Origin of the sequence: Conexibacter sp. DBS9H8 (assembly GCF_023330685.1) — a bacterium.
In the GTDB taxonomy this organism is placed as follows: Bacteria; Actinomycetota; Thermoleophilia; order Solirubrobacterales; family Solirubrobacteraceae; genus Palsa-465.
The window spans coordinates 1-56,879 of the sequence record NZ_CP097128.1 but is presented as its reverse complement, the minus strand read 5'-3'; the positions used below and the strand labels follow the sequence as shown (position 1 = coordinate 56,879).

Here is a 56,879-nt window from a genome sequence, read left to right as displayed (position 1 = left end):
CTCGGCGGCGATCAGGCCCTGCAGCTCGCGGTAGCGGGGGCCGCCGGGAGCGGGCACCTTGAACCACGGCGGCTTGCGGCCCCTGTAGGGCTGCACCTCCTCGGCCCCGATCACCGTGAGGACGTCGCGAATACCGCCGGGGTGCGATCGGGAACGGGTGGCGCTCATCAGACTTCCCTAAGCCTACCGTGTGGGGACGGTCGCCCCGGTCGCCTCCGCGCCGATCCCGGGAGAACTCTTCAGCGCGCGATCGAGGCGCTCGGGGGTGACCTGGCGCTGGCGGAGCCCGAGGGTCTCCGCGACCGCGTGGGCGATGCGCTGGCGCAGGCAGCGCAGCAGCGGCTCACCGCACCCCGCGTCCTCACCGAGCTGCTCGGCGACCGAGGTCATCGCCACCGTCGCCAGCCCACACGGCGTGAACCACGTCCACGGGGTCATGTCGTTGGCGACGTTGAGGGCAAAGCCGTGGGTCGTCACCCGTCCGGCGACGTGGACGCCGATCGAGGCGATCTTCGCCTCCCCGACCCAGACACCGGTGAAGTCCGGCCCGTCCTCGGGCCGGGCCCGGGCGGTGATCCCGGTCTCAGCGAGGGCCCGCACGAGCGCGCGCTCGAGCCGCCGCACATGGCCGACGACGTCATCGACGGCGACGATCGGGTAGCCGACGAGCTGGCCGGGGCCGTGATAGGTGAGCCGGCCGCCCCGGTTGACGTCGACGACGTCAATCCCGCGCGCGTGAAAGAACGCCTCACCGAGGGGCAGCTCATCCGCGCTGGAGCGCCGTCCGCGAGTGATCACCGGCGGATGCTCGAGCACGAGCATGGTGTCGGGAATCGCCCCGGCCCGGCGGGCGTCGCGCAGCTGCTCCTGCCGCGCGAGGGCGGTCCGGTAGTCGATCAGCCCGAGCTGGGCGACCCAGAGCTCGTCCATATGAGAAACCGTAGCGGCCGCTGACTCGGACGAGCTGATCGCCGTACTCTTCTCAGGCATGGACCGCACCGATCTGGTCCGTCTCCGCTGGCGTCTCACCGGAGCTTGGCTCTGGCCGACCTTCGTCCTGCTGTGTGCCGTCGACGCCGTCGTCGGACACCTTCTGCCCCCGTCCGGGGACAGCGAGTCGGCCGTCGGCGGCCTGCTCACCGCCGGCGGGCTGATGCTGCTGGCAATCGCCTTCCTCAGCTCGCCGCTCGGGCTGGTGATGCGGCGGGTCCGCCGCGACCTGCCCCGCTCGGTCGCCCGCAACTACGCGGGGACGGCCGCGGCGTTCGGGGTCAGCGTCGCCCTCGCCCTCGTCGGGCTCATTCACCACGACCAGGTGATCGCCGACCGGGCGGCGGTCCAGGATGCGACGGAGCGGGCGGAGGCGTGGATCGGTGCCCACGCGCCGCCGCGCTTCCTCACCGACCTGCACCGGATCGACACCGTCGGCATCCAGGTCCCCCGTCTGTACCGCAGCTGTGTGAGCGACCAGCTCGGGACGAGCTTCTACTGCGTCGTCGTCGACCGCTCCAAGCCGTTCGGGACCGGGGTCAGCTACAGCGGGCACGAGTCCAACCAGCTGCTCGAACAGGGCGCCTACTGAGCCTGCGGGCCATTCCGCGCGTGGCCGTCGTCCGGGCAGGGCCCATGTTTGGGGGCGCGGCCGGGTGGCCTGGCGACATCGAGGGGGGACAAATGCGTCCCTACGACACATTTGTCCCCCCTCGTCCGGGGCCGGCCCCGTCGGGGCGTCGTCCGCCCAACGCGCCGAGCGCGTGAAGCAGCCCTGAGGCGCCACGCCGCCGCCGCGCCCGCCTCAGAACCCGAGCAGGCCCGGGAAGCGCATCACCGTGAAGATCTCCCCGCCGAGACTGACCCGGTGCTCGGCGACGAGCGACCACAGCCCCGCGGCCCCGCTGATCAGCAGGATCATGTCGGCGAGGGAGAGGGCGACCCAGGCGTCGGCCGCCGGGGCCGGTCGGGCCTCGACGCGGACGGCGCCGTCAGCGACCGTCAGGGTGAAGCGCGCCTCCGGTCCGCCGGCCGAGGCGGTCACCCGCAGCTCATAGACACAGCACAGACCCGTGGTGGCGGCCGGGACGATCCGGCTCTCGAGAGCCCGCGGGACCGAGCGCAGCGCGACCCGGCGGCTGAGCGCGTGCCCGTCGACACGGGCGATCCGGGTGCCGCCGGCCGACAGGACCGCACGGGCCCGGGGGCGGCGTTGCAGGCTCGTCAGCGCGTTCATGCCATCAGGTACTGCATCGCCTCGGTCGGATCCGAGAACAGCATCAGCGCGTCATCGGTGGCGACCATCCGCCCGTAGTGGGTCGACATCTCATGCTGGATCGAATAGGAGTCGATCTCATAGCCGAGCTGCTCGGAGACCTCGTCGAAGGGGATCACGAGCCGCCCCTCACTGCGCACGTCCCAGAAGGCCGCGTGCTCGAGAACGCGAACCCCGTCCCGGCGGCCCATCACCGCGGCGACGGCGTCCCCCTCGGCGGACTTGGCCATCACGATCCCGACGAAGTCGTAGGTGCCGTCGGCGCTTGGGGCCGGCCCGGGGCCCCCGCCCACCCCGGCGGCCGGGATCGCGTCGGGAACCGGGGCGGAGCCCGCCGGCGTCGCCTCCGCGTGGGCGTCGCCGACCCGTGAGCGGAGCGCCTCGCCGGTGCGGACACGGCGGGTCGGTGCCGATGCCGGTCCCGGTAGACCGGCATCGGCCGCAGGCGTGGGGATCAGGTCGACCCCGAGCAGCGGTGTGTGGACAGCGAGTCCGGCTTCGGTGAGCACCTCGGCGCCGTAGCGGCCGACCGCGTCGAGGTCGACGCTGAGCGGGACCGCCTCGGCGAGGGGCAGGAGCGCGAGCGCCGCCGCGACGGCGTCGGGGAGCCAGCGCTCGATCCAGCCGCCGATCACCGCCGCGTTCGTCTCCCCGTGGAGCGGGTCGGCGAGCAGGAAGCGAGACAGGTTCGTGCTCCAGGCCCGCGTCCACTCCCACTCCTGGGTGGCGACTCCGGCGAGCACCGGGGTGACGACGTCCCCGTGGGCGGCCGCGGCGCGGAAGCCGAGCTCGCGGCGCAGCAACGTCCCCAGCAGCGGCTCGAAGCAGAGGTTGGCCGCGACGATCACCTCACACCAGTCGGGGGTCGCGGCGAGCGCCTCGAGGTAGCGGCGCGTCGGCTGCCAGGCGGGCTCGGTGAGGAAGCTCTCCCGGGCCGCCTCGATCGGGAACGGACCGTGGATGGGCTCGAGGTCCATCGCATAGAGGACGAGGGCCTGGGCGGAGCGCTGTTTCATCGCCGCCTGCAGGGCGATGCACTGGGAGACGCTGTCTGACAGCCCGTCGCGGGCGACCGTCGCGGTCGCAAACCAGAGGCCGTGCTCGACGAAGGCGGGCAGCTGCAGGAAGCGGCGCAGGAAGGCGACCCAGGCGGGGGAGAAGTCGGCGATGATCCCCTCCTCAATCGCGGACGCGACCGCTCCCTCGATCTGCTGCTCGCCGGCGTTGCCGCTGACGTAGTAGGGCCGCTCCCACTGCTCGCCCGGGTCGCGGAAGGCGAACCAGTCCGCGGAGGCGACCCGGGTGCTCGCATCGTCCCAGGTGCCGCGGCCGTCGGCGAAGGAGACCGGCCAGCCGCGGGTGACGTGGCGGTGGATCGAGGGCTGGGTGTCGACGGTGACGTCCTCATACAGGGATGCCCGCGCCTTCGCCGGGGTGAACCACGCGAAGTGGCGCTCGGACTCGTCACCGACGGCCGGAAGCGCGCTGAAGCGCTTGACCGGCGGCCCGGCCGGTGCCGCGGAGGCGGCCCCGGCCCCGGCCCCGCCCCCACCGGCGTCGGCGGAGGTGGTGAACTTGTCCTGGAAGATGTGCTCGGGTGCGAAACCGTGGCCGGAGAGGAGCATCTCCTCAACCGCCTCGAGCATCGGCGGGGGCCCGCACATGTAGACGTCGGCAGCGGCGAAGTCGGGGTGGTCGGTGAGGAACTCCCCGACGGCCTCATGGACGAAGCGTTCGGTCACCGGCGTGTACTGGAAGTCCCCGAGCGCGGCACCCGCGGCGGCGATCGCCTCGGCGCCGAAGAGGTCCGCCTCGGCCCGGGCGCCGTAGAAGAAGTGGATCGGGCGGCCACTCGTCTCGGCCGCGAAGGCGCGCAGAAGGGAGAGGATCGGGGCCATCCCCGAGCCACCGCCGATCATCAGCACCGGTCCGGCGCCGGGGCGCGCCTTCATCGCCCCGTACGGGCCGGTGAAGCCGAGGCGCTGGCCGACGGTGATCTCTCCGGCCTCGAGCAGACCGGAGATCCGCCCGCCCGGATAGCACTTGATGAACAGCTCCAGCTCGGCCCGGCCGGGGCCGGTGTTCGCGGCGGTCCCGGAGCTGCGCCCGGAGTCGGCCCCGGTGGCCCCGGTGGCCCCGGTGGCCCCGGCGGTCCCGGGGATCGCGCCCGGCCGGGCGGGCAGGTTGGCGAGGGAGAAGGAGCGGCGGGCGCCGTCCTCCCCGGGCACGTGGAGGTCGACGTACTGGCCGGGGGTGAAGGTGAAGTCGGCCGGTGACTCGACGGCGAGCACGAGTCGCTGGATGTCGGCGGTGAGCGCCTCCACCGCGGTGACCGTCGCCACCCCGTCGCGGATCGGGTGCTCGAGGCGGTAGGAGTCCCTGTCGTAGTGGAGCAGCTCGATGACGGCGTCCGCTTCGGGCATCGCCCGGCACATCAGGCTGTAGCCGCCCTCGCGCTCGCTGTCGGAGAGGGCGAAGCTCGAGTAGGGCTTCAGCTCGGCGTCCCCCTCCAGGAGGAAGCACTTGCACGCCGAGCACTGGCCCTCCCGGCAGCCGTAGGCGAGGTTGTAGCCCTGGCGGAAGGCGGCGTCGAGCACCGTCTCGCCGGGCTGGACGTCGATCTCCTCCCCGATCGGTTCGAACCGGACGCGGGGCATCTACAGGCGCGCTCCGGTGAGCAGGTCCGAGTGGGCGTGGGCGAGCGGCACCGAGCCGTCCCCGGCCACCGCCAGGCCTGAGTGGTCGCCGCTGGGCAGACCGAGCTCGCGGGCGACGCGGATGTTCGGGCTCTGCACGTGCACGTTGAGGGCGCGGATGTCCGACAGCGTCCACATCCCGTCGCTGTGCAGGTGGGGCTGGCCGATCAGGGTCTCGCCGTCGGCGCGGAGGAACCCGAGTGAGGCGATCACCTCCGACAGCTCCCAACCGTCGTAGCGGTCAAAGAAGTTACGGTCACCCGTGTAGCGGCCCGGGTTGCTCTCGTCCATCCAGGCGCACTCCTTCGAGCAATAGAAGCGGGTGCGGCCCTCGATCACCCGGTGGGTCTGGTCGTCGGGGTCGACACAGAAGCCCTGGCAGGTCCAGCAGCTCGGCGGCATCAACGCCATGAACTCGGTGAGCAGCAGGCGGTTGTCCGGGTCGCCCGCGTAGCGGTAGGCCTCGTGGAAGGCGCCGTACCGGCTGTACCAGCCGGGGTAATGATTCTCGAACCACTCGAAGTCGCGCTCATCCAGCGGGTCGATCCGCCAGTGCGCGAGCGGCCAGGCGGCGTAGGCGAACATCGCGTGGCGGTGATGGATCCCTTTGACGATCCGCTCACGGGCACGTTCGAAGATCTCCGGGGAGATGTCCAGCCCGAGCTTGCCGAGCTTGAGGATGTAGGCGCGGTACCAGTCGTCGCGCACCCAGCGGTCCCACTTGTCGAGGAAGCACTCGGGGTCGGAGCGGTCCTTGGATCCGTACTCCATCAGGATCGCGGCGAACACGTCAATGAACGCGTGGTTGATCCAGAACGCCTGCTGGAGGTCGCGCTCGATCAGCGGCGCGTTGTGGTCGTCCTGGAGGACGGTGAGCAGCGTCGCATACCCGTTGGAGATGTGACGGGCCTCGTCGGACTGGACCGACAGGTATGTCGTCGGCAGGGTGAAGTCGCCGTTGCGGGCGGCGACGTCGGGGGTTGCGACGAAGACGATGTTGGTGAACGCCGTTTCGGCGACGACCTGCAGGGTGAAGGCCGCCTGGATCGGATCGCCGACCATGAAGTGGCTGAGCATGTTGAACCCGGGGCTGATCGCGGGCGAGTTGACGAGCGCGCTGGGCATCTTGTTCCAGCCGGCCGGGTCGGGAACATGCTTGGCGTACCAGCGGGCGAGCGACATCTGCATCCCGGTGTGGCGCAGCTCATCGACGAACTGGACGTGGTAGCCGTTGCGCAGCTCGTTGTTGGGGACCGCCGACATCAGCATCGACATGCAGCGCCCGGCTCCGACCTCGGCGAAGTTTGTCACCGGGACGAACGCCTTCATCCACTCGAGCCAGCGCAGGTGTGCCTTATGGGGCATGTCGGCGCGGACGGCGGCGTCGTGGCCGCCGTAGACGCGCTCGTCCTTCTCCAGCTCCATCGGCAGGTACTCCCGCATGATCTGCTTCATCGGGTCCTTGGCCTGGTTGGGGAACCGGTAGCGGGTCGGGTAGCGCACGGCCGGCTCGTGGTAGGTCGGCTCCCAGCCGAGCTGGGCGATCCGCTCGTGGGTCTTGGTGACGCTGCGTCTGCGGTTCGGGCTGCTGCTCGCGGCCATGGTCAGGCTCCCTCTGCCTCGGCGGTGGTTGTTCCTGCGCGTGGGGTTGCCCTCAAGGTAGGCCCGGATCGCCCCGGGGGATACGGCGCCGCTCAACGTCTTTCCCGCGCGTCTTTGTCACTATCTGATAATGCCTGCCTGGCCCTTTCCTCCGATCCCCCGGAATGTCATCGCGACCGTTCGTGCCGAGTTGCCAAAGCTCGTCCGACACGTCGTCGAGGCGGTCGAGCGCGAATCGCCCGCCTACCGCTCGGTCCTGTCAGGGCCCGAGGGGGTCGGGATCCGGATCGGGATCGAGGGGGCGATCAGCGCGTTCCTCGACGGGGCCGAGGCGGGCGTGCACCCGTCCGCGGATGCGGGCGAGCTGTGGCAGCGCCTCGGGGAGAGCGAATTCCAGGCCGGCCGGGAACTCGAGGGCCTGCGGGCGGCCTTTCGCACCGGCAGCCGGGCGCTGTGGCGGGAGGCGGCCGGCGTCCTTGCCGCCGCGGGGATGGCGACCGAGCTGATCCTCGCCGTCGCCGAGGGGATCTTCCTCTACACCGATGAGCTCGCCGCCGACGTCGTCGAGGGGTACCTCCGTGCCCGATCGGATGAGGCGGGGGAGCTCGAACGCCGCCGCCGGCGGGTGATCGCGCTGCTCACCGACCCCGGTGGCGTCGATCTCGACGCGCTCGCCCGGGCGGCGGCACTGGCCCGCTGGCCAGTGCCCCGCAGCATCGCCGCCCTCGTTCCCGCGGCGGGCTCGGCGGGGGCGGTGAGCCGCCGCATCGGCGCCGACACGCTCGTCGGGGCCGACGGCGACGGTGTCTTCCTGCTCGTGCCCGACCCGGACGGTCCCGGACGCCGGGCGCTGCTGGCGCGGGCGCTCGCGGGCGAGCTCGGAGCGCTCGGGCCGACCGTGGAGACGCTCGCGGCGCTGCGCTCGCTGTGCTGGTCCCGGCGGCTGCTCGACCTGATCGCCTCCGGGCGGGTACGCGGCCCCTGGGGGTATGGGCCGGGCGCGGACGGGCTCGGTCCGGACCCGGGCGCGGGACGGGCGCCGGCCGGCGGCCTCATCGCCGTCGAGGATCACCTCGGTGACCTCATCGTCCTCGGTGACGCCGATCTCGCCGATGCGCTTGTCCAGCGCCGCCTCGGCCCGCTCGCCGGTCTCCCCGCGGCCGAGCGTGAGCGGCTCGAGGAGACCCTCGCGGCCTGGCTCGCCCACCAGCGTCACACCCCGAGCGTCGCCGCCGCGCTCCACGTCCACCCCCAGACCGTGCGCTACCGGATCGCCAAGCTGCGCGGGTTGCTCGGCGGCGCCCTTGACGATCCGGGGGCGCGGTTGGAGCTGGAGATGGCGCTGCGGGCGCGAGCGGGTGGCCCGGGCGCCTAGACCCGCGAGGACGGAGGTGGGAGCGCGGGGCGTCCGACGGGCAGGCAGACCCGGCAGAACTCCGTCCCCAGCGGCGTGAGGTGGATGCTGTGACGGTCCACGCGTGCCCGTACCGTGTTGTGGAGAACGGCGAGGGTCGCCGGCTGTGCCTCGAGGACCTGGTAGTCGACGAGCGAGTCGAGCGGGTCCCTGGACAGCTCGATGAGGTTGACGCGCTGGAGGTTGGCGAGGTAGACGGGCACCCGGTCGTGCTGGCGCAGGCCCGCCTTGGGGCCGAGCATGTTGAGGGACCGGGCGATCAGCTGGGAGCCGCTGCCGATCAGGTTCGTCGCGCGCACGTCAACGAGCGGTTGGGGGCCTTCGAGGAACAGCAGCCGCAGAATCCGGGCCTCATCCGGGGAGAGCTCGGTGAGGATCCGCGCGAAGGCCGGGTGGGCGCCCTCGTCGAAGCCGACGTCGGCGGCCTCGCGCAGCAGCTGCTCGCCCTGGGCCCGCAGGGCCTCAGGGCTCGAGGTGCCGGCCTTGAGCAGGCCGGTGGAGAGCAGCGGGGCCATCTCGTGCACCTCCTCAGCAAGTTCCGTGACCCCGAGGAAGTCCCGGGCCACCTCACGCAGTTCACGGGTCACCTCCTCAATCACCTCCTGGGCGCCGTTCGGGTCCAGCGCGAGCCTGCGCAGGCCGCCGGACACCCGCAGCGAGGTGCCGGCCGTCCAGCCGGCGGCCTTGAGCCAGGCGCCGGCGGCCGTGCGAGCGAGCTGGGGGAGGCCGTCGTGCGCGCCGGTAGGGTACGGTGACGCCGAGCTGACGGTCGCATGTGCGGCCCCCGACCCGTCGCCCGCATCCTCGGCCCGGGCTGTCGGCTCGGCTTCACTCGCCGGCTCGACCGACGGTGCCGGCTGCGCCCCCTCTGTGGTCCCGGTCCTCTCTCTGCGTGTCTCTGTCGCTGCCGGCTGAGCTTCGGGCGGGGCAGACGACGCCGGTGCCGAGTGTGGGGGCGGTGGCGCGGGGGAACCGGCGCTCGGCTCGGGAACCCCAGGAAGGGCCGCCCCGGGGACAGGGTCCTCAAACGCGGCGATGATCTCATCTGCGCGAGTCACGGCGGTCATCCGAAGATCATCAGGTGTATCAGGCCGCCCGCGAATCCCAGCACCGCGCCGTGCAGCAGCAGCAGCCACTCATCCTCGCGGGTGGCGGTGTGCAACATCTCCGCGAAGTCACTCGGGCTCATCCGCCGCATCCGCTCGGTGATCAGGCTGCGCATGGCCGCCGCCTGAGACCGGCTGAAGGCCGGTTCGGCGAGCGGCTCGACGATCGTGGAGACCTCACTCTCGGCGATGATCGAGCGGCGGAGCTCGTCGTAGCCGCGACTGCCGAGGGCGGCACGGACGGCCGGCCGGGCGAGCCCGACCGCCCGGTCGAGGGCCGGGGCGAGCCCGGTCTCGATCAGCGCCCGGGTGCGATCGGACTGCGGGCCGTACAGCAACTCCCCGGCGAAGTTGGCGACCGTGACGATGTCGTCGGCGACGATCGCCGCGTACACCTCGGCGACCTCAGGCTGGCGGCGCACGAACAGCCCCTGGAGACGGATCGGGCCGACCCGAACGGGGTTGGCGGGCTCGTAGATCATCCACAACGCCACCCAGTTGGTCGTGTACCCGACGAGCACGCCGATGATCGGCAGCAACCACCAGGCGTGGACGAGGTGGGTGAGGGCTGCGACGGGGATCCCGAGCAGGAACCCGAAGCCAAACCCGAAGTTCTGGATGAAACGGAGCTCGCGCGCGCCGATGTCGAGGAAGACACGGTTGGCGAGTTCCGGATCGAAGCGCCGGATGACCATCAGCTTGATGTCGACGAGCTGGTCGATGTGGGCGCTGATCTCCCCGGTCAGGTCATCGACGATGCGCGGAAGCTGGTCCTGGATCCGCTGGTGCAGTGCCTCGCGCAGGCGCTCGGGCATGTCGCGCCACAGCCGCGGATGGTTACGGGCCATGACGCGATTGACGATCTCGCGTACCTCGGGCTGGAGCGCGGACAGGATCTGGGCAGAGATCTCCGCCTGATCGAGCTGGTCGAAGAACTCCCGCGGGGTGCCGAGCTTGGCGAGTCCGACATCCACGGCCAGGCTCCCCATCTTGGCCGCCCGGGAGGGGATGATCCCCTGCCAGCCGATCCCGCCGACCATCACCCCCGGGATCTGCTGGAGGCGGTGGGGGAGCCGCCAGGCGACGTCGCGCAGCCAGCCGGCCTGCAGACCGCGGAACCGGACCGGATAGAACAGCATGAGAACGCCCGTCCAGTTCGTCACGTACCCGATCACGCCGGTCACGATCGGGATCGAGATCATGGCCAGCGTCTTCGAGGGCATCGCGCCGCTCCAACGGTACCCACAACGTCGCGATCCGGTCCCAGGCGGGCCATCGGCTCGTGATCGTCTCGCCGTTCGACGCCTCGGGCGGGACGCCGCCGGTCGCGTCTCTCACCGCGCCCGGAAGGCGGCTCGGCGAGCCCGCCAGTCCGTCACACCAGAAAACGGTATAAAAGGCGTCCAGATGTGTCCAGCGCCGATAAGCCGAAAGTCCAACAATCGTCTAGCTGGGAAGCGGTAGATCATCGATCGGGTGTCGGCCGTCGAGACCTCTGGCATGCGCCCTTCCCGATTCCTCCCCCGGTTGGTGGCTGCCACTCTGACCCTCGGGGTCTGTGCGGCAGCTCCAGCCGTCGCTGCAGCAGCCGCAGCCCCGACGCTCTCGGGGGTCTATGCCGGCCCAGCCGACGCGTCGGCGGATCTCGCCTTCGGCGCATGGCGCAATTCGCCGGTCACGATCGTCGGAGACTTCACCGGCAACAACTCATGGTCGGGTCTGACGGATCCGTCCTGGCTCATCAATGGCCTCGCGCCGGTCGTCCAGCAGGGTGTCCAGCTCGAGCTGGACGTTCCGCTCCTGGTCCCCAACCAGCCGGGGACCCTCGAGGCTGGGGCTCAGGGAGCCTACGATCAGTACTTCCTCTCCCTCGCCCAGCAGCTCGTGGCTGCCGGTGACGGCTCGGCCATCCTCCGCCTTGGGGGGGAGTTCAACGGTTCGTGGGAGGCCTACGCCGTGCAGCCAACCGGCCCGGACTCAGCTCCCTACTTCATCGCCTACTGGCAGCACCTCGTCGACCTGTTCCGGAGCGTGCCGGGGGCGAACTTCAAGTTCGACTGGTGCTCGAACATCGGCCAGGGAACCTCTGCCCCCGATGCCGCCTATCCCGGCAACGCGTACGTCGACTACATCGGCGTTGACGTCTACGACGCGTCCTGGAGCGGGGACGGTGGCCCCGCTGGCCGCTGGCAGGCGATTGAGAACGAGCCCTACGGACTCAACTGGTGGAATACCTTCGCGGCGGCACACGGGAAGCCCATGTCAATCCCAGAGTGGGGCGTTGTCACCACCGGCTCGAACGCCGGCGGTGACGATCCCTACTTCATCCAGCAGATGTACAACTGGATCTCAGCCAACCATCCAGCTTTCGAGATCTACTTCGACTACGGGGCCAGCTCACTCAGTCTGTCTTCGGCGACCCAATCCGCAGCAGCCTATCTCCAGCTCTTCGGCGGGGCCGCGTCGACGACGACGGCTGGGACCACGGCCGGATCAACCTCCACCACGGCCGGATCAACCTCCACCACGGCCGGATCAACCTCCACCACGGCCGGATCAACCTCCACCACGGCCGGATCAACCTCCACCACGGTGAGCGGCACGGTCCACACCGTTGCGGTCAGGCGTGGCCCGCGGCACGCGAAGGGGACCAGGAGCGCCCAGGTTGACGTTCGCTCCCGGAGCGCCGCCCGTCGCCGCGAGATGCGTCGCGAGGAGCAGCGCCGCCGTGGGATCCGTCATCACAAGCAGCGTCGCCGTGGGATGCGTCACCACGTGCAGCGTCGCCGCACGATCCGCCGCCACGTGGAGCGCCGCCGCACCCCCCGCCGGCCCCGGCACACCATCCGGGCGCGCTGACGCGACCCCGCGTCACCCGGCGCGGCGGATCGCGCGCGGCACGTACGCGGCGACCCACGCGACCTGGAGCTGGCCGGCGTGGCCCTCCGTGTTTGACGCGGATGAGATCTCGGGGCCGGCGTAGAGCAGCCAGCGCAGCGGCGATGTCGGTGTGAAGGGGTGACTCGGTCCGATCTCACGGCCGTCGAGAAAGAATCGGACCGTCCGGTCTCTCCACTCGATCGTCGCCGTGTGCCAGCGGGTGAACGAGCTGTGAGTCGAGATCACCAGGTTGGGGTTCCCGAACGGAACCCCAACCTGACCGATGATCGCACGCACGGGACCCGTGAGGTCCCCGGCGGGAAACTGCAGCCCCCCATCCCGCCAGTCTCGACTGACCGGCCACAGTTCGAAGGCGATGTCGTATCCCGGCACGATGGCGGATCGGAACCGGACCAGGAACAGTCCGCTCTGAAAGGCGCCGAGTTGCCCGCCGACCCTCACCCGTGGTTCGGCCGCCGCCAGGTAAGGCTGTCCACCCGGGCCACCGTGGAGGGAGAAGCGAAGTGCGCCACCGCTGATACTGAGCACCCGCGCGGCCATGAAGTCAGTACCCAGCAAGCTTGCGCCGTTCGGTTCGGCGAACCATTTCGCTTGCGTGGGCCCGGGCAGGCCGACGCACCGCGAAGCGATCGGCGGTGCAATCCAGCGGCATCCGCTGAACGAGCCCAGAGGGCTGTCCTCTGCGGCCGGAAAGTCATCCGCGAAGACTCGCCGCCACCCCGGAGGCGTGCCAGACGGAAGGGGGACGCCGGACGGCCCTCCGGCAGGGCCTGACGCCGGCTGAGTACCGAGGTCGGCGACAGTGAGATCCGTCGGCCGCCTCAGCGTCGGAGTGAGCGCCGAGGTCCGCCCGAGTGCGAGACGCTGCCGGAGAGCCGGACCGCCCCGGCGATGGGTGGGGGACCCGCCGGTGGAGAGCACGATGACGGCGACCACGGCAGCCGCCCCGAACAGTGGGATCGCGGCGAGGGACCGCCGCAGGATCGGGCGGTTTGATGACTCACCGAATGTCTCGCTCCTCAACCCGATCCTCGATGCTGTTTGCTCGCGTTGACGCCACCGACCCGGACGTTCTCAACGGTCGCGCGCTCGCGACTCAAGAACGGTTTGAGGGCGGACCAAGTCCCATCCTGGGTTTGAGCCCAAGGTTCAACAGTATCGAACTCGCGGTCGCGTACGAGGCGCTCCGCCGCGGCAGGCGACCTACGGTGCCGGGTAGATCTGGGGTCCCCGCAGCGCGCCGAAGACGTTGGGCAGGTAGATGCCGCTCCGGATCCCGTCGGCAAACGCCGCCTCGCCCTGCGGATCGGATTCGAGTGGCCAGTCCATCCCGTCCGGGCTGCTCCAGTCGAAGTACACCACGGCGCGTATTCCGGGGTAGGACCGTGGAATCTCCGTGAGGGCGTTTCGGATCCACGCTGGCTTGGATCCGCCCCACGCGCTCGTCGCGAACTCGGCGATCATGATCGGCTTGTCCGGCGCGACCTGCTTGAGGGTCCGGTACGTGGAGGTGAACAACTGCTTGAAGCTCTGCCATTCGTGCACGGTGTTCGCGCTGCTCGGGTTCGTACCCCAGTTGTAGCCGTCCATGCAGGTCCAGCCGACGTACCGGTTCCCGGGGTACTCGCGCCGAACGCCCCTCGTCCAGTTGATGTAGGGACACCACACCCACGTTGCGTTCGTTGCGCCGACGGATTGAAAGATGTCGTATACGTGGCGCCACGCGGCGACGAACTCGGACGGGGTGTTGTGATTGACCCCGTTCCCCCACGGCAGCCAATTGCCGTTCATCTCCGGGTCGAACCGGAGGAAGAACGGATGACCCCACCGTTTGGCCCCGATCGCGAAGCGTGTGATCGCCCCGTCCCAGCGACCGTCGACGATCGTCCGTAGTGAGAAGCGCGGATCGTGAGCGGGGGAGTTACCGGCATCGCCCATCCAGGTGATCAGGGGAATCGCACCGGCGTTGCGGATCGCCTGTGCGCCACCGGCCGGGAAGGGGAGCCCATGGCAGGAGCGTCCGCATGTCGCAAGCGGGTAGTAGAAATGCAAGATCGAGGGTGCCTTCCGCTCGTTCCGTTGGAAGTCTCTCGCCGCGACCATGCTGTAGGGAACCGGCTTGCCGGTGAACTGCTGCCCGATCGTCGCCCCCCAGTAGATTCCGTCGTTGTAGGCGGGCTGGTGATGTGCATCGCCCGCCTCCGCCATGCCGCCGGAGAAGATGATCAGCAGCCCTGCCAGCGAGCCGATGATCATGCGCCCCGCGCCTTGACGGAAAACGCGGAGTCGGCGGAGAGCGAAGATCATGAAGTGAGGGAGTGGCGTCCGTGTGCTTCTGGACACGCGGGCAGGCCGAGGCGCCCCGCGCCCGGGGTAGGTTAGCGATGGGACTCCCGCGGCCCGGTCCTGCCCGCCGTGGCAAACCACGGCGAGTCCGTTTGCTAGCGTCCCCTGAGATTAGGTGTCCCTTTTGCCCGCCAGGTGACGTCGCCATGGGCGCTTTGGCTCACGACTGGCAGTGAAGTGGCACGGGCCTCTTCCCATGACGATCGGGACAGTTCGCGCCGTCCGATGATGTGCCTGCCATCACTCCCATGACCGTCGCGGACCAAGTCAGCTCGGTCCCCCGGACGGCACGACGCCTCCAGGTTCGCGTGGTCGGGCGGCAGCGCTGGTCTGACGCCGATGTGCAGCAGCGGACGGGCGCGGGGGCGCGGGCTCGACCGTGGGCCATCGCGGTCATTCCGATCGCCCTTGGCGGCCTTCTCATCGCCTTCGGCTACGCGGCCGGTCGCGCCCACGCTCCTAATGCCGAGGCTCAGGCCCTCTACTGGGCCGGTCAAGGGCTGATCTGGCTCCCTTCGATCGCGACGCTCCTCTCGACCAGGACCGACAACGCCACCCGGATCGCGGTCATCACCGCCGTCGCGGGCGCACAGGCACTCCTGACCTGGGCATACAGCCCGGACCAATTTCGCTTCACGGACGAGTTCCAGCACATTCGCACCCTCAGCGACATCCTCCGCACCCACCACCTCTTCACCCCAAACTCCTTTCTGCCCGTCAGTCCGGCGTTCCCCGGGCTTGAGATCGTGACTGCCGCGCTCATGCAGACGACCGGCCTGCCGCTGTTCACCGCGGGGGTGATCGTCGACTCGGTGACTCACGTACTGTTGCCGCTGTTCGTCTTCTTGGGGTTTCGCGAGCTGACCGCAAACGCCCGGACCTCCTCGGTGGCGGCGCTGCTCTATCTCACGGCCCCCCATCTGGGGTACCTGGAGGTGCTGTTCATCTACAGCACGCCCGCCCTGCTCTACTACGCGATCGCCTTGCGGACGACGGTGCGGGTCGCGCGGTCACGGAGTCCGATGTGGACGCTCATCCTGCCCTTCGTTCCGATGACCCTCAGTCACCATCTGACGACGCTCGCGGGCCTCGTGATGCTCATCGCCATGGTCGTGGTCCTCGCCCTCGCGGGCCGCGGACGCCAGGCGCGGCGGCTCGGCCTCATGACAGCCGGGATCGCCGCGGGCGTGATCGCCTGGATCCTCATTCTCGCACCGGAAACGTTCGCCTACCTGGCCGCTCCGGCCACGGCGGCAGTCCAGTCGTTGCTCCACCCAGGTGCTGGCGCGGCAACGACGGCGGTCACGACAGTCGGCGCGGCACCGCGATGGGAGACGCTGACCGCCGTCGTTGCCGCGCTGCTGCTGCTCGGCGCCTCGACCCTGGGTGCCGTCATCACGTGGTGGAGTCACGCTGGCCGGGTTTCCTCCCTGGTGGCGCTGCTCGGCTTGGTCTACCCAGCCGTGCTGGTGGGCCGCACCGTCATTCCGGGCGGACCGACGCTCGCCGCGCGCGTCCTCACCTATGCGATGTTGTTCATCGCCTACCCGGCTGCCGTTGCGCTCACCACGCTGTGGGATCAACGGCGACGTCCGTTCCGGCGCCGCCTCGCCTGGGCCATCACCGGGGTCCTCGCCGTTGGCGGGATCGTCACGGGTCTCCCGCCCTGGTATGAACGTATCCCGGGCGTCTACCACGTCGCCGGGTTCGAGAGCGGGATTGACGAACGGGCCATCAATGTCGGTCACTGGGCGGCCTCGTGGCGGCCGGGTGCACGCGTCGTCTGCGGGGTCAGCGTGTGCGACACCATCGGCGGCTACTCGCGGGCGACCATCTCCACCGCCGGATCGCAGATCTTCTACGCGGGCACAGAACGATCCCTCAACTCGGCGATCGCCGACCAGGTCCTCAACTACGTGGAAACGGACGTGCGCTGGACCCGTCAGGTTCCCCTCAGCGGGAGCTACTGGACATCGGACACCGCCAACCACACGCACCCGCTGCCCGCCGCCGTCCTCACGCGGGTCAACCGGGACCCCTACGCCGATCTCGTCTACGACGACGGGCTCATCCGCGTGTACAACACCACTCTCGTGTGGAGCAATTGACCCGGTCGCTGGTCAACCGCCGGACCCGGGCCGAACTCTTCCGGCTGATCGCGGCCGTCCTGGTCGGGCTTGGGGTGGTGGTGGCGCTGCTCGCGCGCGCGCCTGGAGTCGTCGTGCTTCCCGGAGGACTTCTGCTCATCCTCTGGCTGCCCGGTTGGATCTGGACGCAGGCGGTCGTTCCGGCGGCGGACGCCCCACTCGCCCGGGTCGGCTACGCGGTGAGCACGAGCGTCGGTCTGACGATGGTGTTGGGAGTGCTCCTCGACGCGTTGCCCGCCGGCCTCACCCGGGCCGACTGGGCGGGGGGAGAGGCGGTCCTCCTCTTCGCCGGGTTTGTCGCGGCAGGACTGAGACGGCCGGCCGCCGACAGGGCGTCGCCATCCGTTCGGCCCGCCATCCGCTCGGTTGTCGCGAACGCCGCTGCGCTGACGGTCGTGGCGGCGCTCATCGCCGGGGCGGTGCTCATCAGCATCTCAAGCCAGCGGCGCCTGAACGCGTCCCAGCACTTCACCGCCCTGACGATCGCTCCCGACAACCGCCACCCGCTGGTGACGATCGACAACCACGAGGGGACTGGGGTTGCCTACCGCCTGACAGCGACGATCGGCCACACGGTCGTGTTCTCCGTTCCGGTTGACGTGCGGTCCGGGCAGACAGTCCCAGTCAGGCTGTCGGTTCCATCGCCCCGACGTGGCGAGGGCCTGCTCGTGGTCGACCTCGACCGCGCCGGTCACCGCGCCCCCTACCGGCGGGTCTGGCTGCACGCGCGGTTGGGGGAGTGGAGGTGATCGCCCGGGTGCGGGAGTTGTGGGAACGACTCCTGCGTCCGGACATGATCCGCAATGCCGCGGCCCTGTACGGAACGACCGTCGTCACGTCGGTGCTGGGGTTCGCCTTCTGGGTGCTCGCGGACCGCTTCTTTGCCATCGATGACGTCGGGCGGGCGTCGGCGGCGATCTCGGCGATGCAACTGCTCAGCGAGTTCGGTCTGCTCGGAATGACGACCCTCATCATCGCGGAGCTTGCCCGGGAGGCTCCGCCGGTCGGACTCGTGAGCGCGTCCGCTCTCGTCGCCGGCGTGGCCTCGGGCCTCCTCGCGCTCGGATACGTGCTGCTCCAGCATGTCGTGTCGACCCATCTCGGTCCGCTGGGGCACGGTCTCGTCGGTCCGGCGATCTTCATCGTCGGGGTCGGGATCAACGCCACCGCCTACGTTCTCGACTTCGCGACCGTCGCGATCGGCCGCGGCGGGATGCAACTGTGGCGCAACGGGGTGTTTGCGGGTGTGAAGCTCCTGCTCCTGCTGCCGAGCACGTTGCTGACGGTCTTCCCGCAGTCTGAGTTGATCTACCTCTCCTGGCTGGCCGGCACGCTCGTCAGCCTCGTCTCGTTCTGGTTTCACCTTCGCCGGGTCGGCATCCTCCCCCGCCTCCGTCCAAATGTCTCGGCCCTCGTCGCGACGCGAATGGCGGCGCTGGCTCACCACTGGCTCAACCTTGCTGCGCAGGTCTCCCGTCTCGTTCTGCCGGTGCTGGTCGCGGCCACGATGTCAGCGAAGCTGACCGCGATCTTCTACACCATCACCGTCGTCGTCAGCTTCGTCGGGATCATCTCCACCCACCTCTCGACGGCGCTGTTCGCGCTCCCGCGAGGCGACTACGACCGTCTCGCGCGCGAACTGCGGCGAGCGTTGCGCCTCGGCCTCGTGATCGCCGGAGCGGGCGCGATCGTCTTCATCCTCTTCGGGCATCCGATCCTGTCGATCTTCGGACACACGTTTGCGGAGCAGGCGACCACGATCGCCCTGTTCGGCCTCAGCCCGATTCCGTACACGATCAAGTCGCTCTACATGGCGGTCGAGCGGGTGCACGGTCGCCTCACGTTATGCGCCGCGATCAGCACACTCGGAGGGGTCCTCGAGGTTGCCGGGGCCTATGTCGGCTCCCGCTCGTTCGGGCTCGCGGGAGTTGCGGGCGGGCTCGATGTCGTGACCCTCGTTGAGGCCGTGTTGCTCTGGCCGATCGTCTCCCGCGCGGCTCGAGTTCCCACGTTCGGCTGGCCAACCTGGCTCTGGCGCACTCAGGAGGGGTCCGCGGATGACGCTTCGCGGCCGCTGCCGGTCCTCGTGGATGCGTCCGAGGCACCCGATCCGCAGCGGCCGTCCGATGATCGGAATGGCCGCCGGCTCTTCGCCCGGCGAGGCCGCCGGGCGGTTGCCCGCTCGGCCGACGTTGGTGCCCGGCGTCCGAACGATCCCTGCTTCATGCGCGTCGCGCTCGCGTGGTCGGACCTGCGACGGGCGCCGGCGTGGAGGCGGATCGGTCCCGGCTGGCGTCTGCTTGTGTCCGGAGCCGGAATGGTCAGGCCGTTGCGGGAGGCGGAGACAATGTTGGTATGGCTCGGCAACGGTGCCGGAGGGGCGATCTTTCGTGAACTCGTCACCTGGCCCGCGGGGCCCTGGACCGCCCCGCGCCCGCTCATGTCCGTACTCGGGATCGGTGAGAGTCCAACCGATGACCCAAGGCAGACCGAGGCCGTCGACCGGATCGTCGACGCCTCTGTGCGCGCCGGTATCGTCCTTGCCCAGCTCGAAGATCCGGCGGTACGTCGCGCCATCTACGCCGCCTGCACGAGCGTCAGCGTCTCGGCGCTGGCGCAGGCGGACCCGCTTGCCTACCGGATGTTCGCCGCTCCGACGACCGTCGTGATCGCCGCCCTGGACGCCCATGAGGTCGCGATCGCCGTCATCGTCGCCGGGCTCGACCGTGAGCATGCCGTCATCGCCCGCCTCGTTGCGGCGCCGGAACGGCCCGACGGGGAGGCCGCCTTCTGGATACTCCACCGTGCGCTCACCGCCGTCCTGGCGAGGGCGGGGACCCGGTACCTCTGGGCAAACGAGCCGATCGGTCTGAACCCGTCCAGGCAGACCTTCCTTTCCCGGCTTGGCTATCGCTGCATGAGACTTCGCCTCGCCGGTGGCGAAGGGTGACGACGTGCCCGCCCCGGTTCGCGTCTCAGCGCCTGAAACTAAGATGGCTCGCCTGTGATGATGATCGGCCGATCCCCGTGGACGTGCGTCGCCGCGCCGCGGGCGCAGGGGGGTGTCGGATGAGTCCGGGCCGGGCAGATACCGACCGTGCAGCCCCGGGCATGCCGGATCACTTCACGGTCGCCGAGATCGTCGAGGTCGACCTCTCCGGGCCGCTGCCGCGGCTCGCTCGCGCGGCTCACGGGCGGACGCTCGTGTTCGTTCGCCTCTGTCATGAGCCGGTGGGAATGCTGTTCGTCGACACCGAAGCGGGCCTCGACCCGCCCGCGCTCGCACGGGCGATCAGCTCCCAGCTGCCGGACCGCCTGCGCGAGATGTTCGGTCGGCATGGCATTCCGGTGGTGCCGCTCACCGCTGACGGGTTGCCTCACCACGACTGCGGATACCTTGCCCGACTTTCCAGGGCGGCCGCTGACGGCCCCCCGATCAGCGTGATCATCCCGACGCTCAACGGCGCCGACCGTCTCAGGCGGTGCGTCGAGCATCTGTTCCGGTCCCGCTATGGGATCTTTGAGGTTCTCGTCGTCGACAATGGGTCGACCGACCATCAGCCCGAGGCCCTCATCAGCGAGCTGCAGGCCCGTTTCGGAACCGGGGATCGGCTGCGCGGTGTCACGGCGCCTGGAGGGGTCGCGGCGGCGCGGAACGCCGGCTGGAGAACCGCTCGCTATGCCCTCTGTGCTTTCATCGACGACGATGAGCGGCCCGACCCGTGGTGGCTTGCCGCGATCGGTCAGGAGTTCGGCGCTGACGAAGTCGGCTTCGTCACCGGACCGATCCTTCCCGCGGAATTGGAGACCGAAGCTCAGGCGACGTTCGAGACCTTTGGCGGTCACAGCAAGGGGCGCGGGTTCGCCCGGACCGTCTTCGACGCCGACTATCAGCGGTCGGTGCAGCCCGCGATGTTCCCGGTACCGCCGTTCGGGGCCGGCGGGAACATGAGTTTTCGCCGGGCGGCCCTCGAGCGGATCGGAGGCTTCGATGATGCCCTGCGCTTCAGTGAAGACACGCTCGTGCTGTCGGAGGTTCTGCTCTCCGGTTGGACCGGCGTCTATGCGCCGGACATGATCGTCTGGCATCCCCACCATCGCGACGACGATGGTCGCGCGCGCCAGCTCGGGAACTACGCGGTCGGGCTGGGGATGTTCTACACGGCTCTGCTCATCCGCCGTCCGCGCCGCCTCCTTCCGTTGCTGATGCTCGCCCCACGCGCGCTCCGCTATCTCCGCGAGCCCGTGACGCCGGGAGGCGGCCCGAAGGGCGAGCGCGTGCTGGCACGCCCGAGCATGGATGTCCGCGGGTTGCTTCGAGGGCCGCAGCGGTATCTGAGAGCCCGGCTTGCCTTGCTCTGGTCGGGCCGGGGTGGCCGTCTCGCCGCCGGACGGACGCTTCCCCGGTGACCGCCGCAATCGTCATCTGTGCCCACACCATGGAGCGCTGGGATGTGCTGTGCGCTGCAGTTCACGCCTGCCGCACCCAGACGCACCCCCCGGATGAGCTGATCCTTGTCGTCGACCGGAACGAGGAGCTCCGCGCGCGTGCGGAGGCGGAGCTCGCCGTCGACGCCGCGATCGCGAACCAACATCCGACCGGTGGTGCGTCCGGCGGCCGGATGACCGGCACCGAACTCGCGACCGCGTCGATCATCGTCTTTCTCGATGACGATGCGGTGCCCGAGCCATCCTGGCTGGAGGCGTTGCTCGAACCCTTTGCCGACCCGGACGTCGTGGGTGTCGGTGGTGAGGTGATTCCGATGTGGACGACGCCGCCGCCGCGGTTTCTCGCACCCGAGTTCTATTGGGTGATCGGCTGTACGTGGGCGGGAATGGGAGTGACCAACGGACGCATCCGCAATCCGATCGCGGCGAACATGGCGGTCCGCCGGGATCTGCTCGTTGCCGCCGGAGGCTTTCCCTCGGAGCTCGGCCGGTCCGGGTCGGGAACTGCGGTTTCCGGAACGGCGGAGGAGACAGAGGTGGCGATCCGGGTGGCCGCCTCGCGTCCGGGTGGGTTCTGGGCCTTCAGCGAAGGAGCGCGGGTCCACCATCAGGTCCCGCCGGGGCGGACGACCTGGCGGTACTTTCGCGATCGTTGCGTGCTGGAGGGGCGGGCCAAGGCGGTCGTCGTCAAGCTGGCGGGCCCTGCCGGGCTGTCCTCGGAGACGGCCTACACGACGCGGGTGCTCCCCCGTGCCGTCCTCGCCAACCTCGTCGCGGCGTTCGCGGGTGACGGTGACGGCGCCCCGCGCGCCGCGGGGATCGTTGCCGGGTTCCTGTTCACCGCGGTGGCGTACCTGGGCGCTGCTGTTCGGATTCGACTCGGTCGACAGGCCTTTCCGGCGCGTGGAGGTTGATATGCGCCGCCGACGATGACTGAGCAGAACCGTCACGCCCCGGACGTTCGGACCGACACTGTCGACCGCGTCGGGGAACCCGGGGTGTTGTCGTCCGTGACCGGATCTGCGCGCTGGCGACGGGTGGGAGCCGCCGCGATCTATTCGGTTCTGCATGAAGATGAGTCCGGGGCGGTTCCCACGGTTGCGGTGCTGATGGTGCCACCGTTCGGCTGGGCCGAGGTGGAGACTCATCGCGCCCGTCGCGATTGGGCGATTCGACTCGCCCGACACGGGATTCCGTGTCTGCGCTTTGACCTGCCCGGAACGGGGGACAGCGCCGGCCATCCACGGGATCCGGGTCTGTTCCGGACGTGGATTGCCACCGTTACCGAGCTTGCCGCGTCGCTGCGGACCGAGACGGGAGCTGCCCGGATTGCGGTCCTTGGGACCGGGCTGGGGGGCCTGATCGCGGTCCAGGCGCTCGGCGAGGGTGCCGAATTCGATGACCTCGTTCTCTGGGCCGTCGAGGGGACCGGTCGGGCCGCGTTGCGTGAGATGCGCCTCTACGCACGAATCGTCGCCTCGCGGCATCCGCTCGATGACGAGCGTGAGCAGGATGATCCGGGGCTGGCGGTGGCGGGTTTCTATGTCTCGGAGGAGACCCGGAACGCGATCCTCGACTATGACGTCGCCGCGATGTCGTTCCCGCCCGGGGTCGGCCGCCGAGCGCTCCTCATCAGCCAGGACACGGTCCCGGTGGACGAGGCTCTCCGCGCCGGTCTCCGTGGAGCCGGCCTTTCCGTCGATGTCGCCGTTTCGCGTGACTACGCCGATTTCCGGGCCCACCCACAGTCGCTCACGCTTCGACGTCCGCTGACGACGATCAGACGCGTTGCCGAGTGGCTCGCCGGGCCGGCGCAGACGTCGAGAGCGGTGTCCGAGCGGCCCCCGCCGGTACGAGTGGACCGCGGAACCGTGACCGAGCGGATCGGAGAAGCCGGAGGTGGGGTGGTCGAATCGATCGTCGACATCGTCACGCCGACGATCGCCACTCCTGTTGTCATCTGCGAGCCGCCCCCCGGGCAGGCGCGTCAACCGTTCCTCGCCGTTTTCCTCAGTGCCGGGGCGATCCGCAAGACTGGTCCGCACCGGCTGTGGGTGGAGGCGGCGCGGCGGTGGGCGGCGCGCGGCGTCGTATCGGTGCGATTCGACATTCCGGGCGTCGGTGACGCCGGTGGCCGTGCTGACAGTGGTGACGACGAACGCGGTCAGGTCTCAGATGTCGGAGTGAACTCCCCGGCGACCATCTCAGCGGTGGCCGAGGCAGTCCAGGTTCTCCGTCACCGCGGGCTGCCGGAGAACCTGATGTTCGTGGGTTTCTGTTCCGGCGGCTACCTCGGGGTCATGGTCGCCCTGTCGGATCCGCGGGTGCGCGCGGTCACCGCGGTCAACCTCGAAGGGTTCGCCTACAGCGAGGATCTCTACCAACTCCGGATGATCGAGCGGATCGGCGCGGTCGCACGTCAGGGGGGGATCCGTCGGCTCCGGCAGGGGGTCAGTCGCCATCAGGTCCTCCAGTTCCGGGCAGCCCTCAGCTACTGGATCCGGTCGGGATTCAGGCACCGACGGTCGCTCGATCGGCGGGACGTCGGCCGCCTCGTCGTCGATCGGATGCTCGAACAGCATGTCGCCGTCACGCTCATCAACTCCCGGAGCGCCTGTCTCTACGATGAGCTCGGGGTGAGCGGTCGCGCGGAGGCCGCCGAGCGCTGGCCCGAGCTGGCGATCCACGAGCTTCCGTCGGAGGATCACATGGCCTGCGTCCTGTGGCTCCAGGAGATGATTCACGAGCGGCTTGACGGCGCGCTTGACCGGGTTTCAGCCGAGCTCTCTCGCTAAAGCAAGCAAGTCAATCTAGTTACTTGACTTTAGCGCTAGGGTGGGGCCATGGCCCCCTCGTTCCTTCCCCTCGCCGCTGCTGCCGCCGCCGTCGGTCTGCTCGTCGGCCTCACCGGAAGCGGCGGCGGGGCCCTGATGACGCCGCTCATGCTCGTCCTGTTCGGGGTCGCTCCGTCGGCGGCGATCTCCTCCGACCTCGTCGCCTCGGTCGTGCTGCGGCCCGTCGGGGTGTTCGTGCATGGACGCGCCGGAGCGATCGACTGGCCGCTTGTGCGCCGTCTCAGCGTCGGATCGGTGCCCGCCGCGCTGGTCGGCGCCTTCCTCGCTCACCGGCTCGGACGCGGGACGGCCGCGGAGACGGTCCTGCGCGAGCTGCTCGGGGGTGCGTTGCTGCTCGGCGCCGGGGCGATGCTCGCTGGCCGCCGCTTCGGTTGGGCCGGAGCTCTCGGACGAGCCCGGACCGCTCGGTCGGGCCCCCGGGTTTCGCTTTGCCATCACCGGTGTGCCAGCCAGGATCGCGCTGACGCCCATGCGCCACCACGCCGCCGTCCCGCGACCGTCCTCGTCGGGACGGTCGCGGGCCTGATCGTCGGCGCGACGTCGGTCGGTGCCGGGTCCCTGGTGCTCGTCGCGCTGCGACTGCTGCACCCGCGCCTGAGGACCGACCGGCTCGTCGGTACCGACCTTGCCCAGGCGGTTCCGGTGACCCTGGCGGCGGCGCTGGGCGCGCTCCTCTGGGGCCACATCGTCATCGGGCTCACCACCGCCGTGATCCTCGGTGGTCTCCCCGGTGTGATCGTCGGTGCCCTGCTCTGCCCGCGTCTGCCGGAGCGGTGGGTCGGCGCGACGGTGCTCGGCGTGGTGCTGATCGCCGGGCTGGCCAGCCTCGGGGTAGGAGGACCGGCCCTTCTCCTCGGCGCCGCCGCGTCGGTGGCCGCCGTCGGACTGTGGCGCATGGGAGCCCGACTGAGCCCGCGGCGCGGGCCGGCTCCGATCGTCCCTTAAGGCTGAAAGATCGCCTGCAACTGCGCGAGCGATCGCCCGCAACCCTCCGCGCGCGATCAGACTGGAATAGAGTCGTCCCGCCGCGATGATGCCGCCCCGCCCATCCCGCACCCCGCGTCGACTCGCCGCCGTGCTCGTCGCGGGACTTCCGGCCGGCTGGCTGGCCTGGCGGCGACGCTCGGTGCGCCAACGGATCGAGGTGCAGGCCAGACAGCGCGAGCGTCACGACCTGCGCCTCCAGGGCCTCCCGGTCTACGACGACAGCCCGGTCACCGGTCCCGATGGACGGCCCACAGTCAGCGTGATCGTCCCGGCCCTCAATGAGGCCGACAGCATCGGCTGGGTGCTCGCCCAGATTCCGCGGTTCGTCGATGAGGTCGTACTCGTCGACGGCCTGTCGATCGACCGGACCGAGGTCGTCGCGCGGACTCTCGTACCCAACCTCATCGTCGTCCACCAGCGCGACCGCGGCAAGGGGGCGGCCCTGCGCGCGGGCTTCCACGCCGCGCGGGGGGACATCGTCGTGATGATCGACGCCGACGGGAGCACCGACCCGCGGGAGATCGGGCGCTTCGTCGACGCGCTCGTGGCCGGTGCCGACTTCGTCAAGGGATCGCGGGAGCTCCCCGACGGCGGGTCGGTCGACTTCACCTCGGTCCGGCGTTGGGGCAACCGCGCCTTCGTCGCCCTTGCCAACCTCATCTACGGCACGCGGTTCACCGACCTCCTCTACGGCTACTGCGCCTTCTGGCGCGCCCACCTGGACGACCTCGCTCTGTCCGCGGACGGCTTTGAGATCGAAACCCAGCTCGTCATCAACGCGGTCAAGGCCGGGCTCGACATCGTGGAGGTCCCCAGCCGCGAGCTCGAGCGCCGTGCCGGCGCCTCGAACCTCAATGCCGTCCGGGATGGCCTGCGAATCCTCGAGACGCTTCTGCTCGAGCACCCCCACCTTGGTCGCCCCATCCCCGGGGAGACCTTCGACCTGGTCGAGATCGAGACCGCGGCGCCCGATCTGCCCGAGTGGCTTCCCGCCGGGGTGGACCGGCGCAAGGGCGGAGACCGCCGCAACGCCGAGATTGCCGGTGGGCCGCTGCCCCCGGGCGCGGAACGGAGAGCCGGTCAGGACCGCCGCCGGCCTCCCGTGCGCACCGTCAAGGTGCTCGTCCCCCGCCGTGGCCCGGAGCGGCGCCAGCTGGGACCGGAAGACGGCGGCTACCGCGGCCCGGAGCGGCGCTCGGGTGCCGACCGCCGCTCAGACGCTCCGCCCGATCACAACCCGCACACAGGCGAGCCCCCCGCGGGCGACTAAAGTCCCTCAGGCAATGAGCTACGTGGCGTTGATCACGGGCGCCTCCAGCGGGATCGGGGAGGCGACCGCCCGGCTGCTCCCCGCCCGACGCCCCCACGCGACGGTCGTTCTCGTCGCCCGCCGCCAGGACCGGATCGCCGCGCTGGCCGAGGAACTCAACCGCGACGACCCCTCCGGCCACCACCACATCCACGCATTCGCCGCCGACCTGACCGTCCCGGAGGAGGTGGCCCGCCTCACCACCGAGGTGTCGGCCCGCTTCGGGCATCTCAATCTGCTCGTCAACAACGCCGGTGCCCGCTGGTCCAAGCCCTTCAGCGAGGGCGGCTACGCGAACGTCGCGCAGACGATGGCGATCAACTTCGACGCCCAGGTGCGGCTCACCGAGGCCTGCCTCGGGCTGTTACGGGCCGGTGCGGTGACGCCGGAGCACGCGAGCATCGTCAACGTCGCCTCCACCGCCGCCCGGGTGAGCCGGGCCGGTGCGGGCGCCTACAGCGCATCCAAGTTCGCCTTCGCCGGCTGGTCGGACGCCCTCTACGGTGAGCTCAAGCCCGAGGGAATCCACGTCGGCCTCGTCAACCCCGGCTTCATCGCCACCGAGGGGTTCCCGGCCGCCGAACTCGTCTCCCACCCGCTCAAGCGTCACCTCGTCGGTACTCCCGAGCAGGCGGCGGCGGGCATCCTCGCCGCCGGTCTGGAGGGCAAGCCGGAGGTGTACGTCCCCGGCTTCTACTGGCTGTTTGCCGCGATGCGGACGCTCACTCCCGGGCTGATCCGCCGGCTGGCGGGCAGCGGCAGCTTTACGACGGCGACGAGCCTCGACGCCGACGCCGCCGATACACCCTAAGCTACACCTCCGTAACTTACCCACAGGAGAGCCAGTGATGAACTCAAGCGTCCGCCGGGTGGCCATTCTCGGCGGCATGCGCATCCCGTTCGCGCGCCAGGACGGGCCCTATGCGAAGGCGTCGAATCAGGACATGCTGACGACGACGCTCGACGCGCTCGTGAGCCGGTACGGCCTCGAGGGCGAGGCGCTCGGTGAGGTCGTTGGCGGCGCCGTGCTCAAGCACAGCCGCGACTTCAACCTCGTCCGCGAGTCGGTACTCGGCACCAAGCTCTCTCCCGCGACGAGCGCGATGGACGTTCAGCAGGCGTGCGGCACCGGCCTGGAGGCGGCGATCGTCGTCGCGAACAAGATCGCCCTCGGCCAGATCGACTCGGGGATCGCCTGCGGGGTCGACACGACGTCGGACGCGCCGATCGGCGTCAACGAGGACCTCCGCGCTCTGCTGTTGGACGCCAACCGGGCCAAGACCAACCAGCAGCGAGTCGCGCTGCTGACCCGCCTGCGCCCGCACATGCTGCTCCCGGAGATCCCGCGCAACGTCGAGCCTCGCACCGGCCTGTCGATGGGTGACCACACGGCGATCACCGCACGGGAGTGGGGGATCACCCGTCAAGCGCAGGACGAGCTCGCCGTTGACTCCCACCACCACCTCGCCGCCGCCTACGAGCGGGGCTTCCAGGACGACCTCGTCACCCCCTACCTCGGGCTCGAGCGCGACCAGAACCTGCGCCCCGACTCCTCACTGGAGAAGCTCGCCCGGCTCAAGCCCGCCTTCGGCGGGCCCGAGGGGACGATGACGGCCGGGAACTCGACACCGCTCTCTGACGGCGCCTCCGCCGTGCTGATGGCGAGTGAGGAGTGGGCGGCCGCCCATGGCCTCGAGCCGCTCGCGTTCTTCGTCGACGCCCAGACCGCCGCCGTCGACCATGTCCACGCCCGCGAGGGTCTGCTGCTCGCCCCCGCCTACGCGGTCCCGAAGTTGATCGACCGCCACGGGCTCGCGCTCGGAGACTTCGACCAGTACGAGATCCATGAGGCCTTCGCCGCCCAGGTGCTCGCGACTCTGCGTGCCTGGGAGGACCCGGTCTTCTGCAAGGAGCGGCTCGGACGTGACGCGCCGCTGGGGGCGATCGAACGGGCCAAGCTCAACCCCAACGGCGGCTCCCTCGGTGCCGGTCACCCGTTTGGCGCGACCGGTGGACGGCTGATCGGCGCCCTGGCGAAGTCGCTGCACGAGAAGGGCGCTGGCACGCGCGGTCTGATCTCGGTCTGCGCCGCCGGCGGCGAGGGTGTCACCGCGATCCTGGAAGGAGCCTGAAAACCATGGCCGACCGCTACACCGAGCTGATCAACACGCCGATCGGCAAGACGATCGCCAAGCAGATCGGGCTGCCCGCCCCCGTCGTCCTCGAACGCTTTGACCCGAACCGGCCGGTGATCGACGGGCCGGTGCTGTTCGGCGGCGCGCCCGGCGCGACCCTTGGCGGACCGGTCGCCGCGACGCTCGCCCACATCGGCGCCGAGACCTACACGCCGCTCCAGGAGGAGCTGCGCAGCGCCGCCGCCGCCGCCGGACTCGACGCGAAGATCTTCAACGCCGAGACGGCAGGTGCCGAGCAGACCTTCAAGGCGCTCGTCTTCGACGCCTCGGGGATCACCGACTCCACCCAGCTCGTCGAGCTGCACCGCTTCTTCAGCCCGACGATCCGACGGATTCGGTCCTGCGGCCGGGTGATCGTGCTCGGGCTCACCCCCGAGCTCGTCTCCCACCCGCGCCAGCGGGTCGCCCAGCGGGCGCTTGAGGGGTTCGTCCGCTCGGTCGCCAAGGAGGTCAAGAAGGGGGCCTCAGCCAACCTCGTCTACCTCACCCCGGGAGTCGACGCGCGCCTGGAGTCGACGCTGCGCTTCCTCCTCTCCCCGCGCAGCGCCTACGTCTCCGGCCAGGTGATCCGGATCGGCTCCTCTGCGAACGCGGAGGAGCCGGACTGGTCCGCACCGCTGGCGGGCAAGGTCGCCCTCGTCACCGGCGCGGCACGCGGGATCGGCAAGGCGATGGCCGAGGTGCTCGCCCGCGACGGGGCCCACGTCGTCGTCCTCGACGTGCCGCAGGCTGCCGAGGCGCTTGCGACCGTCGCCGCCGACCTCGGCGGCAGCGACCTCGCGGTCGACATCACGAGTGAGGACGCTCCGAAGCTGATTGCCGACCATCTCCTCGAACATCACGGCGGCGTCGACGTGTTCGTCCACAACGCCGGAATCACCCGCGACAAGACGCTTGCGCGGATGGATGAGGAGCGCTGGCAGCTCGTGCTCGCGATCAACACGTCGGCGATTGAGGCGATCAACGCCGAGCTCGTCGAACGCCAGGCGTTTCGGGCCAACGGCCGGATCGTCTGCGTCTCCTCGATCGCCGGGATCGCCGGGAACTTCGGGCAGACGAACTACGGCACCTCCAAGGCGGCGGTGATCGGGATCGTCAACGCTTACGCGGAGGAGGCGGCCGGCCTCGGGATCACGATCAACGCGGTCGCGCCCGGCTTCATCGAAACCCAGATGACCGCAGCGATCCCGATCACGATCCGCGAGGCGGGCCGGCGGATGAACTCGATGTCCCAGGGCGGGCTTCCCGTCGACGTCGCCGAGACGGTCGCCTGGCTCGCCTCACCCGGCTCGGACGGGGTCAACAACAACATCGTCCGCGTCTGCGGCCAGTCGCTGCTGGGAGCCTGAGCGCGGATGGCCGAGATCGAACTGGGCGCCGCACCCAACCCGCTCGGGCTGATCGCCCGGGCGGGCCTCGGTGCCCTGCCCGTCCCCGTGCCGGGGCTGAGTGCCCGTCGCAGCGCCGACGTGTCCGGTGACGTGCTCGTGCTCGAGCGCGTCGACACCGATCTGGGCACCCTCGCGGCGTTCAGCCGCCTGTGTGGCTACACCCTCGAGCGGGCCGTGCCGCTCACCTGGCCCCACATTCCCGCCTTCGCGCTGCAGATGGCGATCCTCACCGATCCGCGCTTCCCGTTCCCCGCCGTCGGGCTCGTCCACATCTCCAACGCGATCACCCAGCACCGCCCGATCCTCACCTCCGAGCGCCTCACGCTGCGCGTGTGGGCCGAGCCGATTGTCGATCACCCGCGTGGGCGGGCGGTCCCGATCCGCACCGAAGCTCGGGTCGGGGACGAGCTCGTCTGGGAGGAGACGGCGATCAACCTGCGGATCGGCCGGCGCAACGACGCCGCGACCGCGCCGGAGGTCGCCTCCTCCGAGGGGTACGCGCCGGCGGCCCGGTGGCGGCTGCCCGCCGACCTCGGCCGCCGCTACGCCGCCGTCGCCGGCGACTACAACCCGATCCACCTCCATCCCCTCAGCGCACGTGCGCTTGGCTTCCCGCGCGCGATCGCCCACGGGTTCTGGACCAAGTCGCGTGCCCTCGCCCAACTCCAGGGCCGGCTCCCCGGTGCCGTTGGGGTCGAGGTCGCCTTCAAGCGCCCGATCCTCCTGCCCGCCACCGTCCGCTATGTCGAGAGTCTCGGTGAGGACGCCGGGATCGGCTTCGGGGTGCGGGCGATCGACAACGCCCCCCACCTCGACGGGTACGTCACCTACTGAGGCGGCGTCTCCGGGCTGCCCGGAGGTCCGTCGGCGGACGCCTCCGCCTGGGTGTCCTCGAGCATCCGGTCGAAGTAGTCGGCGAGGCGGTTGAGGACGCGCGCGGCGGTGATCAGCTCCTCCGGGTCAAACCCGTCGAGGGCGGCTCGCCAGCGGGGCTCCATCTGGGCCTGGCGGGTGCGAACGACCTCGGCGCCCCGCTCGGTGAGAACCGACAGCACGACGCGCCGGTCGTGCTCCGAGCGGGTCCGGGTGACGAGCCCGGCGGACTCGAGGTGCTCGAGCATCTGGGTCACCGTCGCCGGGGTCAGGTCCGCGTAGTCGGCGAGTTCGCGGGCGGACCGCTCACAGGCCCCCGACAGTCCGAACAGCAGGCCGTACTGGGCGTAGCTGATCTGCCCGGAGCGGTGGGTTTCGCGTCCGCGCAGGCGCCGCACGGCGACCATCGCCCGCTTGAAGGCGATCCCGAGCTGACCGTGGGCGGTGTCCGGGTCATGGAGGGGGCTCGGGGCCGGAGCCGGGGGCGCCGGTGTACCGGCACCGGCGCCCCCCTCGGCCGCTGCGGCCGCCGCCGGGGCCGCGGCGGACCGAGCCGCGCCGGGTGCGCCCGCCGCGACCTCGGCCGCCATGGCGGCGTTGTCCTGCGTTGCGCTCACACCAACGCCTCAGCGACGGCGCCGCTGTGCAGCGCATCGGCCTCGGGATCGGACAGGCCGGCGGCCTTGGCCTCCCGTCGGGACTGGGACTCGGCCCGCATCAGCACGACGCACGGGATGATCGCGAGCCCGGCGATCGCGACCGACCACCAGAACGCGGTCCCGAACGCGGCGGCGGCCGCGGCCGGAGTGTGGGCATGGCGTTCGGCGTCGGCGAGGACGACGGCGAGCACCGTCGTCCCGATCGACCCACCGACCCGGTTGAGGACGTTGAGCTGCGGGGTCGCGTGGCTCACCTCGCTGCGGTCGAGGGCGGCAAAGGCGGCGGTCATCGCGGGCATGAAGCTCGCCCCCATGCCGGCGCCCCGGAAGACCATCGCGACGGCGAGGTAGGGGACGCTCGTGTGCGCGCCGATGAGGGCGAACGGAACGGTCATGAGCGCGGTTGCGATGACGCCGACGAGGGCGACGGGGCCGCCGCCGTAGCGCTCGGTGAGCTTGGCCGCGAGCGGCATCGTGATCGCCATCCCGAGTCCCTGGGGTCCGGTCAGGAGGCCGGTGTCGATCACGTTGTAGCCACGCAGCTCCTGCCAGTACAGCGGCATCAGGATCATCGCACCGAAGACCGCGGCGCCGAGGGCGAACATCACGATCGATGCGGCACTGAAGTGCCGGCGGCGGTACAGGTTGAGGTCGAGGAGCGGGTGGGTGATCCGGAGCGCGTGGACGGCGAAGGCGGCGACGAGGAGGGCGCCGATGATCACCGGGATGTACACGTGCGTGTTGTTGAAGCCGTTGTAGGTGCCGGCCTCAGCCAGCCCGTAGGTGATCGCCACCAGTCCGGTCGACATCAGGATCAGTCCGGTGAAGTCGAGGGAGTCGGTCTTCTCGCCGGCTCGGCTGGGCAGGATGCGGATCCCGAGCGGGATCGCGATCGCGCCGACGATGATGTTGACGAAGAAGATCCAGTGCCAGCTGAGACCTTGGATGATCACCCCGCCGAGCAGCGGCCCCAACGTCGGGGCGAGCATCATCGGAACCGCGACGAGCCCCATCACCCGGCCCATCCGCTTGGGGCCGGCCGCGTCGGCCATCAGGATCTGGGCGAGCGGCATGATCATGCCGCCACCGACCCCCTGGAGGACGCGGAAGAGGATCAGCTCGGTCGCCGTCGTTGAGATCCCGCACAGGAACGAGCCGAGGGTGAAGAGGAAGAGAGAGATGAGGAACACGCGCTTGGCGCCGAAGCGCCGGCTTGCCCAGCCGGTCACCGGGATCACGGCAGCGAGGGAGAGCATGTAGCCGGTGATCACCCACTGGATATTGGACAGGCTCGAGTGCAGGTCCTTGCCGAGGGTGTCGAGGGCGACGTTGACGATCGTGGTGTCGAGGATCGACATCACCGCCCCGAGCATCGCGACGCCGGAGACGATCCAGACCTGCCGGGGGATCTTGTCGGAGCCGGGCAGGACCGACGGGGAGGGGGAGGCTGACTCGGGCATGACCGTATGGTAGCTAATGATTAGGTACCGATTGGTAGGCGGGTTCAGTCGCCGCAGCGGGGGGACGAGGCAGCTGGGGAGGCGGCGTGACCTCGCGTGCGGGCACGGGCGGCCATGGTCGCGGCGACGCCGCTACATTGGGGCCCTGATGCCGACATTCGCCGAACTCGGGCTCCAGGCTCCGATCCTCGCCGCCCTCAAGGACGTCGGCTATGAGGAGCCGAGTCCGATCCAGGCCGAGTCGATCCCCCCGCTGATGGAGGGCCGCGACGTGATCGGGCAGGCCCAGACCGGGTCGGGGAAGACCGCCGCCTTCGGGCTGCCGATGATCAACTACGTCGACCCGGACGAGCGCGAGGTCCAGGGGCTCGTGCTGACACCGACCCGCGAGCTGTGCATCCAGGTCACCCAGGCGCTGCGCACCTACGGCCGGCACAAGGGCGTCGACGTCGTCGCGGTGTTCGGCGGGGCGCCGATCCGCAGCCAGCAGGCCCAGCTCCGGGCCGGCGGCCATATCGTCGTCGGCACCGTGGGGCGGGTCAAGGACCTGATCAGTCGCCACTCGCTCGTGCTGCACTCGACCCGCTATGTCGTCCTCGATGAGGCCGACGAGATGCTCGACCTCGGCTTCCTGGAGGACGTCGAGAAGATCCTCAGCCTCACCCCGAACTCGCGCCAGACCGCGCTCTTCTCCGCGACGATGCCGCTCGAGATCCAGCGCCTCGCCGACCAGTACCTCTATGACCCGGTCCTCGTCAAGGTGGCGGCCAAGACGCTCTCGGTCGACACCGTCGAACAGTTCGGCCGTGAGGTCGCGGCCAAGGACAAGCCGGCCGCCCTCGTCGAGGTGCTGCAGGCCGAGCGGCCCGAGCAGGCGATCGTCTTCACGCGGACGAAGATCCGCTGTGACCAGCTCTACCGCACCCTGCGCGATCAGGGGCTCAACGTGAAGGCGCTGCACGGGGACATGTCCCAGGGCGCCCGTGACGGGGTGATGATCTCCTTCAAGGAGGGGCGCACACCGATCCTCGTGGCGACCGACGTCGCCGCGCGCGGCCTCGACATCACGACCGTCACCCACGTGATCAACTTCGACGTGCCGACGAGTCCGGACGTGTACGTGCACCGGATCGGCCGGACCGGCCGGGCTGGCCGCTCCGGCCGGGCGATCACCTTCTACGAGCCCCGCCAGGCGCGCGAGCTTGAGGCGATCGAGGTGCACGCGGGGATCAAGATGGCTCCGTGGACCCAGGACGCCCACGTCGCGCCGACAGCTCCGCGGCCGGCCAAGCCGCGCCGGCACGCGGCCAAGCCTCACGATGCACCGGCGGTGGCGAACGGCGCCGCGCCGCCGGTGGGCAAGCTCGCCAAGCTGATCATCGCCGGCGGCCGAGCCGACGGCATCGAGCCTTCGGACGTGATCGGTGCCCTCGCCGGCGGGGCGGGGCTCGAGGGGGAGCGGATCCGTAACGTCCGGGTGCTCGAGCGCTTCTCGCTCGCCGACGTTCCCGCCGATGCGCTCGAGACGGTGCTCAGCTCCGCCGTCGAGCTCGGCGGATCCCCGCTGCGGCTCGAGGTCGCTCGCAGCTGAGCCCCGGGAGTCCGTCGCGTTGGGCGTCGTGACGGACCTCGTTGAAGTGCCAGGTCAACTGTGCGTAAGGGCTGCGCACGGGCGGCGCGACTCCGGCGCAACCGGTCCGTTGGTGGAGGACGACCCAATCCACACAGGAGGACCTTGCAGCCCATGTCCAGACCCGGTTCCCGGTTCAACCGCCGACCGTCTGCCTCGATGGTGGTGGCGACACTTGCCCTGTTCGTCGCCCTCTCCGGCGGCGCCTACGCGGCCGTCGTGATCCCCAACGACAGCGTTGGCTTCAACCAGTTGCGCCCCGGCGCGGTCGCCGCGTCGCGGCTGGCCAACAACGCGGTGATCACCCCCAAAGTCGCCAATGACGCGATCACCTACACGAAGATCGCGCCCGGTCAGATCGGACACGTTCGCGTCGCCCAGAACCAGATTCAGTGGCGGGTCAACGGCCGCTGCACCGGCACGAGTGCGGTCCAGGCGATCACCGCCACCGGCGGCGCCAGCTGTGGCACCACCTTGGCGGACGCGTACAGCACCCCAGGACTGACCGAACCGCTCACCTCACCGACGGCGGCGACGATGCTGGCGAGTGAGGCCCTCCCCGTCGGGTCCGGCTACCTGTTGGAAGCCACCCCCTACGTCGAGGTCAAGGGCAGCGCCGGCGCCCAGAACGTCAGCGTCACCTGTGAGATCGCCGCCGGCTCGGTGACCGAGTCGCGGACGGCGACCCTTGCCCTCACCGCGGCGGCGGAGCAGGAGACGGCGCAGATCCCGCTGTCGATCGTCCTCCCCGCCCAGGGGTCGGCGACCGAGGCTGCGGTCGCCTGTGACCGCAGCTACGACACGAGCACCGCCCCGACCGTGCAGGCGAGCTCCGGCCTCATCGCCACGCCGGTCGCCGCGAACGTGGCGATCGCCACACCGGGCACCTCGACGACCGTCCTCAGTCTCACCACCCCGACGCCGAGTACGACGACCACGTCAACGACGACGACCGCGACGACGACGACGCCGCTCACGGTGACCACCCCCTGATCCCAGGACTCGCCTCCCGGCGCCCTGGCCCGCGCGATCGCGCGGTGCCGGGCGTCGCGGCGGCGTCTGGGGGCCGGTCCGCCCGTCCGGCTCCGGCTCGGTAGGGTCCATCCCCATGAGCACAGCCACCATGCACACCTCCCACGGGACCATCGAACTCGAGTTCTTCGATGACGACGCCCCCAAGACCGTGGCGAACTTCCGCAAACTCGCCGAGGACGGTTTCTATGACGGGATCACCTTCCACCGGATCATCCCGGACTTCATGATCCAGGGCGGCTGCCCGCAGGGAACGGGGACCGGGGGGCCGGGCTACACCTTCGAGGACGAGTTCAACGCCCACAAGGTCGTTCGCGGCGCCCTCGCCATGGCCAACGCCGGCCCGAACACGAACGGCAGCCAGTTCTTCATCGTCACGACCGGCGCCGCGCCCTGGCTCGACGGCAAGCACACCGTGTTCGGTCAGGTCAGCGCCGGGATGGACACGGTCGACACCATCGAGGGCGTTCCCACCGACGGGCGCGACAAGCCGGTCGAGCCGGTGACGATCGAGTCGATCGACCTCGCCTGAGGGCTGCGGGCTCCCCCTCGCCGGTATCGCCCGAGGGGGAGGCCCGGCCCAGACCGTTCACCGACACGGATGTCGGTAGGCTTGCCCCCGGAGTCCAACAGCGGAGGAAGAGCGTATGGCGAGCAGCGGGCAGACAGTGGTCGTGAACGGCGAACACGGGACGATCGGCGTGGAGAACCCGGCCACCGGCGAGCTGATCTCGACGGTCCCGGTGCTCGACGCGGCCGACGTCGCCGCCCTCGCGGCCCGGGCCCGGGCCGCTCAGCCCGCCTGGGCGGCCCGTGACATCGAGGCACGGGCGGCGATCTTCCGCCGGGCGCAGAAGTGGATGTTCGACAACTCCGAGCGGGTTCTGGCGACCGTCGTCTCAGAGACGGGCAAGACCTATGAGGACGCCAACCTCACCGACCTCGGATACACGGCGGTCGCCCTCGGGTTCTGGGCCAAGCGCGCGGGCCGCTACCTCCGGGACGAGCGCGTGCCGGTACGCGACAACCCGCTCAACCTCGGCAAGCGCGCGTTCATCCGCCACGTCCCGATCGGACTCGTCGGGGTGATCGGACCGTGGAACTACCCGCTGGTCAACAGCTTCGGCGACTGCATCCCGGCGATGATGGCGGGCAACAGCGTCATCCTCAAACCGTCGGAGGTGACCCCGCTCTCCTCCCTGCTGATGGTCGAGATGATGGAGGCCTGCGGGCTGCCCGACGGGGTCTTCCAGGTCGCCACCGGTGACGGCTCGACCGGTGCGGCGCTGATCGGGGAGGTGGACAGCATCATGTTCACCGGCTCGACCCGGACCGGGCGCAAGGTCGCCGTCGCCGCCGCCGAACGGCTGATCCCCTGCCACCTCGAGCTCGGCGGCAAGGACCCGATGATCGTCCTCGCGGATGCCGACCTTGATCGTGCGGCGAACGCGGCGGCGTTCTACTCGATGCTCAACGGCGGGCAGATCTGCATCTCGATCGAGCGCGCGTACGTGGAGGCGCCCGTCTATGACCAGTTCGTCGGCAAGGTCACCGACCAGATCCGCAAACTCCGCCAGGGCCCTCCCGGCGGCGGTGTCGGCACCGTCGACGTCGGCGCGGTGATCTTCCCGCCCCAGGCGGAGATCGTCGACTCCCACGTGCGGGACGCCGTTGCGAAGGGGGCGCGAGTGCTCACCGGCGGACAGCGCCGGCCCGGCGCCGGCCGCTTCTACGAGCCGACTGTCCTCGTCGACGTCGACCACACGATGGCTGCCATGACCGAGGAGACGTTCGGCCCGACGCTGCCGATCATGAAGGTCCACAGCGCGGATGAGGCCGTCGCCCTTGCCAACGACTCGATCTACGGGCTGCAGGCGTCGATCTGGACCAAGGACCTGCAGCGCGGTGAGGCGCTCGCCCGCCGGCTCCAGTCCGGCGTCGTCACCGTCAACGACGCGCTGCTCAACTACACCCAGCTCAACCTGCCGATGGGGGGCTGGAAGCAGTCGGGGCTGGGGACCCGGCACGGGGCGGACGGGATCCGCAAGTACACCAAGACTCAGTCGGTGATGGTCACTCGCTTTGCGCTCAAGAAGGAGCTGTTCATGTTCCCCTACAAGGGCTGGGTGAGCCGGTCCCTGCTGGGCTTCTACCGCCTCCTCTACGGCCGCGGCGAGCGCTGAGGCACGCGGCCCTCGGCGTCGGAGGGTCTCAACCCGTTCGCTTCGCCCCCCTCGCCGTCGGCTTGCCCTTCGCCGTCGGCTTGGTCTTCGGGGCGGGTGTGGTTGAGGTGGTCGTCGCCGGGGCGGGGGGCGCGGCCGTCGGCGTGAAGGCGCTGTAGAAGTAGTGCCCGAAGGTCGCCCCCGCCTTGGTCGCGTACCCGATCGGCTTGAGGCCGAACAGGGCGTCGAGGGACGCGAGAACGTTGAAGGTGTTGAAGGTGTCAACGATGTCCTCCGACGCCGGGGTCACCCACTTGGAGATGACGAGCAGACCGACCTGACCGCCCCCGCCGGTGAGGGGGTTCCCGTACTGGTCGGTCGTCGGGGCGGGGGGGCAGGCGGTGGTACCGGTCGTCGTCCCGGTTGCGGTGGTCGTCGTCGTGCCAGGGCCGGTCCCGGTCCCGGTCCCGGTCCCGGTCCCGGTCCCGGAGGATGCCCCGGTTTCGGTGGCGGAGGCGGTTCCGGACGCCGTCGTGGCACTCCCGAGCGTCCCGGTCGTCAGCGTGGGGGTGGTGGTCGTCTCGCCGGCGGGGCAGGTGGACGGGGTCGTGCCGGTTCCCGGGCTCGCACCACTCGTCGTGCTGGTGACGCCGGTCGTGGTACCCGCCGTCGCCGTGCCGGTGTCGGTCAGCGTCCCCGTCGTCGCACCGGTCCCCGTCGCACCGGTCCCCGTCGCACCGGTCGTCGTCGCACCGGTCGTCGTCGCACCGGTCGTCGTGCCAGGCCCGCCGGCTGTCGTCGTACCCGTCCCGGTCGTCGCTGCCGGCCCCGCGCCCGTTGTCACTCCGGTCCCGGTCCCGGAGGACGGCGTCCCGGTACCGGTCGTCGGCGCACCCGACCCGGAGTCGGTCAGGTTGAGATAGGTCGGCGTGTTGCAGCAGGACGCCTGGCTCGCGAACGTGGCGGTCGGACCGCTCTGGGCGGCCATCGCGAAGCTGATCAGGACCATCCCGTGCCCGTCCGCGTAGGCGGGCGAGTGGGTGATCTCAGCGACGACCGTGCGGAGGAATCCGTTGGCCCGGGCGGCTGGGTCGCTGCCCGCGGGGACACCCGGACAGGCGGTTCCCGGCCCGGTGTCTGAGCCGTCATCGCAGGGGTCGGCGTAGATGAGGGAGAGGTTCGGAGTGTCCTTGGCCTGTGCGAGGTCGCCGCGGAGTCGGTTGAGGCCGACATCGGCGCTCGCGCACGTGCTCGTCCCGGTGATCGAGGCGAAGTAGAGGGCCGGGTTGCGCCAGGTCACGTACAGGTCGCTGCCCCGGGCGATCTGGTTGGGGCTCGCCTGCCCGAGTGCGGGATGGCGGCAGCTGACCGCGGTCACGGTGGTGTGACGGGTACGGCGGAGCGCGGGGGCTTGCTGGCGGCGCCACGGTGCGCTGAGGCGGGGGAGGCGCCCGGCGGTGGCCGTGTGGCGGTCGGCGGCGTTGACGTTCGCCCCGGCGCCCATCCCCTGTACGTACGCCCGCCAGGTCATATGCGCGCTGGTGAGCTGGGTGAGGATCGTGTCCGCGCCGGCCGGGAAGACGCAGCCGTCACCGATCACCTGTCCGTTGATCGCCAGGCTGCCGGGCATGATCGGGCTGTAGGTCGGGCAGTCGCTGAGCAGCGCGTTCGTCGGTCCCTGTCCGCTGAGCAGCGCCACCTCATTGGCGAGGTCGCTCGTGGCCGCCGCGTAGTAGGTCGGCAGGACCTCTCCCGCGCGCAGCAGTGTCCGGTGCAGGTAGGCGTCGGGGGAGGTGGGAGCGAAGGTCTGGGCGTACCCCTGATCGCCAAGGGTGATCACCCAGACATGGCGGATCGGGGGCAGCGTGGGGTTCGCGGCCCCAGGCGGTGCACCGCCCCGGCTTCCTGCCGCGGTCCCGCCGCCACCACCGGCGCCGGCGGCCGTCCCGCTCCCGCCTCCCGCGGCGCTGCCCGAACCCGCCCCCCCGGCCGGCGCCGCGGCACTGACCCCGCCCGGGGCTGGCCCCGACGTCGGGCCTGACCCGCCCGCGGCCGGTGTTGTGAGCGCGAGCGGTGTGCCAGCGTGCCCGCCGCCAAGGAAGAGCACGAGCGGGGAGGAGGCGAGGCTGAAGTTCCCTGACCCCACGACGACGGCGAAGGCGAGCACGCCGAGGACGGCGATCGCGGCAGCCCGGGGTGAGGGCAGCTCCCACGCCGGCAGCCCAATCGGGACGCCGAAGGGGCGCAGAACCGTGCGGGCCGGCGCTGTCGCCGGGACCGGGGCGGGGGCGAGAATCTCCTCGGGATGACTCCAACGCCGCCCGGCGGCGAGTGCCGCGAGCGCCGCGGCGATGAAGCGCGGGAGCGGGCGTGTCCGGGTTCCGCAGGCCACGCAGTAGCGCTGGTCGACCCCGAGTCGGGACGCACAGGTCGGGCAGGCGAGCGGCCGGCGCCGCCCGGCCGGGCTGTCGGGTGAGGAGATCATCAAGCGGGGGAGACCATCAGACACTTCCCCTGCGTGTGGGGCGCGAGTCCGGGGACGCCTTGGGGAGCCGGTCCATTATTGCGGTGTCGGAGGGCGCCCACGAGGGTAGTTACACCATGTTTACAAGTGTCCGACCGGTCGGCCCTACGCTCGGTGCCGGACATGACGGTGACCGGACACGAACCCCCGGGGCCCGGCGGCGCGGACGCGGGTTCCTTCGATCCCCTGATCGCGAGCGCGGTCAGTGACCGCTGCGGTAACTGCGGTGCGGAGCTCGCTCCCGATCAGCGTTATTGCGTCGAGTGCGGAAACCGGCGCGGACGTGCCCGATTCAGCCTTCCCACCGGCCAACCGGCCGGCCCGGCGGCGCCCGTGGCGGGCGCCGGTCCGATCCCACTCGCCGGTGTCAGAACCGTCTCTTCGAGCGCGGCGCTACTCGGTACCGTCGCCCTGCTCCTGCTCGCGATGGGGGTGGGCGTCCTGATCGGAACGAGCGGCCAGGGATCGACTGCCCCCAAGGTCATCGTGAACGGCGGCGGCGGGTCCGTCGGCTCCAGTGCGGGCACCGCAGCGACGAGCGGTTCGGCCGGCACGAGCGCGAGCGCGAGTCCGGGCGGCGCGAGTACGAAGAAGGGGTCCAGGGCGGCGGCCGCGCCGGTGGCAAAACCGGGCAAGATCTCGGCCACGTCGGTCCTGCACCCGGCCGCGGTGAACCCGACGACTCTGCACACGACCGCGCAGCGCAAGAAGGCGCTCACGACGACGCTGAAGAAGACGGTGCCGCTCAGTAACGGCAAGAAGCTCGCACCCGAGACCCAGAAGCTCGGTGGTTCCTGTAGCGCGGGCACCGTCGGTTGTGTCAACGGCAAGTACACCGGCCAGTTCTTCTAGGCCGCCTGACGACGTCACCGCAAACTCAGCCTCGCGTACGCTGCCGCCCCGGCGCCTCACACGATCTCCTCTCCTCTCCTCTCCTCACCCTCCCACCCAACCGACAGCCCTCACCCATGGCCACCAAACTCCCCCTTCCCCGCCGCTTCCGCGAGCCGGCGCCCTCCGTCCCGGCCGTCGTTGCGGACGAGCCGACGATCGACCTGCAACGCCGCCGTGACCAACTCCAGGCGAAGGTTGCCGAGCTGCAGTGGGACCTCGGCGGTATGGTCTATGAGATGGCCGTGCGGGACCGGATCCGGGTCGATGTGATCGTCAGGCACGCCGCCGTCCTCCAGGACGCGGACGCCGAGCTCAGCGAGATCGACCGGATCCTCGCGCTCGAGCAGACCGGTACCGCCGGTGCCTGTGGCAGCTGCGGGGCTCCTCACTCCAGCGGTGCGGCCTTCTGCTGGCAGTGCGGCAGCCAGATCCTCCACCAGGTCGACACGACGGCGATCTTCGGCGCCTGAGTTCGCCCGCCGTCGGTGCGGCGGGCGATGTGCGCGCCGGACGCCCGGTCAGCCGAACTGGCCGGTGATGTAGTCGCGGGTGCGGCTGTCAGCCGGGTGGCTGAACAGCGTCTTGGTGTCGGCGTACTCGATCAGGGCGCCGGTACGGTTCTCATCGAGGCTGAAGAAGGCGGTCCGGTCCGCGACGCGCATCGCCTGCTGCATGTTGTGGGTGACGATCACGATCGTGTAGCGCAGCTTGAGCTCGTGGATGAGGTCCTCGATGGAGGCGGTGGCGATCGGGTCAAGCGCGGAGGCCGGCTCGTCAAGCAGGACGACGTCAGGCTCCACCGCGATCGCCCGGGCGATACACAATCGCTGCTGCTGGCCCCCGGACAGGCCGAGGGCGCTCTGCTTGAGCCGGTCCTTGACCTCGTCCCACAGGGCGGCTCCGCGCAGCGCCCGTTCGACCCGCTCGTCGAGGCCGTCCTTCATCCCGAGGTTCCGGGGTGCCCAGGCGACGTTGTCGTAGATCGACTTGGGGAACGGGTTCGGTTTCTGGAAGACCATCCCGATTCGGCGCCGCACCTCGACCCGGTTCGCAGTCGGGCCGTAGAGGTCGTGGCCGTGATAGCGCAACTCCCCCCCGACCGAGAAACCGGGGATCGAATCGTTCATCCGGTTGAGACAGCGCAGGAACGTCGACTTGCCACACCCCGAGGGCCCGATCAGGGCGGTGGCGAGGTTCCGCTCGATCGTCATCGTCACGTCCTCAAGGGCGCGCTTGGCGCCGTAGTCGACCCACACGCCACGCGCGTCGAAGACGATCTGGCGGGTGATCGCGGGGGCCGCCGGCTCGGGGGTCGGTCGGCGGGTCGGTCCGGGGCTGAGGCGGATCCGGGCCGGCGCTGAGCGGTCAGGTTCAGCGATCAGCGTGTCGTCAAACTCGTCCGTGGTTGTCTCGCTCACGCTCACAGCCCCCGTTTCCTTTCACCCCGGCGCAGCCCGATCCGGGCCACGATGTTGACCAGCAGGATCGTCATCATCAAGAGGAACGCCGCCCCCCAGGCCATCTGCACCGAAACGGGGTAACCGGTCTCGATGAGAGTGTAGATCTCCAGTGGGAGGTTCGGCAGGGCGTGCAGAGGGTTGAGCTGCACGTTGTTTCCGTACAGCGCGCTCGTGAACAGCAGCGGGGCGGTCTCCCCTGCACCCCGGGCGACGGCGAGGATCGCCGCGGTGGTGATCCCGCTGGCCGCCCCCGGCAGGATCACCGTCAGCACCGTGCGCCAGTGCGAGACCCCGAGCGCGGCGGCGGCGTCACGCCAGGTGGCGGGGACCCGGCGCAGGGACTCGAGCGTCGCGCGCGCCACGAGTGGAGTCATCACCATCGACAGCGCGATCGCCGCAGCGATCCCGGACTCGCCGAAGTGGGCGACGACGATCCCGTAGACGAATACGCCCGCAACGATCGTCGGCAGGCCGGCGAGGACGTCGAGGGTCGCGGCGACCGGGGCGGCGACCCGCGGGGAGGCGAACTCGGTGAGGAAGAGCGCGGTGAGGATGCCGAGGGTGACGGAGATGATCCCGGCGATCAGCGCGAGCTCGGCGGTTCCGAGCAGGGCCGGCCCGATACCGCCGGCCTGCCCGGTCGCAGCGGGCAGGTTCCCGGTGAGGAAGCTCCAGCTGAGGGCCCCGATGCCGTGGACGACGGTGAAGCCGATGAGGATCAGGAGGATGACCACCGCGAGGGCGGCGGCGATCACCGCCCCGCCCTGGGCGGCCCGGGAGATGAGCAGCCGGCGGGCGAGATTGCCGCTCGGGCGGAGCGAGAACTCGGGGTCGGGTGTGACGGTGCTCACGTCAGCTTTGCCCCGCGGGAGATGATGCGCCGGGAGACGATGCTCGTGAGGACCCCGACGATGAGGAGGATGAGCGCGAGGTAGTAGAGGGCCGACTCCGTCAGCGAGTTCTGCGGGGACTCAAACTGGTTGGCGATCGCCGAGGCGAGCGTCGTGCCGGGGAAGAACAGATTCGCGTGGATCAGGCTTGCGTTGCCGACGACCTGCGTGACGGCGATCGCCTCCCCCATCGCACGGGCGAACCCGAGCACGCAGGCGCCGGTGATTCCGGAGACCGTCGTCGGCAGCACGACGCCGCGGATCATCTCCCAGCGGGTCGCCCCCAGCGCCTCCGCCCCGTCGCGGAGCTCCTGGGGGACGGTCCGGAAGATGTCCCGACTGAGCGCTGAGATGATCGGCAGGACCATGATCGTCAATACGAGGCTGGCCGTGAACAGCGACGCGCCGTTCTGGGCGGGCGCACCGAACAGGCCCGTCCAGCCCAGCACGCCGTGAAAGAGCGGCTCGAGCGTGTGGGCGCTGAAGGGGGAGATGACGATGATCCCGATCAGGCCGAGGACGACGGTCGGGATCGCCGCGAGCATCTCCACGAGCGGACCGATCACGTTGGCGACCGGCCGGGGCGCGAGCAGGGCAAGGAAGATCCCGATCGACACCCCGAGGATCGTCGCGAACACGAGGCTCACAAGGCTCGTCACGAGCGACCCGTACAGGTAGGAGAGCCCGCCCAGTTTGTTCAGGTTCGGTATCCACGCGGCATGGAAGGCGAACAGCGGGCCGAAGCGCCCGATCGCCTCTGAGGCGCCGCGGATGACCTGGAAGCCGACGGAGCCCATCGTGATCACGATCACGGCGGCGCCGATCCAGGCGAGGACGGTGAGTGTCCGGCTCGCGCGCAGGTCGGTCAGGCGCAGACGCGCGCGACGGGCCCGCTCCTGCGCGGGGCCCGACAGCGGCGGGGCTGGACTGAGGGCAGACATCCGGCGCATGAGGCTAGAAGGCGGCGAGGTTCGGGCGCCGGGTGAGGCCCCCCGGTTACAACCTTTACAAAAGCCAGACACAAGTCCGCAACAAATGGCGGGGGGTTGGCGAGCACTCTTGTCAGCGGGCGTGGACTCACTCGGACACGCTGTGCCCACTCTCTCTCACCTGGGCACCCCCCATTCACGTCTGAAAGGACCTTCGTTGCATCTCAAGCGGACACTTCTGTCCACGGTGGCGGTGCTCGGCGGCAGCGTCGTCTTCGCCGCCGGCGCCCAGGCCTCCACCACGATCACGGAGGCGGGCTCGACGCTCGTCTACCCGCTCGCGGTCGACTGGAGCAACAACTTCGGCGTCGACACCGGCGACACGGTTCAGACCGCTGCGGTCGGGTCGGGCGCGGGCATCACCGCCGTGTGCGGCGGCACCGTCAACATCGGCGCCTCAGACGCGCCGCTCGCCTACCCGGGCGTCAAGCAGTGCGGGAGCGGAACTGCCTCGACCCTTGCGCAGTACGTCGAGGTGCCCTGGGCGCTGTCGGCCACCGGTCTGCTCTACAACATTCCGGGTGTCGGCACCGGCCTGCATCTCACCCCGGTCCAGCTCGCCGAGATCTTCACCGGCAAGATCACCAACTGGGATCAGCTTCAGAGCTCCGAGGTCGCCAAGGTCCCCGTCTACCGCTACGTGAGCCGGATCCGCAAGGTCCACGGCAAGAAGCGGCGCGTCCGCGTCCGGATTCGCAAGGGGTTCAAGACCAAGATGCTCTTCCACATGCCGAACCTGGCGATCACCCCCGTCTACCGTTCTGACGGATCCGGCGACTCCTACGCGTTCACGAACTTCCTCACCCGTGGGGGCGGCTCGGCCTGGAGCTTCGGTCCGAGCACGAGCTTCCCGACGAGCGCCGACGCGTCTGCGGTCGGCGGTAACGGGAACTCGGGTGTGGCGAGCGCCGTCATCGCCACCAAGGGGGCGATCGGGTACGTGTCGGTCTACTACCTCATCTCCACCCTCAACGACAACCAGGGCCTCGGGGTCGCGGCGGTCAGGAACGCGGCCGGCAACTACGAGCTTCCCAACGACGCGAACATCTCTGACTGCGCGAGCTCGATCAGCGCGCCGCCGGCCCAGAACAACGGGTCGAACTCCCAGCCGTTCGGAATGGTCATCCAGTACCCCTCCAGCCGGTACAAGACCGCCTACCCGGTCTCGACCTACACCTACGCGATCGTCTCCAAGTCGCTCGCCAACCCGGCCGCAACCAAGGCGTTCCTCACCTACGCGGTGTCGGGCACCTACGCCGGTGAGCCCGGCGGCCTCAACGTCGGGACCCCGATCGGCTTCGTGCCGCTCACCCCGCAGATCCAGAAGTACGACCTCGGCGTGATCAACCAGATCAACTAGCCGGTCGGTCGAGCCTCACGGCGGCTGCACGGGGCCGGTCACCCGGGTGGTGACCGGCCCCGCCGTCGCATATGGCGTACACGGGGGCCGGGATTGGCAGGCGATTGTTCGGCCCGTCACTCACGCCCGCTCGCGGTCGGCAGATTCCACGACGGATGAGCGCGATCACCGCCGTGGGGCCGCCCCTTCCGGCCACGTCCGGGCAGCGCTCAGCGCCCGTGCCCGGCGCGGGTGCGGCGTCACCGGAGGTGCTCGCGGCCCCTCTCGCCGCGACGACGGCCGCCTATGAGGCGGTTCGGACCTCGCTCGACGGGCTGAGCGGGGAGCTTGCTGAGGCGACCGGTCGTGTGTACGCCACCTCGCACGAGCTCGCCGGGCCGGCGGCGGACGCGGTTGGGGAGATCGTCACCGTGATGACCGACGCCGCCGGGCCGGGTCACGGTCGCGTCAAAGAGGCCCCCCGGGGCGGTCGCGCGCGTCCACGAGGGAGCGCAGGTGAGCCACGAGCCCGCGGCCCCGGCAGCCTGGGCCGCCGAGATTTCCAAGCGGGCGCGCGGTGCCGCTGAGGACGGGACGTTGACGCTCGGAGAGACTGATGCGGCGATCCATGAACGCGTGGCGGCGTCCACGTCCACGTCCGCCGCCTCCGCGATCGGTCGCCTCGGGCGCAACGCCCAGGACATCGGGAGCATCCTCGAGACGGTCAGCGCGATCGCTGCCCAGACCAATCTGCTCGCCCTCGACGCGGGGATCGAAGCAGGCGTGACGGCGAGCAGGAACGTGGCCTCGGGGTCGATGTCGCCGAAGAAGTGTGCGTTCCCATGGGCTCGGCGGTCTCGTCGATGCGGTGATCGCCTCCGGCTGGCGAGGGCGCTGCCGTCGCTCTTGCTGCGCCGGTCCGGGCAACGGTCTCCGCGTCAGGAGATCACCACGCCACGAGCGGGGCCGCCCCACCGACGATCCGGTCAAAGCGCCACCCGCGCAGCTGCTCGCGGCTCGCCACGAGCCCGACGATCACCGCGCCGGTGCGGGCCTCGATCGCCGCGAGCAGGGCGTTCACGCGCTCGCGGAGCACGCGACCACGCGGAGAGTCGTCGGTCTGCCAGTCCGCCGTGGAATCCTCCTCCTCGACGAGTAACGTCACGCGGTCGGCGTGGCCACGCACGATCTCCACGAGCAACTCCTCGACGGTGTGGGTGCAGTCGACGATGGCGAGCAGATCACTCATGGCCGGGAGTCTTCTCTCCGGGTCTAAAGAATGTGTGAGCGCCGGGCAGGAAATCACGACATTGACCCGCGGCGTTCACAGCCGGGATACTGGTGCGGCGATGCCCGAGGCTCCGGAGGTCGAGATCACCGCCCGGCTGATCGGGGAGGTCATCACCGGGGCGCGGGTCAACGCGGTCGCCGTCCCCGGGATCAACGCGCTCAAGAGCTTTGACCCGCCGCCCGCCGCGCTCGTCGGCGCAACCCTCGGCCCGCTGCGGCGCCGAGGCAAGCTGTTTCTCCTCGACGCCGGCGACGATCTCACCGCCGTCATCCACCTGATGTCCGCCGGGCGGCTGCAGTTACACGATCGGCCCGCCGCCCCACGGGACAGGACCTCCCGGGTGCTGATCGGGCTCGAGGACGGCCGTCAGCTGCGGCTACGGGAGTTCGGGACCCGCCAGCGGGCCTGGATCAAGCTCCTGCCCCGGGACGCGCTCGCCGGCGATGAGACGCTCGCGAGCCTCGGGCCGGAGGCATGGCCGGACCCGCCGGCGACCGCCGAGCTCCAGGCGCGTCTCAAGGAGCCGCGTCCGCTCCATGCGCTCCTGCGCGATCAGCACGTCCTTGCCGGGATCGGCCGCTCCTGGGTCGATGAGATCCTCTGGAGCGCCGGCCTGTCCCCGTTCAAGCGGGGCAGCGATCTCGACCCCGAGACCGTCGCCCGGTTGCGCGAGGCGATCACGGACCGCCTCGGCGGCGCGGTCGCCCACTACGCCGCGATCCTCGCTCTCCCGCTGCCCGAGAAGCTCGGAATGCCGCTGGAGGTCCACCGTCGCCACGGGGAACCCTGCCCGCGCTGTGGCACGGTGATCGAGGCCGTCCATTACGAGGAGTATGTGATGTGTTACTGCCCGCGCTGCCAGACCGATGGCCGGGTGCTCAAGGATCGTCGGCTCTCCCGCCTGTTGAAGTGACCGGGGGTGCGCCGGCCGCTGACGGCCGACGCACCCACGGCCTGACCCCGTGCGACGACCGTCCGCAAAGGGGGCGGCTCCTCTCGAGGATGGCGTCATACATCCGACTCGAAGTCCGCAGAGGCGACGCTCGTGGGGCCGCCAGGCGAGCCTCGCTACGGCTGCGTCCAGACATCGAGCCGTTCCGGTTGTCGGTCCGCGTCGGCCTATCCTGAGAGCCGGATGGCGACCTCCCCGGAACAGGACACGACCGAGGTTCTGGCGCACAGTCGCCCGGCGCATGGGCCGGTTCCCCCCGATCAAGACCCGACCGAGGTCCCCCCTCGCGGGCGTCAGCCGCGCCGGCCGTTGGCCGAACGGCGCCAGCAGGTACTCGACGCAGCGCTTGACCTGATCGTCGACGGCGGCTTCGCCGAGGCGACGATGGAGGCGATCGCCCGTCACGCCGGGCTGGCCAAGCCTGTCGTCTACAAGGCCTACCGACGTCTCGATCCCCTGCTGGCGGCACTGATCGAGCGGGAGAACCGACGCGCCCTCGCGCCGCTGCTCGCTCCCCTGGAGAATGAAGCGGCGCTGACCGGGGACCCCCAGGCGCTGTTGAGTGCCTGGCTCGAGCGGATGATCGACGCGATCCTCACTGACCAGCGGCTGTGGCGCCTCGTGCTGCTTCCGCCCGAGGGTGCACCGCCGGCGCTCCGAGCCGCCGTCCGTGACGGTCGTGAGCAGGCTCGCCGGCGCCTCGTCGAGCTGATCACACCGCTCACCCGCAGCGAGCCGCGCCTCGTCGGTATCGAGCCCTACTGGCTCGCGCACGCGATGCTCGCCGTCTGCGAGCACTTCGCCCGTCAGCTGCTCGACGACCCGACCGAGTTCACGCCCGAACGGATCCATCGCTTCGCCCGGCTGATGCTCGGTGCCGTGCTCGGGTAGGCCATCGGGCGGCGCTCACGCCGGGTCGCACCGGCGCGCCGGGGCAGCGGTGCCTCAACCGGCGCGGTGCCGGCGGGTCCAGAGATGGCCCCCGGCGAGCAGGCCGATCATCACCGCCGCGGCGATCCAGACGAGCGGGTTGGAAAGAGAGAGGCTCCGCGCCTGGGAGCCGAGGTAGGTGACCGCTGCGGTCTGGGGGAGGTACCCGACAGCGCTCGTCCACACGAGCCGCCACAGCGGTGCCCGCGTCGCCCCGGCCACGTAGCCGAGCAGGCTGAAGGGAACGACCGGGATCAGCCGCGCGCTCAGCATCAGCGTGCAGCCGCCGACGGCCACCGTCTGCTCGAGGCGGACAAAGCGCGGGCCGAGCAGGGTCCGCAGCAGCGGTCCGCCGAGGCTTACCCCGATCCCATAGGAGAGGGCCGCGCAGCCGGTCCAGCCGCAGAGGCCGAGCAGAAGACCGGGCAGGAACCCGTAGACGTAGCCTGCCGTCGTGTTGAGCAGCTCGGTCGGGTAGGGCAGCACGGCATGGCCGAGCATCAGCCCGAGCAGCAGCTCGATCCCGCCGGAGCCGAGGTGGCGGATGAAACGCCGCAGACCGCCGAGGTTGCCGTCGGCGATGAGCCCGAGCGCGTGTTGGGTGGCGGGGATCGCCAGCGCGAGGGCGAACGCGAGCCCGAGCAAGAGGACGGTCACGGCGCCGGCGATCAGGCGGCCGCGCCGTTGCGCCGTTGCCTCCGCGTCCGCCCGCGGCCCCCGGTACACCTCCGGTCCCGTCGGCCCGTCCCCGCCCGGGACTGCCGCTCGGGCGCCGCCATCGGATTCGCGCGCGTCGACGGACATCGCCCGAGCCTGGCAGCCCGACCGCACCCGGTTGTGAACCCTCGGTGACCCCGGCCGCTCGTGCCCGGCGATTTCACGACTGTCCGCGGGTCGTGACGTCCCCAGCGAGGTCACTTATTCGTCATATCGACGAACAAGTGACCTCGGTGCCGTCTGGACGTGGTCGGCGCGGGCCGGGACGGTACCGTGTCCGGCATGGCCCTCGAACCCGGAACTCCCGCCCCCGACTTCACCCTTCCCGACCAGGACGGCAACTCCGTGACGCTGTCGTCCCTGCGCGGCCAGAACGTCGTCGTCTACTTCTACCCCAAGGCCGACACCCCGGGCTGCACGACCCAGGCCTGCGGGGTGCGCGACCACGCCGCCGACTACGCCGCCCGTCACGCGACCGTGCTCGGGATCTCCCCGGACGCGCCGGCGAAGATCAAGAAGTTCGTCGACAAGCACGGGCTCGGGTTCACCCTGCTCGGGGACGAGGACCACGCTGTCGCCGAGGCCTATGACGTGTGGGTGGAGAAGTCGATGTACGGGAAGACCTACATGGGGATGGAGCGCACCTCCTACGTCGTCGGACCCGACGGCGTCATCAGCCACGTCTTCGCCAAGGTCAAGCCGGCTGAGCACGATGCGAAGGTGCTCGCCGCGCTTGCCGGCTAGCCGGCAAGCGGGATCGGACCGTCACGGCCGCCTGGTCCGCGCCGACCGTCACGGCCGCCTGGTCCGCGCCGGCCGCCCGGACCGTCCCGACCGCCCGGGCCGCGCCGACCGCCCGCGCGGCTCCGATCCCCGAGGCGCTTCCGAGCCGTGACTGAGGACGCCAGGACTACCCCGGCGACACGACGGAACATCGAGCTGAAGGCACGCGACGAGCAGCGCGACCACTCTCTCGCAGTGTGTCGCCGGATCGGCGCCGAGGACCACGGCGAGCTGTGGCAGCGCGACACCTACTTCACGGTCTCCCACGGCGGGTTGAAGCTGCGCGAGGAGATCCCGGGCCGACCGCACCTGATCCAGTTCGAACGGGCCGATGGACCCCAGGAGCGGGAGAGCCGCTACCGCATCGCCCCGGTCGCGGACGCCGAGACGCTCACCCACTCGCTCGGCGCCGCGCTCGGGATGCTCGGAACAGTGGAGAAGACCCGCCGGCTGTTCCTCTGGCAGTCGGTCCGCATCCACCTGGATGCGGTCGTCGGACTCGGTGACTTCATCGAACTGGAGGCGGTCGCCCCGGAGGTCTCTGACCTCACCCACGAGCGGCGACTCGTCGCCGAGCTGCGGGAGGCGTTCTCGATCACCGACGACCGGCTGTGTGCGACCGGGTACGCGAGTCAGCTCGGCATTGACACCCGTCGCGACGGGTGAGCGCTCCTGGGCTCGTCAGCCGAGGTGATCTCAGCGTGCGCCGGCGCCTGGCCGCGGTGATCTCGGTCCGCCGCCCGGCGCGAGCCTCAGCGGCCCGTCAGCTCGCTCACCCGCGCGCTCGCCGGCCCGAGGAAGGCGCGGGCCCAGACCCCGTAACCGCGGTCGTTGGGGTGAAAGAGGTCGCGGGCGTGGTGGGTGGCCAGGGCGGCGACCCCAAGTCGGTTCGTCGCTGCGAACAACGGTACGACGGCGAGATCACGGGCGTCGGCGAGCTCGTGCAGGATCGCATTGGCCGCCCGCACTCGCGCCTGGTAGGGGGCGACGTAGAAGCTCGGCAGCTCGGCGAGGAGGGCATGGCGGGGCAGGGCGTCACAGATCACGGCCAGCTCGGCGGTGAACCGGTCGGCGTCGAAGTCGATGATGTCGTTTGCCCCCGCCGCGAAGGTGACGAGCGCCCGGTCGGTGTCGAGGGCGGCCAGGCGCGGCAGCAGCGCGGAGATGACGTCTCCGAGGCGGGCGCCGCAGACGCTGAGGTTGACCACGCGCAGCCGGCCGGGCAGGCGCCGCTCGAGCTGGCCGACGTAGGAGCCTGCCGGATCTCGCGCCCCGAGACCCTGGGCGGTCGAGTCGCCGACGGCGACATACAGCGGGTCGCCGTCGCGCTCGGCCAGCGCGGTCCAGTAGCGGGCGTGGACGGGGATCCGCCCCTGCAGGCGGGCACTCCAATAACCGCTGCGGGCGATCCGCCAGGCGACGAGTCCGGCCGGGAGTCCGGTCGCGAGCGCGGCCGCCCGGGCGGCCGGAGGGGATTCACGCCTGGGGGGCACCGGGAAATCCGCGGCGCGGACCCGCCGGCGCGACGGCCGAGCCGGTAAGCCGGCCGTCGCTCGCAAACGCTAGGAGAGGCCCTCGCGGGCCTCGCGGACCAACGTCACGGCCTCCGGGAAGACGACGGCCATCACCGAGCGGATCTGCTCGGCCTGCTGCTCGGTGTTGCCCTGAATGTTGACGCGGTTGATCGCCGCGACCGTCAGGTCGACCGCCAACTTGATGGCGTTGTCCGCCCAGGCGAGACGCTGGGTGCTCTGCATCTCGTTGGCGAACTCGGCGAGCCGCCTCTGGATCTCCTCTGGGTCCCCGAAGGGAAAACCGAAACCTCCGCTGCCTTCCATACCCACAAGCCTACTCCCCCCGTCCACTCGGCTGTGCCGGCGACTCGTCGGTCAGGCGCGGCGAGCGATGACCGCGACGGTGCCGCCGGCGCCGGCGAGGCCGGCGAGCGCCTCGAGCAGGACCGCGCTCGGCAGCAACGGGAGTGCCGCGAGGGTGAGGATGAGGTCGGGCGACAGTGCCGGCGCGTTGTGCTTGAGGAGGTTGTAGAGGTAGCCGGGACGCTCGGTGGCGAGGGAGACGAGCGACTGCCACATGCCGTAGGGGTTGTGTTCGGCGAGCAGGTGGCGGGTGTCGCGGGGCACGAACCCGCAGGTGCGCAGGAGCTGTCTGAGCCCGGGGACGGTGAAGTGGGTCCGGTGTCGCGGCAGGTCGAGATGGAACCAGGCGCCCCCGCTGATCCGGGCCTGGAGGGAGCCGAGGTTCGGCACGCCGAGCACGAGGGTCCCGCCGGGGACGAGCCAGCGGCGCAACTCGCCGAGGGCGGCCTCGGGGTCCTCGAGGTGCTCGAGCACGTGCCAGAGGGTGACGACGTCCGCCGACCCGGTGACGATCGGTGCCTCGGCGATCGTCGCGTTGATCAGGCCGAGGGTGGGGTCGACGTCGCGCAGGGACGGCTCGATGCCGATCGCCTGATACCCGGCCAGGCGGGCGGCGGCGACGAACCGGCCGCGGCCGGCTCCGGCGTCGATCAGGCGGGCCGGGGGCGGCGGCAGCAGGGACAGACGCTGGCGGTCAAAGACCGAGAGCAGCGGGGCGGCGAGGTGCGCCCCGCGGGGGCGGGTCGGGCGGTAGGCCCCGGCGCTGTGGGCACTCCGGACGGGATCACCGAGACTGACGGCGGTCCGGCAGCGCTCACAGCGGGCGAGATCGACCCGGGCGGGTCCGAGGTCCGGTTCGGCCGACGGCCAGGTCCGCCACGGGGTGAGCCGGCCGCCGCAGGCCGGGCAGATGAGGACGTCGGGGCTCACCGGGCTTTGAGTCTAGGTCGGCCCCGGTGGGGCGGCGACCCCCGACTGCGGACCGGTTCAACCGGCGGTGACGCCGCGACCGCGGACCCGCCGGACCCCGGTGACTCCGCCCGAGCTCTAGCATGATCGGGAAATGACGGTTCTTCCCAGCCCCAGCGAGCAGGTCGCCTACGAACAGCGCCTGCGCCCGCGCTACGGCGCCATCGCCTTCCTCGCCGGCCTCTTCATCGTCGCCTCGCTGCTCGTGCAGGAGATCGGCTACCACAACAGCATCACGGAGGAGACCGTCCAGCTGTTGACGATCCACCGGCGCTTCCCGCTCGACATCGTCGGAGCGCTGCTCGACGCCGTCGGCCTGCTCGGGACCGGCTACGCGCTGTGGTGGCTCAACTCGATCAGCCTCGCCCGCGACGGGAAGCTGAGCCCGATGACACGCTGGCTCGTGATCATCGGCGCCCCGCTGATGTCGATCCTCGAGGTCCTGACGATCGTCCTCTACAGCATCGCCGCCAACCGGTTCGCCCACGGGCCCAACCACGGCTATCCGGCCGCCTACAAGCTCATCCACCCGATCAGCGTGACGCTCGGCGTGTCGAGTCTCCTCGAGGAGCTCGGGGCCCTGCTGCTCGCCGCCGGGTTCATCTGGAGCGCTCTCAACGCGATGAAGGTGGGCCTGCTCCCGCGTCCGCTCGGATACTTCGGGGTGATCGCCGGGGCGCTGATCATCTTTGCGATCGGGCCGATCAGCTTTGTCGTCCAGGGTGCCTGGCTCGTCTGTGCCGCCGTCGTCATCGCTGGCCGCTGGCCCAACGATCCGCCGGCATGGAGTGAGGGGATCGCGATCCCATGGCTGCCCGGGGGCAAGCCCAACTACGAGGCCGCCCGGGCGCTCGGGGTGACCGCCGTCGTCGACGGGGGCACCGTACAGCAGCAGACCGGGGACTACACCCCGCGGCGGAAGAAGAAGAAGAAGCGCTGATCACGGCTGGGCCGGGCACGCAGTCGCGCCCGGCCCACCTCGGCCGCTAACCCTCGTCGTCGGCCCGCTCGGCGGCGATCTTGTCCTGCAGAGCGGCCATCACCGTCGGGTCCCGCAACGTCGTCACGTCCCCGAGGGCGCGACCTTCGGCGATGTCGCGCAGCAGCCGGCGCATGATCTTCCCCGACCGGGTCTTGGGCAGATCGTCGGCCCAGATGATCCGCTTGGGGCGGGCGAACTTGCCGATCCGTTCGGCGACGGTGTTGCGGATCCCCTCGATCAGGGCCTCGGTCCCCTCCGTCGAGCCCTGCAGGGTGACGAACGCGCAGATCGCCTGGCCGGTGTCCTCGTCATGCTGGCCGATCACCGCCGCCTCCGACACCGACTCGTGGGCGACGATCGCGGACTCCACCTCAGCGGTGGAGAGCCGGTGGCCGCTCACGTTGACGACGTCGTCGATCCGCCCGATCACCCAGAAGTAGCCGTCCTTGTCGACGCGGGCGGCGTCTCCGACGAGGTAGGTGCGAGGCCCGTACTGCTTCCAGTAGGTCTCCACGAACCGGTCGTCGTCCCTGTACAGGGTGCGCAGCATCGACGGCCACGGCCGGTCGAGTACGAGCAGGCCCTGGCCGTTCTCGATCGGCTCCCCGGTGCGCTCGTCCACGACCTTCGCCGAGATTCCCGGGAACGGCTGGGTGGCCGAGCCGGGTTTGGTCTCGGTGATCCCCGGCAGCGGGGTGATCATCATCGCGCCCGTCTCGGTCTGCCACCACGTGTCGACGATCGGGCACCGCTCGGATCCGACGACCTTGTGATACCACAGCCACGCCTTCGGGTTGATCGGCTCGCCGACGGTGCCGAGCAGGCGCAGGGAGGAGAGGTCGTGGGCGAGGACGTGCTCGGCCCCCCACTTCATGCACGCGCGGATCGCCGTCGGGGCCGTGTAGAAGATCGTCGCCTTGTAATGGGCGGCGATCTCCCACCAGATGCCCTTGTGCGGGTAGTCGGGGGCGCCCTCGTACATGATCGACGTCGCGCCGTTGGCGAGCGGTCCGTAGATGATGTAGGAGTGGCCGGTGATCCAGCCGACGTCGGCCGAGCACCAGTACACGTCCGACTCGGGCTTGAGATCGAACACGTAGCGGTGGGTCGTGGCCGCGCCGGTGAGGTAGCCGCCCGTCGTGTGCAGGATGCCCTTGGGCTTGGCGGTCGAACCGGACGTGTAGAGGACGAACAGCGGGTCCTCCGCATCCATCGGCTCGGGTGGACACTCGGTGTCGGCGTCCACCACCAGGTCGTGGTACCAGATGTCGCGCCCGTCGCGCATCTCACATTCGGTGCCCTTGGAGCGCACGACGATGATGTGCTCGAGGCTCGCGAGGTCGCTCATCACGGCGTCCACGTTCGCCTTCACCGGCGCGACCCGGCCCTTGCGCGCGGCCCCGTCGACGGTGATCAACGCCCTGGCCTCAGAGAACTCCATCCGCTCCCGGACGGACTCGGCGGAGAACCCGCCGAAGACGACGTTGTGGACGGCGCCGATCCGCGCGCAGGCGAGCATCGCGACGGCCACCTCCGGGATCATCGGCAGGTAGATCCCGACGACGTCCCCCTTACCGATCCCGAGGCTCTTGAGGCCGTTGGCCATCCGCTGGGTGTCGCGCAGCAGGTCCTCGTAGGTGACGTCCCGGGTCTCCCCCTCCTCACCCCGCCAGTGGAAGGCGACCCGGGCGCCGTTCCCCGCCTCGACGTGACGGTCGAGGCAGTTGTCCGACACGTTGAGCTTGCCGCCGACGAACCACTTGTAGAAGGGCGGGTTGGTGTCATCGAGCACGGTCTGCCACGGCTCGAACCAGCGCAGGCTCGCGGCCTGGGTGGCCCACCACCCCTGCCAGTCGGCGTTGGCCTCCTCATAGACCTTGGGGTCGCTGAGGAGCGCGTGCTCACGGAACTCGGACGGGGGCGCAAACCGCTCCTGGGTCGACAGCTCTGCGAGCTGCGCTTCAAGATCCTGTTCGCTGATCGTGGCCATCTCAGGTCTCTCCTCTTCACTCGTGGCCTGGGGGTGGTCTTTTGGACCACCCCCAGGGTTGGTGCGCTCTCTGGCGCGCTCACTCTCGGGGGCGGGTGGCGGCGGCCGGTGGGGCCTTCCCGTCACCCGCTCCGATTGTCGCGCTTAGTTGTGGGGCGTGGGACGTCCCAGCGGGAGGACGTCGTGCTTGTAGACGACCGCCATGATCTCGCCGCAGGCGGTGTAGAGGGCCAGCGCCGCGGTGATGATCCCGAGGTAGCCGCCGATGTGGATCATGCTCGCCGAGCCGCCCGAGTTGCCGATCCCGAGGAACACGAAGGTGAGCGTCAGGAACAGGAACACCGCCTGTACGGCCCGTGCGTTGGCGAAGCTGCACAGGAACATCATTCCCGTAAAGATCGCCCACGCCCACAGGTACAGGCCGAGTCCGGCGTCCACTCCGGCCGCCCCGCCGCCGACCTTGCCGAGGTCGAAGGAGACGAGGACGAAGAAGCTGATCCAGAACGCCCCGTAGGAGCTGAAGGCGACCGCACCGAAGATGTTGCCGGCCCGGAACTCCCACATCCCGGCGAGCAGCTGGCAGAGGCCGCCGTAGGCGAGCGCCATCCCGAGCACGACCTCCACGTCGTGGCTGAAGCTGACGAGGTTCGCGTTCATCATCGACAGCATCAGGGTGGTGATGCCGAATCCGCTCAGACCGAGCGGAGCGGGGTTGGCGGGCAGCCACCCCTGGGTTGCGCCGCTTGCGCCGGTGGGGGCGACTGCCCCGGATCCGCGCTGTGGCTCACTGATCGTCGCCATCTCGAAAAACC

At 70.3% G+C, this 56,879-nt stretch carries 50 protein-coding genes (1 of these 50 running past the window's edge); 28 read left to right on the top strand and 22 right to left on the bottom strand.

Annotated elements, in window-relative coordinates:
- Both lipA and lipB read right to left on the bottom strand, forming a co-directional pair.
- Positions 1-168, bottom strand: the beginning of a protein-coding gene (lipA, locus tag M3M55_RS00250) for a lipoyl synthase (protein ID WP_249010816.1). Its footprint begins 834 nt before the window's first position; the window shows 168 of its 1,002 coding nt (coding positions 1-168); the start codon lies at positions 166-168; its stop codon lies beyond the left edge, outside the window.
- A 15-nt stretch (positions 169-183) separates the two neighbouring features.
- Positions 184-930 carry a lipoyl(octanoyl) transferase LipB gene (gene lipB / locus M3M55_RS00245; RefSeq protein WP_249010815.1) on the bottom strand — a complete coding sequence of 249 codons (747 nt, stop codon included), beginning with the start codon at positions 928-930 and terminating at the stop codon, positions 184-186.
- 58 nt (positions 931-988) lie between these two features.
- Here lipB and M3M55_RS00240 point away from each other — a divergent pair, with 58 nt between their 5' ends.
- On the top strand, positions 989-1,582 hold the full coding sequence (locus M3M55_RS00240; protein WP_249010814.1) for a hypothetical protein: 594 nt from the start codon (positions 989-991) through the stop codon (positions 1,580-1,582).
- A 213-nt stretch (positions 1,583-1,795) separates the two neighbouring features.
- Here M3M55_RS00240 and M3M55_RS00235 read toward each other — a convergent pair whose 3' ends face one another.
- From M3M55_RS00235 to M3M55_RS00225, 3 genes are read right to left on the bottom strand one after another with little or no spacing between them, the layout of a single operon-like run.
- Positions 1,796-2,227: an SCP2 sterol-binding domain-containing protein gene (locus tag M3M55_RS00235; protein WP_249010813.1), complete on the bottom strand. Its 432-nt coding sequence runs from the start codon at positions 2,225-2,227 to the stop codon at positions 1,796-1,798.
- Positions 2,224-4,923, bottom strand: coding sequence for an MmoB/DmpM family protein (locus tag M3M55_RS00230; RefSeq protein WP_249010812.1), 2,700 nt, complete (start codon positions 4,921-4,923; stop codon positions 2,224-2,226). Before M3M55_RS00230 ends, M3M55_RS00235 begins: the two co-directional genes overlap by 4 nt.
- Positions 4,924-6,564: a hypothetical protein gene (locus M3M55_RS00225; RefSeq protein WP_249010811.1), complete on the bottom strand. Its 1,641-nt coding sequence runs from the start codon at positions 6,562-6,564 to the stop codon at positions 4,924-4,926.
- Between the two features lie 190 nt (positions 6,565-6,754).
- On the opposite strand from M3M55_RS00225, the gene M3M55_RS00220 reads away from it, so the two are divergent.
- Positions 6,755-7,939, top strand: a complete 1,185-nt coding sequence (locus M3M55_RS00220; protein WP_249010810.1) for a helix-turn-helix domain-containing protein — start codon at positions 6,755-6,757, stop codon at positions 7,937-7,939.
- Here M3M55_RS00220 and M3M55_RS00215 read toward each other — a convergent pair.
- Both M3M55_RS00215 and M3M55_RS00210 read right to left on the bottom strand, forming a co-directional pair.
- Positions 7,936-9,045: an Abi-alpha family protein gene (locus M3M55_RS00215; RefSeq protein ID WP_249010809.1), complete on the bottom strand. Its 1,110-nt coding sequence runs from the start codon at positions 9,043-9,045 to the stop codon at positions 7,936-7,938. The two genes, M3M55_RS00220 and M3M55_RS00215, sit on opposite strands and share 4 nt — an antisense overlap.
- Complete coding sequence (locus tag M3M55_RS00210) at positions 9,042-10,307, bottom strand: hypothetical protein (RefSeq protein ID WP_249010808.1); 1,266 nt, start codon at positions 10,305-10,307, stop codon at positions 9,042-9,044. The genes M3M55_RS00215 and M3M55_RS00210 overlap by 4 nt, the downstream gene beginning before the upstream one ends.
- A gap of 307 nt (positions 10,308-10,614) precedes the next feature.
- Between M3M55_RS00210 and M3M55_RS00205 the strand changes: the two genes are divergently transcribed.
- Positions 10,615-11,943 (top strand): glycoside hydrolase family 26 protein, encoded by a 1,329-nt coding sequence (locus M3M55_RS00205; RefSeq protein WP_249010807.1) that lies wholly within the window; start codon positions 10,615-10,617, stop codon positions 11,941-11,943.
- Between the two features lie 12 nt (positions 11,944-11,955).
- On the opposite strand, the gene M3M55_RS00200 is transcribed toward M3M55_RS00205, so the two are convergent.
- Complete coding sequence (locus M3M55_RS00200; RefSeq protein ID WP_249010806.1) at positions 11,956-12,525, bottom strand: glycoside hydrolase family 16 protein; 570 nt, start codon at positions 12,523-12,525, stop codon at positions 11,956-11,958.
- Between the two features lie 663 nt (positions 12,526-13,188).
- Positions 13,189-14,241: a glycoside hydrolase family 26 protein gene (locus tag M3M55_RS00195; protein ID WP_249010805.1), complete on the bottom strand. Its 1,053-nt coding sequence runs from the start codon at positions 14,239-14,241 to the stop codon at positions 13,189-13,191.
- Positions 14,242-14,579: 338 nt separating this feature from the next.
- Here M3M55_RS00195 and M3M55_RS00190 point away from each other — a divergent pair, with 338 nt between their 5' ends.
- The 12 genes from M3M55_RS00190 (at position 14,580) to M3M55_RS00135 (ending at position 30,498) form a co-directional block, all read left to right on the top strand.
- On the top strand, positions 14,580-16,439 hold the full coding sequence (locus M3M55_RS00190; protein ID WP_249010804.1) for a hypothetical protein: 1,860 nt from the start codon (positions 14,580-14,582) through the stop codon (positions 16,437-16,439).
- Positions 16,427-17,227, top strand: a complete 801-nt coding sequence (locus tag M3M55_RS00185; RefSeq protein ID WP_249010803.1) for a DUF1616 domain-containing protein — start codon at positions 16,427-16,429, stop codon at positions 17,225-17,227. Before M3M55_RS00190 ends, M3M55_RS00185 begins: the two co-directional genes overlap by 13 nt.
- Positions 17,224-19,428, top strand: coding sequence for a lipopolysaccharide biosynthesis protein (locus M3M55_RS00180; protein WP_249010802.1), 2,205 nt, complete (start codon positions 17,224-17,226; stop codon positions 19,426-19,428). Before M3M55_RS00185 ends, M3M55_RS00180 begins: the two co-directional genes overlap by 4 nt.
- 161 nt (positions 19,429-19,589) lie before the next feature.
- The gene (locus M3M55_RS00175; RefSeq protein WP_249010801.1) at positions 19,590-20,888 is read left to right on the top strand and encodes a glycosyltransferase family 2 protein; all 1,299 of its coding nucleotides are present in this window, start codon (positions 19,590-19,592) and stop codon (positions 20,886-20,888) included.
- A complete protein-coding gene (locus tag M3M55_RS00170) occupies positions 20,885-21,841 on the top strand; it encodes a glycosyltransferase family 2 protein (protein WP_249010800.1) in 957 nt (318 codons plus the stop codon). The genes M3M55_RS00175 and M3M55_RS00170 overlap by 4 nt, the downstream gene beginning before the upstream one ends.
- A gap of 96 nt (positions 21,842-21,937) precedes the next feature.
- The gene (locus M3M55_RS00165) at positions 21,938-23,722 is read left to right on the top strand and encodes a serine aminopeptidase domain-containing protein (RefSeq protein WP_249010799.1); all 1,785 of its coding nucleotides are present in this window, start codon (positions 21,938-21,940) and stop codon (positions 23,720-23,722) included.
- 48 nt (positions 23,723-23,770) lie between these two features.
- Positions 23,771-24,727, top strand: coding sequence for a sulfite exporter TauE/SafE family protein (locus M3M55_RS00160; RefSeq protein WP_249010798.1), 957 nt, complete (start codon positions 23,771-23,773; stop codon positions 24,725-24,727).
- Positions 24,728-24,812: 85 nt separating this feature from the next.
- Positions 24,813-26,039 (top strand): glycosyltransferase family 2 protein, encoded by a 1,227-nt coding sequence (locus M3M55_RS00155; RefSeq protein WP_249010797.1) that lies wholly within the window; start codon positions 24,813-24,815, stop codon positions 26,037-26,039.
- 13 nt (positions 26,040-26,052) lie between these two features.
- Positions 26,053-26,889 (top strand): SDR family oxidoreductase, encoded by an 837-nt coding sequence (locus M3M55_RS00150; RefSeq protein ID WP_249010796.1) that lies wholly within the window; start codon positions 26,053-26,055, stop codon positions 26,887-26,889.
- Positions 26,890-26,926: 37 nt separating this feature from the next.
- Positions 26,927-28,210, top strand: coding sequence for an acetyl-CoA C-acetyltransferase (locus M3M55_RS00145; protein WP_249010795.1), 1,284 nt, complete (start codon positions 26,927-26,929; stop codon positions 28,208-28,210).
- Between the two features lie 5 nt (positions 28,211-28,215).
- Positions 28,216-29,622, top strand: coding sequence for a 3-oxoacyl-ACP reductase (locus M3M55_RS00140; RefSeq protein WP_249010794.1), 1,407 nt, complete (start codon positions 28,216-28,218; stop codon positions 29,620-29,622).
- A 6-nt stretch (positions 29,623-29,628) separates the two neighbouring features.
- The gene (locus M3M55_RS00135) at positions 29,629-30,498 is read left to right on the top strand and encodes a MaoC/PaaZ C-terminal domain-containing protein (protein ID WP_249010793.1); all 870 of its coding nucleotides are present in this window, start codon (positions 29,629-29,631) and stop codon (positions 30,496-30,498) included.
- Here the strand turns inward: M3M55_RS00135 and M3M55_RS00130 are convergent.
- Both M3M55_RS00130 and M3M55_RS00125 read right to left on the bottom strand, forming a co-directional pair.
- Positions 30,492-31,154, bottom strand: coding sequence for a MarR family winged helix-turn-helix transcriptional regulator (locus M3M55_RS00130; RefSeq protein WP_249010792.1), 663 nt, complete (start codon positions 31,152-31,154; stop codon positions 30,492-30,494). The two genes, M3M55_RS00135 and M3M55_RS00130, sit on opposite strands and share 7 nt — an antisense overlap.
- On the bottom strand, positions 31,151-32,656 hold the full coding sequence (locus tag M3M55_RS00125) for a DHA2 family efflux MFS transporter permease subunit (protein WP_249010791.1): 1,506 nt from the start codon (positions 32,654-32,656) through the stop codon (positions 31,151-31,153). The genes M3M55_RS00130 and M3M55_RS00125 overlap by 4 nt, the downstream gene beginning before the upstream one ends.
- 148 nt (positions 32,657-32,804) lie before the next feature.
- Between M3M55_RS00125 and M3M55_RS00120 the strand changes: the two genes are divergently transcribed.
- The 4 genes from M3M55_RS00120 (at position 32,805) to M3M55_RS00105 (ending at position 37,501) form a co-directional block, all read left to right on the top strand.
- On the top strand, positions 32,805-34,247 hold the full coding sequence (locus M3M55_RS00120) for a DEAD/DEAH box helicase (protein ID WP_249010790.1): 1,443 nt from the start codon (positions 32,805-32,807) through the stop codon (positions 34,245-34,247).
- 153 nt (positions 34,248-34,400) lie between these two features.
- On the top strand, positions 34,401-35,279 hold the full coding sequence (locus tag M3M55_RS00115) for a hypothetical protein (protein ID WP_249010789.1): 879 nt from the start codon (positions 34,401-34,403) through the stop codon (positions 35,277-35,279).
- Between the two features lie 115 nt (positions 35,280-35,394).
- Positions 35,395-35,850: a peptidylprolyl isomerase gene (locus M3M55_RS00110; RefSeq protein WP_249010788.1), complete on the top strand. Its 456-nt coding sequence runs from the start codon at positions 35,395-35,397 to the stop codon at positions 35,848-35,850.
- Positions 35,851-35,965: 115 nt separating this feature from the next.
- Positions 35,966-37,501 (top strand): aldehyde dehydrogenase family protein, encoded by a 1,536-nt coding sequence (locus tag M3M55_RS00105; RefSeq protein WP_249010787.1) that lies wholly within the window; start codon positions 35,966-35,968, stop codon positions 37,499-37,501.
- A 28-nt stretch (positions 37,502-37,529) separates the two neighbouring features.
- Here the strand turns inward: M3M55_RS00105 and M3M55_RS00100 are convergent, their stop codons facing one another.
- A complete protein-coding gene (locus M3M55_RS00100) occupies positions 37,530-39,965 on the bottom strand; it encodes a hypothetical protein (protein WP_249010786.1) in 2,436 nt (811 codons plus the stop codon).
- A 162-nt stretch (positions 39,966-40,127) separates the two neighbouring features.
- Here M3M55_RS00100 and M3M55_RS00095 point away from each other — a divergent pair, with 162 nt between their 5' ends.
- The gene (locus tag M3M55_RS00095; RefSeq protein ID WP_249010785.1) at positions 40,128-40,856 is read left to right on the top strand and encodes a zinc ribbon domain-containing protein; all 729 of its coding nucleotides are present in this window, start codon (positions 40,128-40,130) and stop codon (positions 40,854-40,856) included.
- A 116-nt stretch (positions 40,857-40,972) separates the two neighbouring features.
- Positions 40,973-41,368 (top strand): zinc ribbon domain-containing protein, encoded by a 396-nt coding sequence (locus M3M55_RS00090; RefSeq protein ID WP_249010784.1) that lies wholly within the window; start codon positions 40,973-40,975, stop codon positions 41,366-41,368.
- Positions 41,369-41,416: 48 nt separating this feature from the next.
- Here M3M55_RS00090 and pstB read toward each other — a convergent pair whose 3' ends face one another.
- Genes pstB through pstC form a run of 3 tightly spaced genes read right to left on the bottom strand, consistent with a single transcriptional unit; the run spans position 41,417 to position 44,189 of the window.
- The gene (pstB, locus tag M3M55_RS00085; protein ID WP_371878783.1) at positions 41,417-42,277 is read right to left on the bottom strand and encodes a phosphate ABC transporter ATP-binding protein PstB; all 861 of its coding nucleotides are present in this window, start codon (positions 42,275-42,277) and stop codon (positions 41,417-41,419) included.
- A 41-nt stretch (positions 42,278-42,318) separates the two neighbouring features.
- A complete protein-coding gene (gene pstA, locus M3M55_RS00080) occupies positions 42,319-43,209 on the bottom strand; it encodes a phosphate ABC transporter permease PstA (protein ID WP_249010783.1) in 891 nt (296 codons plus the stop codon).
- Entirely contained in the window at positions 43,206-44,189 is a 984-nt protein-coding gene (pstC, locus tag M3M55_RS00075) for a phosphate ABC transporter permease subunit PstC (RefSeq protein WP_249010782.1), read from the bottom strand. Before pstC ends, pstA begins: the two co-directional genes overlap by 4 nt.
- A 235-nt stretch (positions 44,190-44,424) precedes the next feature.
- On the opposite strand from pstC, the gene M3M55_RS00070 reads away from it, so the two are divergent.
- Both M3M55_RS00070 and M3M55_RS00065 read left to right on the top strand, forming a co-directional pair.
- The gene (locus tag M3M55_RS00070; protein WP_249010781.1) at positions 44,425-45,597 is read left to right on the top strand and encodes a substrate-binding domain-containing protein; all 1,173 of its coding nucleotides are present in this window, start codon (positions 44,425-44,427) and stop codon (positions 45,595-45,597) included.
- A gap of 155 nt (positions 45,598-45,752) precedes the next feature.
- A complete protein-coding gene (locus tag M3M55_RS00065; protein ID WP_249010780.1) occupies positions 45,753-46,163 on the top strand; it encodes a hypothetical protein in 411 nt (136 codons plus the stop codon).
- A gap of 359 nt (positions 46,164-46,522) precedes the next feature.
- On the opposite strand, the gene M3M55_RS00060 is transcribed toward M3M55_RS00065, so the two are convergent.
- Positions 46,523-46,825 carry a hypothetical protein gene (locus tag M3M55_RS00060; RefSeq protein ID WP_249010779.1) on the bottom strand — a complete coding sequence of 101 codons (303 nt, stop codon included), beginning with the start codon at positions 46,823-46,825 and terminating at the stop codon, positions 46,523-46,525.
- A 100-nt stretch (positions 46,826-46,925) separates the two neighbouring features.
- Between M3M55_RS00060 and M3M55_RS00055 the strand changes: the two genes are divergently transcribed.
- Together M3M55_RS00055 and M3M55_RS00050 are read left to right on the top strand one after the other, a co-directional pair.
- Positions 46,926-47,780: a DNA-formamidopyrimidine glycosylase family protein gene (locus M3M55_RS00055; protein WP_249010778.1), complete on the top strand. Its 855-nt coding sequence runs from the start codon at positions 46,926-46,928 to the stop codon at positions 47,778-47,780.
- A gap of 222 nt (positions 47,781-48,002) precedes the next feature.
- The gene (locus M3M55_RS00050; protein ID WP_249010777.1) at positions 48,003-48,710 is read left to right on the top strand and encodes a TetR/AcrR family transcriptional regulator; all 708 of its coding nucleotides are present in this window, start codon (positions 48,003-48,005) and stop codon (positions 48,708-48,710) included.
- Between the two features lie 54 nt (positions 48,711-48,764).
- On the opposite strand, the gene M3M55_RS00045 is transcribed toward M3M55_RS00050, so the two are convergent.
- A complete protein-coding gene (locus M3M55_RS00045; RefSeq protein ID WP_249010776.1) occupies positions 48,765-49,553 on the bottom strand; it encodes a TVP38/TMEM64 family protein in 789 nt (262 codons plus the stop codon).
- A 195-nt stretch (positions 49,554-49,748) separates the two neighbouring features.
- Here M3M55_RS00045 and bcp point away from each other — a divergent pair, with 195 nt between their 5' ends.
- Both bcp and M3M55_RS00035 read left to right on the top strand, forming a co-directional pair.
- A complete protein-coding gene (bcp, locus tag M3M55_RS00040; RefSeq protein ID WP_249010775.1) occupies positions 49,749-50,210 on the top strand; it encodes a thioredoxin-dependent thiol peroxidase in 462 nt (153 codons plus the stop codon).
- A gap of 147 nt (positions 50,211-50,357) precedes the next feature.
- Positions 50,358-50,915, top strand: a complete 558-nt coding sequence (locus M3M55_RS00035; RefSeq protein WP_249010774.1) for a class IV adenylate cyclase — start codon at positions 50,358-50,360, stop codon at positions 50,913-50,915.
- A gap of 86 nt (positions 50,916-51,001) precedes the next feature.
- On the opposite strand, the gene M3M55_RS00030 is transcribed toward M3M55_RS00035, so the two are convergent.
- The 3 genes from M3M55_RS00030 to M3M55_RS00020 form a co-directional block, all read right to left on the bottom strand.
- A complete protein-coding gene (locus tag M3M55_RS00030; RefSeq protein WP_249010773.1) occupies positions 51,002-51,742 on the bottom strand; it encodes an SGNH/GDSL hydrolase family protein in 741 nt (246 codons plus the stop codon).
- 69 nt (positions 51,743-51,811) lie between these two features.
- On the bottom strand, positions 51,812-52,087 hold the full coding sequence (locus M3M55_RS00025) for a hypothetical protein (RefSeq protein WP_249010772.1): 276 nt from the start codon (positions 52,085-52,087) through the stop codon (positions 51,812-51,814).
- 51 nt (positions 52,088-52,138) lie between these two features.
- Complete coding sequence (locus tag M3M55_RS00020; RefSeq protein ID WP_249010771.1) at positions 52,139-53,056, bottom strand: class I SAM-dependent methyltransferase; 918 nt, start codon at positions 53,054-53,056, stop codon at positions 52,139-52,141.
- Between the two features lie 133 nt (positions 53,057-53,189).
- On the opposite strand from M3M55_RS00020, the gene M3M55_RS00015 reads away from it, so the two are divergent.
- Entirely contained in the window at positions 53,190-54,035 is an 846-nt protein-coding gene (locus M3M55_RS00015) for a hypothetical protein (protein ID WP_249010770.1), read from the top strand.
- Positions 54,036-54,081: 46 nt separating this feature from the next.
- Here the strand turns inward: M3M55_RS00015 and acs are convergent, their stop codons facing one another.
- Together acs and M3M55_RS00005 are read right to left on the bottom strand one after the other, a co-directional pair.
- Positions 54,082-56,067: an acetate--CoA ligase gene (gene acs, locus M3M55_RS00010; RefSeq protein WP_249010769.1), complete on the bottom strand. Its 1,986-nt coding sequence runs from the start codon at positions 56,065-56,067 to the stop codon at positions 54,082-54,084.
- Between the two features lie 144 nt (positions 56,068-56,211).
- Positions 56,212-56,868 (bottom strand): acetate uptake transporter, encoded by a 657-nt coding sequence (locus tag M3M55_RS00005; protein WP_249010768.1) that lies wholly within the window; start codon positions 56,866-56,868, stop codon positions 56,212-56,214.
- Between the last annotated feature and the right edge of the window lie 11 nt (positions 56,869-56,879).

What these genes read in the sequence shown, in the direction of transcription:
- lipB (WP_249010815.1), bottom strand. Translation starts at nt 930, where the DNA reads ATGGACGAGCTCTGGGTCGCCCAGCTCGGGCTGATCGACTACCGGACC.
- M3M55_RS00240 (WP_249010814.1), top strand. Translation starts at nt 989, where the DNA reads ATGGACCGCACCGATCTGGTCCGTCTCCGCTGGCGTCTCACCGGAGCT.
- M3M55_RS00235 (WP_249010813.1), bottom strand. Translation starts at nt 2,227, where the DNA reads ATGAACGCGCTGACGAGCCTGCAACGCCGCCCCCGGGCCCGTGCGGTC.
- M3M55_RS00230 (WP_249010812.1), bottom strand. Translation starts at nt 4,923, where the DNA reads ATGCCCCGCGTCCGGTTCGAACCGATCGGGGAGGAGATCGACGTCCAG.
- M3M55_RS00225 (WP_249010811.1), bottom strand. Translation starts at nt 6,564, where the DNA reads ATGGCCGCGAGCAGCAGCCCGAACCGCAGACGCAGCGTCACCAAGACC.
- M3M55_RS00215 (WP_249010809.1), bottom strand. Translation starts at nt 9,045, where the DNA reads ATGACCGCCGTGACTCGCGCAGATGAGATCATCGCCGCGTTTGAGGAC.
- M3M55_RS00210 (WP_249010808.1), bottom strand. Translation starts at nt 10,307, where the DNA reads ATGCCCTCGAAGACGCTGGCCATGATCTCGATCCCGATCGTGACCGGC.
- M3M55_RS00200 (WP_249010806.1), bottom strand. Translation starts at nt 12,525, where the DNA reads ATGGCCGCGCGGGTGCTCAGTATCAGCGGTGGCGCACTTCGCTTCTCC.
- M3M55_RS00195 (WP_249010805.1), bottom strand. Translation starts at nt 14,241, where the DNA reads ATGATCATCGGCTCGCTGGCAGGGCTGCTGATCATCTTCTCCGGCGGC.
- M3M55_RS00190 (WP_249010804.1), top strand. Translation starts at nt 14,580, where the DNA reads ATGACCGTCGCGGACCAAGTCAGCTCGGTCCCCCGGACGGCACGACGC.
- M3M55_RS00175 (WP_249010801.1), top strand. Translation starts at nt 19,590, where the DNA reads ATGCCGGATCACTTCACGGTCGCCGAGATCGTCGAGGTCGACCTCTCC.
- M3M55_RS00160 (WP_249010798.1), top strand. Translation starts at nt 23,771, where the DNA reads ATGGCCCCCTCGTTCCTTCCCCTCGCCGCTGCTGCCGCCGCCGTCGGT.
- M3M55_RS00155 (WP_249010797.1), top strand. Translation starts at nt 24,813, where the DNA reads ATGATGCCGCCCCGCCCATCCCGCACCCCGCGTCGACTCGCCGCCGTG.
- M3M55_RS00150 (WP_249010796.1), top strand. Translation starts at nt 26,053, where the DNA reads ATGAGCTACGTGGCGTTGATCACGGGCGCCTCCAGCGGGATCGGGGAG.
- M3M55_RS00145 (WP_249010795.1), top strand. Translation starts at nt 26,927, where the DNA reads ATGAACTCAAGCGTCCGCCGGGTGGCCATTCTCGGCGGCATGCGCATC.
- M3M55_RS00140 (WP_249010794.1), top strand. Translation starts at nt 28,216, where the DNA reads ATGGCCGACCGCTACACCGAGCTGATCAACACGCCGATCGGCAAGACG.
- M3M55_RS00135 (WP_249010793.1), top strand. Translation starts at nt 29,629, where the DNA reads ATGGCCGAGATCGAACTGGGCGCCGCACCCAACCCGCTCGGGCTGATC.
- M3M55_RS00125 (WP_249010791.1), bottom strand. Translation starts at nt 32,656, where the DNA reads ATGCCCGAGTCAGCCTCCCCCTCCCCGTCGGTCCTGCCCGGCTCCGAC.
- M3M55_RS00120 (WP_249010790.1), top strand. Translation starts at nt 32,805, where the DNA reads ATGCCGACATTCGCCGAACTCGGGCTCCAGGCTCCGATCCTCGCCGCC.
- M3M55_RS00115 (WP_249010789.1), top strand. Translation starts at nt 34,401, where the DNA reads ATGTCCAGACCCGGTTCCCGGTTCAACCGCCGACCGTCTGCCTCGATG.
- M3M55_RS00110 (WP_249010788.1), top strand. Translation starts at nt 35,395, where the DNA reads ATGAGCACAGCCACCATGCACACCTCCCACGGGACCATCGAACTCGAG.
- M3M55_RS00105 (WP_249010787.1), top strand. Translation starts at nt 35,966, where the DNA reads ATGGCGAGCAGCGGGCAGACAGTGGTCGTGAACGGCGAACACGGGACG.
- M3M55_RS00100 (WP_249010786.1), bottom strand. Translation starts at nt 39,965, where the DNA reads ATGATCTCCTCACCCGACAGCCCGGCCGGGCGGCGCCGGCCGCTCGCC.
- M3M55_RS00095 (WP_249010785.1), top strand. Translation starts at nt 40,128, where the DNA reads ATGACGGTGACCGGACACGAACCCCCGGGGCCCGGCGGCGCGGACGCG.
- M3M55_RS00090 (WP_249010784.1), top strand. Translation starts at nt 40,973, where the DNA reads ATGGCCACCAAACTCCCCCTTCCCCGCCGCTTCCGCGAGCCGGCGCCC.
- pstC (WP_249010782.1), bottom strand. Translation starts at nt 44,189, where the DNA reads ATGTCTGCCCTCAGTCCAGCCCCGCCGCTGTCGGGCCCCGCGCAGGAG.
- M3M55_RS00065 (WP_249010780.1), top strand. Translation starts at nt 45,753, where the DNA reads ATGAGCGCGATCACCGCCGTGGGGCCGCCCCTTCCGGCCACGTCCGGG.
- M3M55_RS00060 (WP_249010779.1), bottom strand. Translation starts at nt 46,825, where the DNA reads ATGAGTGATCTGCTCGCCATCGTCGACTGCACCCACACCGTCGAGGAG.
- M3M55_RS00055 (WP_249010778.1), top strand. Translation starts at nt 46,926, where the DNA reads ATGCCCGAGGCTCCGGAGGTCGAGATCACCGCCCGGCTGATCGGGGAG.
- M3M55_RS00050 (WP_249010777.1), top strand. Translation starts at nt 48,003, where the DNA reads ATGGCGACCTCCCCGGAACAGGACACGACCGAGGTTCTGGCGCACAGT.
- M3M55_RS00045 (WP_249010776.1), bottom strand. Translation starts at nt 49,553, where the DNA reads ATGTCCGTCGACGCGCGCGAATCCGATGGCGGCGCCCGAGCGGCAGTC.
- bcp (WP_249010775.1), top strand. Translation starts at nt 49,749, where the DNA reads ATGGCCCTCGAACCCGGAACTCCCGCCCCCGACTTCACCCTTCCCGAC.
- M3M55_RS00025 (WP_249010772.1), bottom strand. Translation starts at nt 52,087, where the DNA reads ATGGAAGGCAGCGGAGGTTTCGGTTTTCCCTTCGGGGACCCAGAGGAG.
- M3M55_RS00015 (WP_249010770.1), top strand. Translation starts at nt 53,190, where the DNA reads ATGACGGTTCTTCCCAGCCCCAGCGAGCAGGTCGCCTACGAACAGCGC.
- acs (WP_249010769.1), bottom strand. Translation starts at nt 56,067, where the DNA reads ATGGCCACGATCAGCGAACAGGATCTTGAAGCGCAGCTCGCAGAGCTG.
- M3M55_RS00005 (WP_249010768.1), bottom strand. Translation starts at nt 56,868, where the DNA reads ATGGCGACGATCAGTGAGCCACAGCGCGGATCCGGGGCAGTCGCCCCC.